This is a genomic window from Brucella ciceri (assembly GCF_041930145.1).
In the GTDB taxonomy this organism is placed as follows: Bacteria; Pseudomonadota; Alphaproteobacteria; order Rhizobiales; family Rhizobiaceae; genus Brucella; species Brucella intermedia.
Map to the genome: position 1 here is coordinate 629,758 of NZ_JBHEEV010000001.1, position 57,671 is coordinate 687,428.

Below are 57,671 nucleotides of genomic sequence, written 5' to 3' on the forward strand. Positions count from 1 at the left end.
TGGAAACAACGGATATTCACGTGAGCCAGCATTTCGAGCAGGAAGACCTGGAGTGAAATGAGGGGCAACGCCTCACAGCATTTTCGGTAGAATTGGCTTGCCATAGCCGCAAAAGATGATAATTTTAGTCATATTAATGCATTGATATGTTGGCGCATATCCACGAAACACTTCCGGCAGACGAGCCGGAATTTCAACGAAACGCTGCGCACACGGATCGGAACGTTTTGGGCTTCTGGCATTCGATGATCTGGCAGGCCGAAGGCATCCGGGTGGTTGCGCCGGTTCAATGGCGTGTGCTGGATGGGCTGGTGAGCGTCTATTGGGAGGCTGAAAGCCAGACGGGAGCCAACGGCTATTTCCTGTCGCACGATCCCCGCATCATGATTTTCTTCCAGGATGTTTCGTCCAACATTCGCATATCGAACGATAGCGGTGTCTTTACCCAGCATCACCGCTCCCAGCACCATCGCCCGATGACGCGGGCGATCTACATCCCCGCTGGCGTCCCGATGTGGACGAATACCGTTTCGCTCCACCGTTTTTCACATCTGAACCTGCATTTCCACAAGGACCGGCTGCTCAAATATCTGAGCCCCACGCTTGGTGCATCCATGGCGATGGCCGCCATGCGCAGCCCGGTGGAAATTCAGGACCTCGGCGCCATAGAAACGCTTGCCCGCCTGATCGTCGACGAGACAGCCAATCCAACGAAACACGGGCTTTATGCTGAAAACCTCATTGGCAGCATTCTGACCGGCCTTCTCGATATACCCGGGGAAGACAACAGGCAGGGTTATGGACGCCTAACCATGGCGCAGATGAACAGGCTCAATGCGCGTTTCGACAGCTGCAGCGACCGCCGGTTGAGTGTTGCCGAAATGGCCGCAGCCGTCGGTCTGTCGGAAAGCTGGTTCGCCAATGTCTTCAAGCAGACGACCGGCAAGACACCATTGCAATGGCAGATGGCGAAGCGCATCGATCGGGCGCAGCAATTGCTGGCGGAAAGCGACATGACTGTCGCCGGCATCGCGGCCCAGCTCGGTTTTACCGATCAGGCCCATCTAACCAAGGCTTTCCGGCAGGTCGTTGGTGAAACGCCCGCCGCGTGGCGGCGTTTCCAGTCCAAACGCTAGCTGTTCCCGGTTGAGGCTCCGCTGCCTTTACTGACGGAACCGCTCACTCACCACGTTCGGCGCAGCGTCGCGGTGATCTCCCGGCCCGGATTGTAGAAATCCGCTCCAAAGCCGCCATAGGCGACATATTTCTTGTCGAACAGGTTGCTGACATTGACCTGCAACGCCGAGTTATCGAGAAACTCATAGGTAAACGCGGCGTCGAACACCACATTACCGCTCGTGCCCGACGTATTGTCCGGCGTAAAGTAATAGGCGCCGATATAGCGGCCACCAACGCCGAACGTCATGTCGCCACGACGACCGCTGCCCTCGATCTTGTAGTTCGCCCAAAGCGACGCAAGGTGTTTGGAAACAAACTGCGGACGGTTGCCCTCATTGCCGCCAGTGCCGTTCTCGACGATCTCCGGGTCCATATAGGAATAGGCCGCGATCAGGTTGAGATTGTTCGTCAGCTCGGCCTTGGCTTCCAGATCGATACCGCGAACGCGAACTTCGCCAATCGTGGATGGCTGAAGCGTAATGGGATCGTTGACCGAAATATTGTTCTTGGTCAGGTCGTAAACAGAAGCGGTGAACAGGGCCGGAAATGCGGTCGGCTGGTATTTCACCCCGACTTCGATCTGTTCACCCCGCTCAGGATCGACGCCGATGGCCGGGGGCGCGACCGATTCAGCATAGCTCGTATAAACCGCCCATTCATCGGTCACCCGATAGGTGAGGCCGAAGCGGCTGGTGAACTCGCTCAGATCACCATCTGTCGTCTTGTTGCTGAGATTGTTCGTCTGCGACAGGTCGAGCCAATCATTGCGCAGGCCAACACTGGCGATCAGCTTTTCTGCGAATGTCAAATCTTCCTGGAAATAGATTGCCCTGGTCTTCTGCCGGGTCGACGTATTGCCGATGAGCGGCAGACCAACCGGGGCACCGGTAAAGACCGGGTTGGTCCAGTCTATGCCTGGTGCTGGACCCCAGAGTGTCTTGTTGGTCGCCGAATAATTGTTGTACTCGATGCCCGCCATCGTCCGGCTTTCAAACCGGTCGAAGCTGGTTTCATATTTGAGATTCACATCGCCCACGAAATTCTCGGCCGAGGATTCGTTCCCGAAGAAATCGCGCCGGGCAATCGTTGAGCCATCGGTCGGCGTCGCAGAAATATAGGCATAGCCGAAATCGGTATCCTGATTGCTGTAACGTCCGTTTGCGCTCAACGTCAGGCCATTGCCGAAGTCATGATCGAACATGGCGCTGACGGTATTCCGGTCGGTACCGCGATAATTGAAGTCAGGCTCTCCAAAAAAGCGGCTTCTGCTGAAATTGGTGCCGACCGGATGGCCCCCGCTTCCGGGCACGCCATTACGGTGAAGATGATCAAAGATCACCGTCAGATTGGTCGCATCGCTCGGACGCCAGGTCAGGCCGCCCATGATGAACTTTTCATCATCGCGCGAATAATCATATTCGGCATCGGCATCCTTGAACTTGCCGGTAAGACGATAGGAAAGCGTTTCATCGCCGGTCAAATTATCGCCGAAATCGAAGCCGACTTCCTTATGATTGAAGGACCCGCCCGTAACATAAGCTTCGCCGAAGCGCTCCGTTTTCGGTCGCTTGGTCACATAGTTGACCATGCCGCCGGGATCGGAAACACCGAAGGCCGTGGAACTGGCGCCTTTCAGCACTTCGATACGTTCGAATGCATAGGGCTCCTCCCGCACACCCCCAAAGGGGCGGCCAAGCGTAAGCCCGTCGCGATAGGTGTTGGCGTCGAAGCCGCGTATCTGGAAGAAGTCGAACCGATCATCCGATCCGTAGAAATTGGTGGACACGCCTGCCGTATATTGCAGAACCTGCTCGACAGTCTGGGCGTTACGTTCCTGCATTTCCTTGGCAGTGATCACCGATACGGAAGCTGCCGTGTCCATGATATCCGCCGCCATCTTGCCGCCGCCGGTTGTGCGCGTTGCGACGATTGATTTGGAATCGTCGTCGCTTCCGCCGGAGCCATTGACCGTGATGGTCTTGAGCACCGTGGTCGTTTCCCCCGTTGCCGCTTGCTGCGCCGAAGCCAGATCGGGCATGGATACGACCAGCGCCGTACACCCCAGAAGAATTGCCCTGCGGTAGCGGACCCGCGTGATCTTCTTCGTCTCAGCAGTCTTTTCAGTGTCCATGGTCAGGTCCGATATGCAGTTTGCGGCGGCCGCCTTCGGCGACGGTTTTCAAATCGTGGGGATGTTGGCCAGCCTTGCGATTCCAGCCTTTCAAAGACCGGACGCGTCCGGTCATCGACTGTCGGTAAACTGAAATTGTCCCCGGATCGCCATTAACTTGATAAGCGTTGTCCAGTATTGTAGAAAACTGCTTTTTTGTAGGAAGTCACGGTTAATTCGCAACAGCTTTATCGAGGCGCGTGCTTCGGCCTTGACGTGAGGGTCTTAACTTGACAGTGAAAGGCCACTTTACATGCAAGGAGAATGCGCCGGATGACGTGGTCCATTCGCTCTCTATTTTTCGCTGCCCTGGCCTCATTTGCGATCACTGCGCCGCAAAGCGCACAGGCCGGCGCAAAAGCGACTTATCCGATTGTTATCAAACATGCCTTTGGCACGACGACAATCGAGAAAAAGCCGGAGCGGATCGTCACTGTCGCGTGGGCAAATCATGAGGTTCCTCTTGCGCTCGGCGTGGTGCCGGTCGGTTTTGCGCGCGCCAATTTCGGTGATGACGACAACGACGGACTGTTGCCCTGGGTGGCAGCAAAGCTGAAGGAACTTAGCACGGATACACCGGTTCTCTTCGACGAAGGCGACGGGATCGATTTCGAGGCCGTGGCGGAAACGCGGCCCGATGTCATCCTTGCATCCTATTCCGGCCTCAGCCAGTCGGATTACGATACGCTCAGCCAGATCGCTCCGGTTGTCGCCTATCCGGAAGCGCCATGGTCCACCGACTGGCGCGACATGATCCGCCTCAACAGCGCTGGCATGGGCATGGCGGAAGAAGGCGAAGCGCTGATTGCAAAGATCGAAGGCGAGATTGCCGAGACGGTCAACCAGTATCCGCATCTCAAAGACAAGTCGGCTATGTTCGTCACGCATCTCGATACGACGGACCTGAGCACGGTCAATTTCTACACCACTAACGACACGCGGGTGAGATTCTTCACGGACCTTGGCCTGAACTCACCCAAAAGTGTGGTCAACGCCTCCAAACCGGGCCAGTTCTCCGGCTCCATCAGCGCCGAGCGTGTCGACATGTTCGATGACGTGGACATCGTCGTAACCTATGGCAGTCAGGAATTGCTAGACGCCATGAAGCGCAATCCACTTCTCGCCAGCATGCCAGTGGTCGAAAATAATGCAGTGGTCATGCTGGGCAAAAACCCTCTCGGGACAGCGGCCAATCCCACACCGCTTTCCATTTCCTGGGTGTTGAAGGACTATGTCGCCCTTCTTGCCGGCGCGGCCGATAAAGCAAAATGACCGTCGCCCGCATCCGGCGTTCAAGCCAGCCAATCACCATATATCGGTCCAACAGAGCGAGGACCGGCTGGCTCGGCGCGGTCGTCTTTCTCCTCGTGACCCTTTGTGTTCTGTCCGTGTCGCTCGGCACGCGTGAAGTGCCATGGCCTGACATTGTTGCGGCCCTGCGTGGTCATATGGACACCATCGGACAGGCCGCCGTCGCCATGCGCATTCCGCGCACCTTGCTCGCTCTTCTCGCCGGAGCAGCGCTCGGTCTGGCAGGCGCCATTATGCAGGGCATTACCCGCAATCCGCTGGCAGATCCCGGCATTCTGGGCGTCAATATGGGCGCATCGCTTGCCGTCGTCATCGGCGTTGCGTGGTTCAACATCGTTTCCGCACCAGCTTATATCTGGGCAGCCATATTCGGTGCCGGTTGCGCCGCCGTCTTCGTCTATATGGTCGGATCGCTTGGCCGTGGTGGCGCAACACCGCTCAAGCTCGCGCTGGCCGGTGCAGCCACGTCGGTAGCATTTTCCTCACTGGTTATCGCCATCGTGCTGCCCCGCAACGATATTGCCGGCGGCATTCGCGCCTGGCAGATCGGCGGCGTTGGAGGTGCGACTTTCGACCGGCTCGCTTATGTGCTGCCATTTCTCGCTGTCGGTTTCGTTGTCAGCTTTCTATCGGCGCGCAAACTGAACTCCCTGGCACTCGGCGATGAACTTGCCGCCGGGCTCGGAGAAAAGGTCGCCATTGCTCGCGCTGTTGCGGCGCTCGGCGCAATTCTGCTGTGTGGTGCAACCACCGCCATCTGCGGTCCCATAGGATTCGTGGGCTTAGTTGTGCCGCATATATGCCGCCTCCTGGTCGGGGTCGATCACCGCTGGCTATTGCCATTCTCGGCCCTCAGCGGAGCCTGCCTCCTGCTTGCTGCAGATATTGCCGGACGCCTCGTTGCCCGCCCTGCCGAACTCGATGTCGGGATCGTCACCGCCCTGATCGGTGCGCCGTTCTTCATCTGGATTGTCAGGCGCCAACGGGTTCGCGAGTTGTGATCATGCTGCATTCCACCGCCGATCTTATCGCCCGGAACCGTCGCAGCCGCACCCGCAAGCGCAATCTTGTCATCGGTCTTCTTCTGGTCATTCTCGTCGCCCTCTTCCTCCTCACTTTGATGCTGGGCCAATCGTTCACGCCGCCAAAAGATGTCGTCCGGGTACTCCTGGGCGAAAACGTTCAGGGAGCAAGCTTCACGGTCGGGAAGTTGCGCCTGCCGCGCGCCGTCCTGTCCGTGCTAGCAGGGCTGAGCTTCGGCCTTGGCGGTGTCGCATTCCAGCTTATGCTGCGCAATTCACTTGCAAGCCCTGACATTATCGGAATCAGTTCCGGGGCAAGCGCTGCGGCTGTTTTTGCAATCGTTGTGCTGTCGCTAAACGGCCCCATTGTTTCAATCTTTGCCGTTGTGGCTGGCCTCGCCGTAGCGCTTGCCGTCTATGGTCTTTCCTTCAGGAACGGGGTCGCCGGAACCCGTCTTATCCTCGTTGGGATCGGTGTTTCGGCGATGCTCGAAAGTGTCATTGCCTATATTCTTTCAAACGCGCCCGCCTGGAGCCTGCAGGAAGCCATGCGCTGGCTCACCGGCAGCGTCAACGGCGCAAGGCTGGACCAGATGTTTCCTCTTCTGGTCGCGCTGGTCGTTTTCGGCGGTTTGCTTTTGAGCCGGTCGCGCGATCTCGAAGCATTGCGGCTGGGCGACGACAGCGCCGCAGCATTGGGAACCAATGTGGGGCGAACCCGGATTGTTATAATCATTGCCGCCGTCGGCATGATAGCTTTTGCCACGGCCGTTTCCGGCCCCATTGCTTTCGTCGCCTTTCTGTCCGGCCCCATTGCAGCACGTGTCATCGGTAATAACGGTTCCCTGCTCGTCCCGTCTGCCCTGATTGGAGCCATACTAGTCCTCGCCGGCGATTATTGCGGACAGTTCCTGCTGCCCGGCCGCTATCCGGTTGGCGTCGTCACCGGAGTTCTGGGCGCTCCTTATCTCATCTACCTCATCATACGCGTCAACCGCAGCGGGGCATCCCTATGACCGATCACACCCTCATCGCGCGTGAGCTGACCACTGGCTATGGTGACAGGCTTGTGCTGGATAGTCTCGATCTTCAGGTGCCTTCCGGCAAGGTAACAGCAATCGTTGGAGCAAATGCCTGCGGGAAATCTACCTTGCTGCGCACTATGTCGCGACTTCTTGCACCACGACACGGGGAAGTACTGCTTGACGGCAAGTCGATCCACACGCTTCCCTCCCGGCAACTGGCACAAACGCTCGGCCTGCTGCCCCAATCGCCGATAGCGCCGGAGGGCATACTGGTTGCCGATCTGGTCAGTCGAGGTCGAAACCCCTATCACGGCGTATTCTCGCAATGGACGCGGGCAGATGACGAAGCGATCGCAACGGCACTTGAAGTAACCAAGACGACCGAACTGGCCGACAGGCCAGTGGATGAACTTTCAGGCGGCCAGCGCCAGCGCGTATGGATTGCGATGGCACTGGCGCAGCAGACCGATATTCTCCTGCTGGATGAACCGACAACCTTTCTCGACATCAGTCACCAGATTGAAGTTCTGGATCTGCTCACAGATCTCAACCAGAAGCGGGGAACCACAGTCGTCATGGTTTTGCACGATCTCAATCTTGCCGCCCGCTATGCGGATTTTCTGGTCGCAATGGCTAACGGGCGACTATACGCAACCGGAACGCCCGACGACGTGCTGACAGAACAAAATGTTCGTGAGGTATTTCATCTCGAAAGCCGTATCATGACCGATCCAACTTCCGGTCGACCGATCATGTTGCCTTTGGGGCGTCATCGCCTTCGTGATGAGCATCTTGAAGCGCAGCTCGCGCATTCAGACGGATAACCGGCCGCGCCGCAACAGGCTTTTGCAGACTTCTCCAACCCGCTGATTTCATAGCGCCGCGATCCAATGATCGCGGCGTTTTGCGTTCTGGCACAGTCACAACGCAGTGCATCATTATACACATTCCATAATTATCTATAATATTTTAGCTTGAGTCACCGGTTCACATAAAGATAATCTATATTACATAGATTCTTTCTATTTTTATAGATAAAATGGAGAAAGCATGCTCAATACGGTGCAATCGAACCCGGAAGGCGCTGAGAAAACGGCGTCCAAATCGGAGCAGGATGCATGGACGCGCGCAAGCGCGCGTCTGCTCTATGAACTTCCGTTCAACGATCTTCTTTTGGAGGCACAGAGCGTTCATCGTGCCAATTTCGATCCGAACCGCGTTCAGCTCAGCAAACTGCTCAACATCAAGACGGGCGGCTGCCCGGAAGATTGTGGCTATTGCAGCCAGTCGGCACATCACGCTTCGGGTCTCAAAGCTTCCAGATTGATGAGTCTGGATACAGTCCTCGAGGAAGCGCAGAAGGCAAAGGATAGCGGCGCAACCCGCTATTGCATGGGTGCGGCCTGGCGCAGCCCGAAGACGCGGGATGAGCCCGCGATTGTCGAGATGGTCAAACAGGTGAAAGCGCTTGGTCTGGAAACCTGCATGACGCTGGGCATGTTGAGCCCGGATCAGGCGCAGACCTTTGCAGAGGCTGGGCTCGATTATTACAACCACAATATCGATACGTCGGAGCGGTTTTATCCGCAGGTCATCACGACGCGCAGTTTCGACGATCGACTGGAAACGCTCACCCATGTCCGGGAAGCAGGGATCAAGGTTTGCAGCGGCGGCATTCTCGGCCTTGGAGAAACCGAAGACGACCGCGTCGATATGCTGGTGACGCTGGCAAATTTGCCCATCCCACCGGAAAGCGTGCCAATCAATATGCTGATCCCGATGCCCGGTTCGCGGCTGGAGAAAGCATCGCCCGTCGATCCTATCGCCTTTGTCCGCATCATCGCCCTTGCCCGCCTGATGATGCCGCAATCGCATGTCCGGCTGACAGCGGGACGCAGTTCAATGAGCGATGAAATGCAGGCACTATGCTTTTTCGCAGGCGCAAATTCGATCTTTATTGGCGACATGCTGCTGACCGCCGCCAATCCGGGTGAAGATCGCGACACAAGCCTCATGCGACGGCTTGGCCTGACCGCCGATGCACTGGATGCCCATGCATGAGCACCAACCCGTTGGCCCGTTACGCTGCGAAGTTGAAAAACTTACAGCGGCGGCAGCATCTGCGCGCACTTGCCGATAACAGAGGTGCGGATTTCAGCTCGAATGACTATCTGGGTCTTGCCGCATCGCCGTCGATCCGTAATGCATTGATTGCCGAGCTGGAGAACGGCCTTACCACCGGGTCTGGCGGCTCCCGGCTGTTGCGCGGCAATCACCCGGAACACGAACTTCTGGAGGCTGAAGCTGCTTCCTGTTTTCGTGCACCTTCAATGCTGTATTTCAATAACGGGTATACGGCAAATCTAGCAGTTCTCTCGACTTTGCCGTTACGCGGCGATCTGATTGTCTATGACGAACTGATCCATGCCAGCGCACGTGAAGGCATGCGGGCCGGAAAGGCCGAAACCGTTTCCATCCCGCATAACAATACAGATGCATTCGATAGAGCAATCTGCACATGGCGCAAAAAGGGCGGACGCGGCACCCCGTGGATTGTGGTAGAAAGCCTCTATTCTATGGATGGTGACATCGCGCCGCTTTCCGATCTCATCGAGATAGCAGACCACTACGACGCTTTTCTTTTCATCGACGAAGCCCATGCGACGGGCGTGCACGGGCCGGACGGACGCGGTTTTGCTACCGGACTGGGAAACCGACAGAACATCATCACGTTACATACTTGCGGCAAGGCAATGGCCAGTTCCGGCGGGCTGGTTGGAGGAGATCCGGTCCTTCGCGATTTTCTCGTCAATCGTGCACGGCCATTCATCTATTCGACCGCACCTTCGCCCTTGCAAGTATCCGCAACGCGGCTTGCGCTGAAAACCATGATCGCCGAACAACATCGTCGGCCCGAATTGCACCGGCTTATCGCATTCGCCAATGCGCAATTCGCCGATCGACTCGGCAAAGCCGGCAGCGGGACGCAGATACTGCCGCTCGTCATTGGCGATGCCGACCGCACCTTGCGCATTGCACATCGCATGCAGACCGACGGCTTCGACATACGCGCCATACGCCCGCCCACTGTGCCCGCCGGCACGGCGCGCCTGCGCATCACCATCACGCTCAATGTCGATGAACCCACGATAACGCGCATGTTCGAACACCTTGCCACGATCATGGCAGAGGAAATGATATGAACTGCGCTTTTATCGTTACCGGAACCGATACAGGTATCGGCAAGACCGTGTTTTCTGCAGCACTCGCGGGCGCGCTCAGTGCTTATTACTGGAAGCCGGTTCAGTCGGGGCTGGAAGAAGCAACCGACAGCGAAACCGTTGTTCAGCTTGCCGGACTTTCACGCCAGAACATCATCCCGGAATGCTGGCGCCTTAATACGCCTGCTTCGCCGCATCTTTCCGCGCAAATCGACGGTGTGGAGATTGATGCGGAGTCACTCGAGGTACCATCGGTCGATGCACCTCTGGTGATCGAAGGCGCAGGCGGATTGCATGTACCGTTGACACGCTACACGACATTCATTGATGTTTTTGCGCGCTGGCAAAAGCCGATCATCCTCTGTGCGAGAACCAGCCTCGGCACCATCAATCATACACTGCTTTCGCTTGAAGCGTTGAACCGGCGCAGTATCCCCGTGCTCGGTATTGCCTTCATCGGCGATCCTCAACCAGATACCGAGCAGATAATCCCGGAACTGAGCGGCGTTCGCAGACTGGGACGACTGCCCCGCCTTGCGAATCTTGATCCGGACACGCTCCGCCATGCGTTTCGCGAGCATTTCAATATGAACGTTTTTTACGAGGCTTCCTAATGACCGGACGTTCGTCTCCTGTCTGGCATCCCTTCACCCAGCACGCCACAGATCCGGTTTTCCGCAGGATCGTCAAAACTGACGGTGCCTATTTAAAGGATGAAACCGGCCGTTCGGTGCTGGATGCCATATCGTCATGGTGGGTGATTACACATGGGCACCGTCACCCAAAGATCATGGCGGCGATCCGGGACGCATTGGACCAGTTCGATCAGATCATCTTTGCCGAATTCACTCACGAACCGGCAGAAAAGCTGGCGCAAGAACTGGTCAAACTCACCCCGCAAGGCCTCGCCCATGTGTTCTATTCCGACAGCGGTTCCACAGCAGTCGAAGTCGCTATCAAGATGGCACTCGGCTTCTATCACAATAGAAACAAACCGCGTTCACGCATCGCAGTGTTGGAGCATAGCTATCACGGCGATACGATTGGCACCATGTCCACCGGTGCGCGCGGTGTGTTCAACTCCGCCTATGCCCCCCTGCTGTTTCAGGTCGACACCATTCCGTTTCCATCGGTGGGGCGGGAGCAGGAAGCACTCGACGCGCTGGAGCACTTCTGCCGGAGTGGCAAAGTTGCCGCTCTGCTCTTGGAGCCGCTTGTTCTGGGTGCAGGTGGAATGAAAATCTATCCTCCTCACCTGCTCACCGAGTTCCGGCGGATCACGAAACAATACGGAACACTACTAATCGCCGATGAAGTGATGACAGGATGGGGACGCACGGGCACCATGTTCGCGTGCGAGCAGGCATCCACCTCGCCAGATATTCTGTGCCTTTCCAAAGGCATTACCGGCGGCGCTCTTCCGCTAGCCGCAACGCTCAGCACGGCTGAAATCTTCGATGCGCATTTTTCGAAAGACCGCAGCCGCACATTCTTTCATTCCAGTTCCTACACGGCCAATCCGATTGCCTGCGCGGCAGCACTTGCAAATATAGAAGTCTGGCAAACGGAACCCGTCGCGGATCGCATCAGGACATTGGGGCAATTGCACTCGGAAAGGCTATCGCGTTTTCAGGATGATCCTCGTTTCACCAATTTTCGCCAGCAAGGAACCATTGCCGCCCTTGATCTCGCGGTCAAAAAAACCGGCTACCTTTCCGATGCTGGGCCGCAATTGAAATCCTTCTTCCGCAAACAGGGTGTGCTTCTGCGTCCGCTCGGCAACGTGATCTATCTGATGCCCCCCTATTGCGTAACGCCACTTGATCTGGACCTTGCCTATGACGCGATTCATGCGGCGGCCGATATGATTGAGACGGCAGCGCGATGAGTATCTCGAGCCGTATGGCGGGTTTCGGCCATTACGTGCCAGACCGCCGAGTTGCTAATGAGGAACTGGAGCAGCATCTCGGACTGGATACTGGCTGGATCGAAAGGCGCACCGGCATTCGCGAGCGGCGTTGGGCGGCACCGGATGAAACTCTAACGGACATGGCTATGAAGGCGGGAGAAATGGCTCTCCAGGATGCCGGTGTCCCGCACAATTCGGTGGCGCTTGTCATTCTCGCGACATCAACGCCCGATCATCTCCTGCCACCTTCCGCGCCGCTTCTCGCTCACAAGCTGGGGCTGGAAAACTGCGGCGGGATCGATCTTGCAGGCGCTTGCTCCGGGTTCCTTTATGCGCTTGTTCTGGCAGACGGCTTTGTCAAAAACTTCCGCAAGCCAGTTCTGGTCGTGGCAGCCAATATATTGAGCCGCCGGGTCAGTATGGAGGAGCGCAACACAGCAATTCTCTTTGCCGATGCCGCCGGTTCAGTCCTGCTTGCACCATCGAACGATCCACATGCTGGACTGCGTGGGTCGGCGCTCATGTCCGATGGAGGAAATTACGGGCTGATTTCCATTCCCGCTGGCGAGACAAGAATGACCATGCGAGACGGCAAGGCCGTCTTTACGCAGGCCGTTCGTATGATGTTGCGTTGCGCAACCGACGCGCTTGAACAGGCAAAGCTTACTGCCTCCGATGTGAACAGGTTCTTTCCCCATCAGGCCAATGCGCGGATCATCGACACGGTTTGCGACCAGTTGCACCTGCCTGCCTCGATTGCCGCCAGATCGATTGGCGTGTTCGGCAACTCGTCGGCGGCGACGATCCCGCTCTCGCTATCACTGGCATCGAAATCGCAGCCTTTTCAGTCAGGCGAACGGCTACTTCTTTCAGCCGCCGGTGCCGGCATGCTTGCCGGCGCTGCAGTCTGGGAAATTGGCGATGGTTGAAATCCGGCCATGGCTCGAACTGAAATCGGCATTTCCGTCCTGCCTTAGATGGCTACCAGCGCAGTATCCTCGTCAAACATCTCGGGGAGGCTTCGCAGCAAGTCATCCTTGAAACGCTTTCGTATCTCAAGAAGATTGTTCAGTCCCTTGGCAATGCGCCTGGCATAGCAAAGATCATTGAGAAGCGACCTGAGTTGACAAGCAGCCCCGCAAGACGGACAGCCTGCTGTCGAAGCCCTGGACGTGAAGAAGCGTCCATTTCTGCGTGTACAGTCTTCAATGTTCGCTGTCGTCCGAACTGTCAGACCCGACCGCAGAGCATGCAACCGGAACTGCCTGCGTGCCGGGAACAATCTACCTCAGTTGAACCACGCGGATTTTGCGAGCGGCTGCCTGCAAAAGTGTGAAAGCCTCGAAACGCTGGTCGTGCCATCTGGCCAGCCCGGCATCCGGCCTGTTAACTTCTCCTAGTTCCGACATGGCGTCCATGGCCGATGCAAGATCAGGGTAAGCTCCCGACGCGACGGCACCCAGCATGGCAGAGCCGAGCAGAACAGGTTCGGGCGAAGTGGAGGCGGCGATGACAAGACCGGTCGTGTCGGCAAGCACCTGTCGCACCAGATGCGAACGTGCAGCCCCACCCGAGACGACGATAGTATCGGTCGCGATACCCTTTGCTTTCTGGGCCTCCACGATCTGCCGCGCACCATAGCCGAGGCCGCACAGCCCGGCCAAATAAAGTGCCGTAAGGCTGTCGATCCCGGCATCGAGATCGAGCCCGGCAATGATTGCGCGCGCATCAGGGTCCGCGAACGGTGCACGATTACCGAGGAACTCCGGCACGACGTGAATGTCGCCAATGATGGCAGCTGCCTCTTCTGAGCCTCCCCTCGCGTCGACTTCTGCGGCAAGAATGTCGACCAGCCCCTTGCCTTGGGCGTTTGCCTGCTCTTCCGCTTCCTTCGCGAAAGGATGCATGTGGATCAGATGATCGATAGCTGCACCCGCTGCCGATTGTCCTCCCTCGTTAAGCCACAGGCCCGGAACCATCGCCGAATAATACGGACCCCATACACCATCCACGAAAACCGGCTGTTCGGTTGTCGTCATGGTGCAGGCCGACGTGCCAAACACATAGGCCATGCGCGACAATATCCGGCCCTCCGGACCGCGTGCCCCGACCGTGCCGATCCCGCCCGCATGAGCGTCGATCAGGCCAGCGGCAATAGCTGTGCCCGGCATAAGACCGAGTTCTGCTGCGGCCTGTTCGCTCAAGCCGCCAAGACTCTCGCCACCGGGTCGAACGTCCGTACCGATGCGGACAAAATTTTCGTCCGCCAGTTCGCCAAGGCCCACTTCACGGAAAAAGGTCTCATCCCAGCGCTTTTCATGACTGAGATAGGTCCATTTGCAGGTGACCGTGCAGGCCGAACGGGCAAGACTGCCGCAAGATTTCCATGTGAGAAAATCGGTAAGATCGAAAAACTGCCATGCAGCAGCGAAGGTTTCCGGCTTGTTTTCCTTGAGCCACAACAGCTTCGGCGTTTCCATCTCGGGGGAAATAGCGCTGCCAACGTAGTCGAGAACCTTGGCTTTGGTCGCATTAATGCGTTCTGCCTGGCCAACAGCGCGATGATCCATCCATACAATGATGTCGCGCGCTGGATCGTTGGACGGACCGACTGCAAGCGACTTGCCGCCCTCACCCAGCACAACCAGCGAACATGTCGCGTCATAGCCGATACCGGCAATGTCAGTCGGATCAACATTGGCAGTCTTGACGGCTTCGCGCACGCTTTCGCAAACAGCCTGCCAGATATTGGCGCTCGACTGCTCGACAATGCTGCCCGCCTCACGCCAGATGGTGATATCGCGCTTGGCCGAAGCAAGCATGGTACCGCTGGCGTCGAAAAGACCGGCGCGAGCGCTGCCGGTGCCGACATCGACGCCCAGATAATAGCTGGTCATGGTCGCTCCCATTTACAGATCGAGGCTTTGTGGAAGAATGACCAGATCGCGAATGGTAATGTTGCGCGGGCGGGTCAGCATGAACATCACCGATTCCGCAACTTCCTTCGGTTCCATCAGACTGCCATTAGCCAGCGCTTCATCCAGCTTTGCCTTCGGCCAGTCGCTAATAAGTGCGGTAACCACCGGACCCGGCAGAACGCCACCAACGCGGATACCGTGCGGGGCAACCTGACGGCGAACCGTATGAACGAAAGCCTGAACGGCATGTTTGGATGCGGTATAGATAGGCTCCCAGATGACCGGTACGACACCTGCGACAGAGCTTGTCATGATGATATCGCCGGTCTTTCGTTCCATCATATGTGGCAGAACCGCATGAATGGTGCGGAAAGCCGCGTTGATGTTGAGGTTCAGCATGCGGTCCCATGCATCCGGGTCGCCTTCCCAAAGAGGTCCGCCAATATAGGCACCCGCATTGGCGTGAAATACGTCGAGTTTGCCCGCTTGGTCGAGTATTTGCGGCATCATGGTGGCGACTGATGCCGGATTGAGCAGATCAATGACCAGCGGCCTGGCTTTATCGCCGAGCTCGGCGCATTTTTCATTAAGCGCCTTCTCGTCACGGTCGACGAGAAACACCGTCATTCCCGCTTCTAACATGTGCTTTGCACATTCGAAGCCGATGCCAGAGGCAGCACCGGTAACGGCGCCGACTTTTCCATTGAGATCCTGAGCCATTTTTCAGTCCTTAAAGTTTTAGGCGCGACCGTGCGACTGGCGCGAGCGGCGGGCAAGGGAGTCGACAATCACGGCGATGGCGAGCACAGCGCCAGTAATCATGTAGCGAAGCGACGATGACAGATCGAGCAGCGTCAAACCGCTGGCAATCGACTGGATGACGATAATGCCAAGTAGAGCCGACCAGGCGCTGCCACGTCCGCCAAAGAGGCTAGTGCCGCCGATGACCGCTGCTGCAATCGCGTTCAGGTTGACGTCGCCAGTGCCTGCCTGCTGGCTGGAAGAAGCAAGGCGAGCTGCGGCCAGAATGCCGCCTGCGGCAGCCAGAACCGAACAGGTCATGAAAGCCGACATATAGATAAATTTCACATTGATGCCAGCGCGACGCGCAGCTTCACGATTGCCGCCAACGGCCTGCATGGCGCGGCCCCATTTGGTGCGGGTGAGTGCGTAGTTCATCGCGATCACCAGAGCCACGAACAGGCCGAACATCCATGGCACGCCGCGCGACTGGTTGAGATAGAATACTGCACCACCGACAATGACCGTGATGACAATGGCCTTGAGCGCAATCCCGGCCGACGACGGTGCCGACAGACCGGCTTCGCGGCGGCGCTGCGCGGAACGGAACCCGGTGAAGAAGATTGCAAGTCCGGCAATTAGCACCAGCGCATAAGAAAGCGGGCGCGGCATCACCAGAAGCTGGCCGAAGCTCACGAGCCAGGAGCCGTAAGGCAGATTGATCGAGCCGGTATTGCCCAGGAGATAAAGCTGCAGGCCAAGCGCTGCCAGCAGGCCAGCCAGCGTGGAAACGAAGCTTGGCATGCTGAAGCGATTATAGAGGAATGCGTAAAGCAGGCCGATCAGCGCGCCGGTGCAGAGCGCTGCCAGCATTGCGATCCCGACCGGCCAGCCATGATTGACCCACAGCACGCCGACAATTGCCGAAGCAAGACCGCTGACCGAGCCGACTGAAAGGTCGATTTCGCCCAGCATCAGGATGCAGACGATACCGAGCGAAATGACGCCGATGGTCGAGCAGTCGAACAGCAGGTTGACGAGATTGTTGCTCGACAGGAAAACCGGGTTCAATGTCTGGAAGACGGTCCAGATGATGACGAGGCCGACGATGACCGGCAGTGATCCAAGATCGCCCGAGCGAACACGGTCGAAGAAATTGCGCAGCGCGCCTGAAACGCCTTCGTCATGGCGCACGCGGGTATCCTGCCGGTCGAGAGGGGTATTTCCGGTTGCCTGGTTCATTATGCTTCTCCCCGATCATGGACCTGACCGGTTTCATGCTGCGCCTGACGCCGTTCGGCACGGCGGGAAACGGAATTGCTGCTTGCGCCGGTGATAGCTGCGACCAGCTCCTCGTTTGAGGAATCCGGGTAGAAAACACCATTGTTTCGGCCAAGCCGCAGCACGACGATACGGTCCGCGACAGCACGAACGTCTTCAATATTGTGGCTGATCATCAAGACACCGAGCCCACGGTCACGAACGCGCTCGATAAGATCGAGAACCTCAGCGGTCTGCGCAACGCCAAGTGCTGCAGTTGGTTCGTCGAGCATAATGAGCTTGGGATCAAGCAACAGCGAGCGCGAGATCGCGACCGTCTGGCGCTGGCCACCAGAAAGGGAGGCGACCGGCTCGCGTACACTCGGAATACGGGCGGAAAGCTCGTTCAGAAGCTTCCACGCCTTGATCTCCATGGATACTTCGTCAAGCCGATAGGGGCTCATTTCGCGGCCAAGGAAAATATTGGCGACCACGTCGAGATTCTCGCACAGCGCCAGATCCTGAAAGACCGTCGCAATGCCGAGATCGAGCGCAACGCCCGGCGAGGAAAGCACAACCTTCTCGCCATTGAATTCGATTGTGCCGGACGTGGGCTGATGCACACCCGCCAGCGTCTTGATAAGCGTGGACTTCCCCGCGCCGTTGTCGCCGACAAGAGCGACAACTTCGCCCGGAAAGACTTCCAGATCGATATCTGTCAGCGCTGAAACGGCACCGAAATTCTTGGATATGCCGCTTAGACGCAGCACTGGCTGCCGCGACGACGCAGCGGCTTCGTGATCTTGGGACATGATCTCACTTTCCCTGGCATATTGCAGGATACGCCATTGCACATCAAACTGCCCGACCGGATAACCGGCCGGGCGTATCGTTGCCTACTTCGTGATGCCGAGCTTCTTGCAGCCTTCGGCATAGCGGTCGACGCACAGGGTTTCAGCCGAAACGATGTTCTTGTCGATGATCTCAGCCTTGAGATTGTCAGCCGTCACGACCACTGGAACGAAAAGCTTCGACGGCGTGTTGTAGAGCGTGGCTTCTGCCTTCGGGGTTTCGTCATTCAGAAGCTGGCCCGCGACGCGTGCGGCTTCCGCAGCAACGATTTCCGACGGCTTTTTGATCGTATTGTACTGATCGCCCGAAATGATGAGCTGGAGCGCTGCAATCGTCGCATCATTGCCGGTGACCGGAGGAAGCGGATCGATACCAGCCGCCTTCATGGCTGCAATCGCGCCGCCAGCGGTGCCATCATTGGCAGCCACCACGCCGACGATCTGGTCGTTGAAGCGAGTGATCTGGCCGCTGGCCCACTGCTGTGCCTTGCTCGGTGCCCACTCGGGCGTATCGTATTCGGCAAGCGTCTTGTAGCCGCTGTCCTTCAGTCCGGCATGGATACCGTTCTTGATGAGACCGGCTGCGGCATCGGTTGGCGAACCATTGATCTGCAGGACGCCGCCCTTGTCGCCCGGTACACCCTTGTCCTTCAGGTGCTTGACCAGCGAATCGGCAATCGACTTGCCGATGGCTTCATTGTCGAACGACACGTAAAAATCGGAGGTCGCATCCGGGATCGGACGGTCATAGGCGATGACCTTGATACCCTGGGATTGGGCCAGCTTGACCAGCGAGGCTGCCGCCGCCGTGTCAACCGCATCGAGCACGATCACCTTCGCGCCCTGCGAAATGACCGAGTTGAACTGCTGCTGCTGCTTGCTCGCATCGCCATCGGCATTGAGATAAAGCACCTTGCAGCTTTCGCAGATCTTCTTCATCTCGGCGGCAAAGCCCGGATAATCACGCTCTTCATAACGGGTGGATGCCTGATCCGGCATCAAGAAGCCGACCACTGCGTCCTTCACTTCTGCCTGAGCACCGCTCGCAAAAGAGGACAGCATCACCGCAGCAAAAGCTGCCTTACCAAACAGATTCTTCATGTCTCACTCCCGTTGGGTTTTAATTTTGTTGTTTCGCAACCTTACAGACGAACTTCGCCTCGCTATTCCACCCTGAATGTTCTCCCGATAGCGACCTTCTACTCCACAAAGTTCCGATCATTCTGACGGCACACCGCATCGCGGTACGCCAATCAAATCGAGCGCTGCTGACGAGGATTGTTGTGCATGAATCGAAGGCTCTTCCCCGCCCTCGGCATGTGCGCACCGCTCCTCTCGGCTTGTCGTCACACTGCACCATCGATAGTGCAACACGATCATTGCTCGACATGCGGTATCCGGTCAAGAGGAAAATGCCAGAGGAACACACCGGATTCGCACCTGCTCCCACTTGCAGCGGGTGGTGACAGACCGCTAAGATCGAACTTCTACCCACATGAAAAGCAGGCTTAATGAGCACTCCCCGGAAAGTAACCATTTACGACATATCGGAAAGAGCTGGAGTATCTCCGTCGACCGTTGCTTCTGTCATGAATGGTTCGTGGGAAAACCGCAGGATAAATAAAGCAACGGCGGACCGAGTAAGAGTAATAGCCCGTGAACTCGGCTATACGACCAACCTTCAAGCGCGCGGATTACGCATATCCAACTCCGGCTTGATCGGCATGATCTTGCCGATACTGGACAATCGATATTTCAGCTCGATGGCGGCGTCCTTCGAAGCGGTAGCCCGCTCCCGGAATCTTGTTCCGGTCGTTGCCAGCACATTGCGCGATCCGCAGCAGGAACGCAGCACTGTGGAAACATTGATTGCTCACAACATCGATGCCCTGCTGATAGCAGGCGCAACCGATCCGGACAGTGTCGCGGAACTGTGCGAAAAGGCTCACCTGAAGCATATCAATGTTGACCTTCCGGGAAAACACGGCGCGTCCGTGATCAGCGACAATTATGACGGCGCCCGACAGTTGACCCGCCAGATTGCCAGCCGCAGGTCTCATCGAACGGAAAACAGCTTCTACTTCATCGGTGGCGTGGATAGTGACCACAACACGCGCGCACGTGTGCGCGGGTATAAGGATGAACTGGCTGCGCTGAACCTTCCGGTTCGCGGCGGAACAATCACGACGAATGGCTACGATCCCGAAAATGCCGCAAGTGCAATCCGCGCAGTTTACGGTGAACTTAACGGCCTGCCGGAGGCGCTTTTCGTTAACTCGACGAGCCCCTTTGAGGGTATCGTCAGTTTTCTCAAGACACTGCCGGTTGACGAGGTCCGGGAGTGCTCCATCGGGTGTTTCGACTGGGACCCCTTCATTGAGGTTCTCCACTTCCCGGTCGTGATGGCCCGGCAAAATGTTCAGGCAATGATCGAACGCGCCTTCGAGCTTCTGGATGAGCCTGCACAAACGACCGACCAGCCCGAAATGATACCGACGGAGCTCATTATTCCACGGGGTCTTTGAACCTCATTGCTTGGATAGGAGAAATATGCCGTCCGCGCGATCACCGGTTGTTTTGTTTTTTCAGATAGATAAGCTGAGCTGTCAGTCCTATGATGAGGATGATCAAAAGACTGCCCTGCGCGCCCAGCAACAACGGGGATTTGGGATCGGTCACAAATGGATGACCATTTGGTACGCGCCGCAATACCTCGCTTACCGCCGGCACTATTAGCAGGAAGGCAGTCAAGCTTAAAAAGACTGTTTCCAGATAGCGGGTCGCACGACCAAAGATTGAACTGTAACCGATTGAATAACCGGCAATGAGCAGAACTATCGTCGCAGCACCGATAACATAGCTGACCTGCTGGCGTGCAACGAGAAATGTTGTGCCAGCACCTATGAGCATCGAGACAAAATAAAGACCTCCGGATTTTGACCCGGGCAAAATTCGCCCGTAGCGGACGAACATGTAGATGGCCAGGGGAATGGCAGGCAAACTGCCGATCGTGTGCATCCAGCCTAGCGGGGAAATTCCAAACATAACCAAAGCTCCTGTAAATATAACAACCTACTAATAGATAGGTTTTAGAATAAAACCTAGTTCATTGATCAGGACGGTCGATTAACCATTCAAAACATACTGATAGCATCCATCCACATTCACCACAGTCATCCTTCCCAAAATTCCCTCGCCATTTCGACAACTGGCCGACGAGAAGCACCGTCGTGACAGCGACATTCCAGAAACAGGCACACAACATTTCGATATTCATTCCAGGCATTGCCTGCGCCCGGCATGTTTCGAAATATCAATGCGATGATGGCTGCAGGCTGGATAACGGGGTCGCCGCATTCGCCTCCCTGCCAATTGATAGCCTGACTACAGAGCATGATCAGGCTTTGATCGAAATCACTGTGCCGCAGCCAGTCTGCGAAGCATTGGTTCAACTATAAGCGAAAACATCTTCGGATCGCTGTGGGCTCTCGCTGACAACATCCCTCCGTGAACGGTAGCAGCAAAAGCTTCTGCCTCGATGTCAGGGGAGTCGATCAAGCGAATGCGGCCCTGTCTTGCGCCGCGTGTGAGGACTGATGTCAACCATCTCGATAACGATCTGAAATAGTTTTGAATCTCAGAAGCGAGTTCCTGTGGCAATATAGGAATTTCGCTTGCCAGAAGCGCCCCTACACAGAATGGCGCACTCCCGTCCGTGATACACGCACTCCAGTATTGAGTATAAGCCTGCAGTTGCTCCAGCGGATCATCGACTTTGCTCTCGAGATTGGCAAAACCTGCTTCTGTATCTTCACGATGTCGCACGATTAGTGCCTTTACCAGATCGACCTTGCTCGGAAAGTGATGATGGATACTGGCCTTGCGAATGCCTACGACGCTGGCGATATCCGCGTAGCTGAATCCATTATACCCACCCGACATGATCAAGGTTTTGGCGCATGCGAGAATATCATCGGAAGTGGTGGACAAATTGCTCATACTCAGTACCTACCTTCCAGTAGGTTGAATGTCAAGATAGATCAAAGTGAAGAGATTTGTCACACGGTCGAATTTTACCTCATGCAGAACCCGATCCCGTCGACACAGTTCATATGTTGCAACAGTCCGGGGCAAACGGCACGAAATGGATCGACTCTGGACTTCGCAAACAGGTTAGTGCCGGAAGTCTTGACCGCGGTCGAGTTTCTGGCTCTGACGTATCGCTGCTATTTCCTGGGCCCTGGCGGTCGAAACTGTTTGCTGAAGAACCTTCAACGTGTCCTGAAGCCCCTCGAAAACGGAATGTTGTGCGGGAGGCACGCGTTTGATGTTGTCGCGGTCGCCGCGCAGGATTGCATTGCGCCCGAATCTGAGATCAAGGGCGCGGCTGACGCTTGTGAACTCCCGACGAATATGCGGTTCGAGCGAACCGGCGAGGACATCAAGCCGCGCGTTCTTCTTTTGCATCGCAGTTGTGATGCGACGGAGTTCTTCGCTAGCCTCTTCTGACAATCCTGGAATGGCGGTCTCCATCTGCTGACGCTCTGCGGCGATTGCTGTTGTTGCAGCGTTCAGGGCTGAGGCCCAGCCCGATCCCAGCGAGCGGACACTTGCCTGCACATCCGGCACGGCTTCCAGTGCTGTCTTTCGCTCGCGGCCAACGGCCAGAAGCCTGTCCCTCAGCCGACCGGAACCGCGCAGGGCACCATAGGCCGCAGGATCATTGGCAATGGCTGCCGCAATCCGATCACCGGCAATGCCTTTCCGGATCAGTGCCTCAATCGTTTCAACAGCATTGGCAGGTTCACGCCAGATCCGCATTGCTGTTTCAGCAAGTAGCGAACGGTTGTGAACGTGATGAGCGGCTTTTGAAGCTCTTTCGCGTGCCTCAGTCTCCACCGGGGTCGTGAACACTGTCACAGCAGCAAGCAGCGGCGGTATGGAGCGGGCTTCCCGGCCCTGCCCGATATTGTCAGTCGGCCGGATCCGGGGCGAACCCGGAGAATTTCGATCCACGGACATCCGGGCTGTCGGATTCTGCATGGGGAATCTTTCGGATTGCCTCTCATGATAAAAAACCTTGCGTTCCTGATCGATTGCCAAACCGAGCGCCGCACCTGCTCGCTCCCACAGCATTGCCACCTGCTGGCGCTTTTGCGACAGCCACGCCAGCTGGCGTCGTGCTCCTGCCCCTGTGCCAGCGACAATCCCGGCAAGTGTGTCGATACCACGCCTGCGGGCAAAGTCCCGCACATGTGCCTGGTAGCCAGCCTCGCCAGCAAAATCCAGCGTCGTGGTTTTGGCGCCCGAGCGCCCGAGGCGTTTGGCCAGTTGCCGGAACAATTCCGGTGTGTGGCTTTCCCCTTCAATGCTTTTGCGGCGGACACCTGTGGCTTCATGCAGCCTGGCCGTCCAGACATTGCGTTCAACCGTGCGCTCCTCAAAGCGCCTTTCACCGCCTTGCGCATCAGGGACTGCAATTTTTACCGACACGGTCTCGACGCCATCCTTGCGAAGCGTGACCGTATCCCCTTTTGAAGCTCCCGCCGCAGACAGGGCTGCCGGCAGACCGACACCCCGGAGGCGATGGACCTTCCCGCCCTCAACCTTCAGATCAGCATAGGGCGTATCATTCGTGTCCTCATCCCAGGACCGGAATTTTGTCACCCCGGTTTCGACCAGTTCGCCGGTGATCCCCTTCGCGTAATCAATACGGGATCTGTCCTCCCGTTCGGGCCTGAAGTCCTCGCGTGCAGCATAAAGATCAGCCCTGTGACGATGACGGGTCATGGACACATAGGTCAGGTGCCTGTCCATCATGCCGCTGGCAAGCACAAGGGTCCGGTCGACAGTCGCGCCCTGCGACTTGTGGATTGTCACCGCATAGCCGTGATCGATGTTGCGGTAACTGTCCTCGCTGAGAACAATCTCGTTGCCGCTGTCGAGCCGGACAGAAAGAAGCGGCGCGCGGAATGCGTTGCCGGTGGAGACCACCGTGCCGAACATGCCGTTCCTGACGTATTGCGGACGGTTTCCCCTTGCACGCGGTTCGAGGAAACGGGCGTTCTCGAGAAAGATAATCCGGTCGCCTGCAGCAAACTCCCGCATGCCCCGCTCCGTCCGGAAGCGGCGCGCGCCATCGAGCGCTCCCTCTTCCCGCATCACCTTGCGCAAGGCTTCATTCAGCCTGTGGACATCCCTGTTGGTGTGCGCCAGCACCAGCAATGCATCACCCGGCAACTGGCCACCACCGTTTGGTGCTGCGATCCCCGTCCCGGGTTGCACGCCTCGTCCCGTCTGTGATGGCGTGATCAATTTCCGCCGCGCATCCGTCCAGTCCCTGACCAGACGCCCGATCAGTGCATCCCGGGTTTCCGCCTCGACCAGATGCCCGCGTCTGGCGTAGATCTCCAGTCCCGCCGCGGTGTCACCGCGAGCAAAGAGTTTTGAGGCATCGCGTGCCCATTCATCCTGTTGCCGGCGCACACCGGCAAGTTCGGCGGAACTGATCCGCTCCGATATTGCCCGGAAAGCCGCACCGGCCCCGATCGGCTGAAGCTGCATGGCATCGCCGACCAGAACAACCTTTGCGCCAGCCTTTTCTACGGCATCCAGCACACGTGCCATTTGCAACGACGAGACCATGCCTGCCTCGTCGATGACGAGGATGTCACCGCGCATCAACTGATCGCGCCCGTTATTCCAGGCATGCTCCCACGCGGCAAGCGTTCGCGATCTGATGGCGGAACTCTCCTCCAGCCCCTCGGCAGCCTTGCCGGAAAGTGCCGCGCCCAGGACGCGATGATGTCCGCTTTCCCAGGCAAGGCGCGCAGCTGCAAGCAATGTCGACTTGCCCGTACCGGCAAGACCGACGACAGCAGCGATACCGCTGTCCCCCGTTACATGCTGAATGGCTTCAATCTGCTCAAGATCCAGCCTAAACGGCTTCAGTGGATTGTCCTCTTCGACGAAACGCAATGCCGCTGCGCGTCCAGCGTCCGAAATCCCGAAACCCTTCCTCCCAGACAGGATATCGGCTGAACGCATCATGTTATGTTCGGTGCGCAGGATCTTTCGGGTGGTGAAGATGGCCGGTTCCGTTGCCTCGCCCTTCACCCGGCCATTCACACGACCCTTGATCGGGTCGGTCAGCGCGCCAGACTGCTGTGGTTTAAGGAGCACCAGATCAGGAGAAGCCATCAGTCGTGCACGGATATTGGCAAAGTCTGCCGGATCATCGACATAGCGGTGGATGACCCTTGCGATATCCTTCTCGTCAAAGGTGGAGCGCTCATTGCCAAGCTGTCTGAGGAGAGGCTCCGGATCGGCAAGCAGTCGGGCGGTCATTTTGCGCCGGCGCGCCAGATCGGCAGGTGCAAAATACATCTCGACACCCTTGCGCATCATCGCCGACTTTCCGGGTCCCAGATGCCTCTGGGCAATGCCGTCAAGTCCCTGTTCGGCATGGGAACGACCGTCAAGGCGGATATCACGGCCAGCAAGCGCCAGATACCGGCTGGCTGTTTGCGCCCAGGCGATCTTCCACGCCTTCATTGTCTCCCTGTTGCCGGCCCAGACTGTGTAGACGATCCTGCCCTTCGGCTGGTCCCCTGCTGCCACACGCAGTGGCTTTCCGTCATCGCCGGGGACAGGCATGACCTTGAGACCGAAGCCTTGCGCTGTCAGGGGTCTGAGCGTTGTCAGAACATGTACATGCGGATTACCGTCCCTGTCGTGATAGACCCAGTCAGCAATCATGCCCCTTGAGGTCAGGTTGTCTCTCACGAACTCACGGACCAGGGAGATGTTTTCCCTAAGCGTCAGTTCCTCCGGCAGTGCTATAATCAGTTCGCGGGCAAACTGCGCGTTCACACGCGTCTCGAATGCGTCAACCGCATTCCACAGTGTCTCGCTTGCGTCAGCGGCAGTCTTCCCCTCGATAGCAGTCTGCAGCCACGCTGGAACCGCCTCCGGTAGAGCCAGTTCCTCGTGCCTCAGTTCGTCGTCGCCATCCTTGAAGCTGAAAGACACCCCCCTTTGTTCGTCCACCATCCGGGTGCGGTGCCGATAGGCGGCAGCAGAAATAATGTTGCGACCCGCGCCCCTGCTGATCATCTGCGCTCGCACGAACATTATCGCCACGTCTTTTCTCCTGACCGGCAGTCAATACGTGTGAAAGCCCAGGATTACCCGGGCAGCTGACTCGCCACTTTTCCGTCCCCTTCGCGAGCTGCACCGTTGCACTTGGGGGATTGAAATTGAAAACATGTTTAACTATCTTTTTTCAGTCAGTCAAACTCACAATGCCTACGGTTCGAACAGAAAGGTTCACAAGATGCACATTGATTTTCCGCACAGAATATTAGACGCGACATTGAAGAATGCCGCAGGAACATAAAAAACTATAAACACTAAAATTAGCTCACCGTATGAAACGGCTGCACGACTGCTGGCCGGGCGAACCCCTTGTCCAGACGGAAAGGATGTTTGAACGAACGACGCGTCTTCTCGCAAGACCCACTCAGGTCTGAAGTGCCAGAAGAAAATCCAGGTTCAAACCAGGGAGATCGCATTTGATGATTAGAGCAATACCGCTCCCGGGTCTGCTTTTCGCTCTTGTGCCAGTCGTTCTTTCTGGCTTTACTTTTTATGTCGCGCATTGGTTTTGGACCGAACTGGCCGCAGGCTTGTCAGGAAAGCTCCAGTACTGGTTTATGCGTGCTGCGCCTGTACCAGTGCTTCTATCGGGGCCGCTTGGGGCACTGCTGACGGTTTGCTTGCTACCGCTGCACCGGCGCCGACCGGTCGCCATGGTCAGCCTGTTTTGCTTTCTGCTTATTGTGGGTTTTTACACGCTGCGCGAGATCACCCGCATCTCCCCTTTCGTAGAAAGCGGAGTCCTGCAATGGGATCAGGCTCTATCATTCCTCGATATGGTGACCCTGGTTAGCGTCGCAATTGGATTTGTTGTTTTAGTGGTATCCGTGCGCATCTCTAGCGTTGTGCCCCAAACGGTGAAGCGTGCTCGTCGCGGAATCTTTGGAGATGCAGACTGGTTACCGATGTCGGCGGCGGCACAGCTCTTTCCTGCGGACGGCGAAATCGTTGTTGGCGAGCGCTATCGTGTCGACAAGGAACTCATCCATGAACTGCCTTTCGATCCGGTCAATCCGTCTACCTGGGGGCGCGGTGGAAAAGCTCCACTCCTGACTTATAATCAGAATTTCGATTCAACCCATATGCTGTTTTTTGCGGGATCAGGTGGGTTTAAAACGACCAGTAATGTCGTGCCCACAGCCCTTGTCTATAGTGGTCCGATCGTTTGCCTGGACCCGTCATCCGAGGTTGCATCGATGGTAATCGAGCATCGCCGCAAAAGGCTCGGGCGAGACGTCGTGGTGCTCGACCCCGCCAACCCGGTTAACGGTTTTAATGTACTTGACGGGATCGAAACGTCGATCAAAAAAGAAGAAGACATCGTCAGCATCGCACATATGCTGCTGTCGGAAAGCGCTTGCCCTGAAAGTTCAACGGGGTCTTTTTTCCAGAGCCAAGCACACAATTTGCTAACAGGACTGTTGGCGCATGTAATGCTATCGCCAGAATTTTCCGGGCGGCGAAATCTGCACAGCCTGCGTCAAATTCTTTCCGAACCGGAAACGTCGGTTCTTGCCATGCTGCGTGAGGTTCAGGAAAATTCCGTCTCGACATTTATTCGCGAGACGCTTGGCGTTTTCGTCAACATGACAGAGCAAACATTTTCAGGCGTTTACTCTACGGCATCGAAGGACACCCAGTGGCTATCCCTGGCAAATTACGCATCCCTTGTCTGCGGAGACAGCTTTAAACCAGCGCAAATAGCCCAGGGCGAAAAAGACGTATTTCTCAATATCCCTGCATCAATCCTTCGCTCCTACCCGGCAATCGGGCGAGTAATCATCGGCTCGTTAATCAATGCAATGATGGAGGCGGATGGCGCATTCCGGCGACGGGTTTTGTTCATGCTCGATGAGGTCGATCTGCTTGGCTATATGCGCATACTAGAAGAGGCACGTGATCGCGGGCGCAAATACGGAATCAGCTTGATGCTGATGTACCAGTCCGTTGGCCAACTGGAACGCCATTTTGGCAAAGATGGTGCAGTTTCATGGATCGATGGATGCGCATTCGCAAGCTACGCTGCGATCAAGGCGCTCGATACCGCGCGTAATGTGTCGGCGCAATGCGGGGAGATGACGGTAGAAGTGAAGAACAGTTCACGCAACAAAGGATGGGATAAGAGCCATCTTTCCCGAAAATCTGAAAGCATCAATTTCCAGCGTCGACCGCTTATAATGCCGCATGAGGTTACCCAGTCTATGCGCAAGGATGAACAGATCATTATAGTACAGGGGCACCGCCCCATCCGCTGCGGTCGCGCCATTTATTTTCGACGCAAGGAAATGGACACAGCCGCCGCAGTCAACCGGTTCGTTAAGTCCGGAAAATGATAAATCAAAAAAGTATTCGCGAAGCTGCCGTTAGCCCCCGCTTTTTACCGTCTAGGTAAAAGGCGCTTTCGCTGCAAAGCAGTGCGTCAAAGCCTTTCCGATAGAACAAGGGGACGTCGGGTTTGTGAATTCAAGACCGGTTGATTTGAAGGGATGGGGCCCCGTCTCCGGCAGAAAAGAGGAAGGGGCACGAACCCGGGTGGAATTCGCGTCTAACATTGCGGAGGTTTCACGCTTCAACACAAGGATGTATCTGACTTCAGCCAGACCTGAAACCGCCACCGCACACTTTCGAGCATCAAACCCGGCGAGCCTGATGATCAAGGTGGTTCGGTCCACCCACTCGCCGCTGCTGTCGACTTTATCGAGCGAACTGCAGAACCGATTTTCAATCGGCGAAGGTGAAGCCCTTCCCGCGAATTGCATGCAAAGGGAGCACGATCCCGGCTTTTCTGGCCCGCCGTCTCAGGCGACTCACAATGGTATCCAGGTGAGCATAGTTGAACTCATAAATATCTTCTCCGAGCGCAACGACCAGATCATGCCGCTCAACTATTGCGCCGCGCTCAACCAACAAACGGCTCAAAATCCGTTGTTCGGATGTCGTGAGCCGCAGACGATGCCCCCGGCCATCGGTAATGACCCAGCCGCTTTCCACCAGTGCCCATTCAGGAGACGGACACGGCGAAACAGTTATGGGCTTCTCCAGACGATTAAAGACCGCCGTCACAGTAGCAGCGAGTTCCCGAACATCCACTGGTTTGACGAGATAGGCATCGGCGCCAGATTCGAGACCATTAATACGATCATCAATAGAACCGCGAGCTGTCACCATAATAATGCCGACTGATTGCGATGTTCTCAAATGCGCGGCCGCGGATAGCCCGTTTTCCCCCTTCAGTCCGACGTCGAGAATAACAATGTCTGACGGCTTGGCTGCATATGCTCGGTACAGAGCTGCAGCGGATTCGAACCCATGAGTGTTCAAGCCCAGACTGGCTAAACCAAAGACCATTTCCTCGCGGAAGTCGTCGTCATCATCGACCACATATACGAGAGGGATACTGGCGGCATCATCTTTTCCACGTCTCTCGTCGAAATTGGGGCGATTTCGTAAGATATCTGACATTGTCAATCTCAAGTATTCACGACGTTACCGGTATCGGCAACTTTTTGGCATACAGGTCCGCGGGGGCAAGCAGAAGAGCGGCTAAATCTTGCTCACTGAACGCGAACTCTTGCCAATCCGCTCCTCGTATAGCAATGACGTCTTTGGTGCATTATCCAGATGTCTCACTTTTATTGCCCAGCGGTCTCATCCGGCATGCTCTTTCAACGCCACTCCCGAATCTCAACAAGTGTGCGCGAAGTTCCGGAACAAGCGGCTCAGACAACCGCTCGCGCCGCGCTTCACCGGGCATCAAGCCGAAACGTTCACGGAAACTACGCGAGAAATGGCTAGCGCTCGAAAATCCGTGTTCAAATGCGATTTTGGCAATCGATCGCGGAATCATGTCTGTTTGCGTGATCTCAAGAAAAGCTGCGTCGAGTCGGCGGTCTCTGATCACGCCCGCAATGCCACCGTCTTCCGCAAACGCACGATAGAGATGCGCGCGCGAGACATTAAAACGACGAATAATCAAGTCCAGGCTAAGTTCCGGATTATTGAGATTCCGATCGACATAATCCAGAACCCGCTGACGTAAGGCAATGCTTAAGGGGCGAAGTTCTTCAATCCCTGTTGCGCGCAAACCTTGCAAGGCGGCGGCCAGAATCGTAACCAACGATTCCTGCACTGCGACAATTTCGTCATTCGATAGATGTTCGCTCAGGCCATTCAACCCCTCGAGGTAAGCAGTGATCAACTGCGTCATCGGAAGATGTGCTTGCAGTACTACACCATGCAGATTTGCATGCCCCGTCGCCTTCGCCAGAATTCCGCGCGGTATAAGAGTAGACAGAGTGCCGCCCGCGGTCACGTCGCTCTGAAGAACTTGTGTTAGATCAAGGATACAGATATCTCCCGATCGTGCCGTCAGGCTGTTGTTCGCGGCGTCGCCCAGGATTTCCCCTCCCTTTACAACCGCAACGAGGAATTGATCCAGACCACTCCATGCTATTATACGTCGGTCGCGATTATATCGCTGAGAGTTAAATGTAACGGAAGCCAGAGTAAACCCGGCTATCTCGCGAGATCTTATGGCACCCTCCAGTCGACCACTTTTGCTTCCAGGAATCGGTGTCGTTTCATAAAAGGGTCGGGAAGCCTCCCGCCAGAAATCATTCCTCAGGCGTTCCTCGACGAAATCAGTTGAAATAATAACGTCCTGACCGGATTTAGCCTCACAGCCATTTTTCTTCACCGACATTTGCCGCCCTGTCCTTCGATCCAACTGCGAGTCGAGGTATTTACCTGCGAGAAGTTATAACACGCGTTTTGTTCTGCATAATGCCTCGTCCCCAAACTCAATCCTGGATCGCCTCACGCACAGGCTCATGCCGATTGAGCGAGTAGATAATTTTTTGTGCTATCTCCGCGGTTCAAAAGGCCCGAGCAAGAACCAATTCACCATCCTGTTCGTTTAATGGCGCTGGAGACGGTCAACGTCAGTTATATCAGTAATAGCTAACAGTGCTTGCATTAATATTAATTTTCATCATTTTACAAAACAGTCTATTGATAGGATATCAGTATATCAATTAGTGTGTTCTTCTAATGGAATGAAAAGCCGGGAGCCTGTTGCTCAGAAATTTCCCCGTATCCGGAGGTTGATGATGTCTAGATGGACAATAGCTGCAATGGTTTTGGCTGGTGGGACGTTCATACCGCCCGTCGTCTTCGAAGCTGGGGCACAAACGACAGTAGAGTGCCGATCCAGAGACTATAAATATGATGAATGCTATGCTGGCCCCCTGTCCAGGCCACAGCTCATTCATCAGACATCGAGTGCCTCTTGCATATTAAACCGCACATGGGGATACAACCCGAAAAGCCGCTATATATGGGTGGCTCAAGGGTGTTCGGGTGTGTTTGCGGATGTGGGTGGCTATCATCACGGTCGTGGCGACGGGTTTGATCCAGGAGCACGCCAGTACGATCACCGAGGCCATGATGTTGGCGGGGTAGTAGCGGGCGCGGTACTGGGAGCGATTGTTGAAGGAATGTTGACGGATCATCCGAAGAAGCACCATCACACGACGAGCAACCACCGTGATACGGACGACTATAATGGCTGTCACGGCATTGGATGTAATGTTGACCGACCGAATGACTCCGGTGAGATCGATACGACGCCCCAGTTCGACAGAAACGGGGAACCAAACTACGATACCCACGGCAACTACATCGGCTGCCATGGAGTTGGCTGCCTGGTCGATAGTCAAGATTAGTAAAAACCGTGCAGCCCGCCCTCCTTCAAATATTACAAGACCCACGACGAATGTTCATATTCGTGGATAGACTTCATGTCACTATCACTTCTTAATATTTCCAGAACCTGACACTCCGGCATGAAAAACATTCGAATGCGTTGAATCAATTTATACCTTTATCACGTTCCAATGGGAGAATTGAATGACAGGCCTGAAACCCAGACATTTACTGCTTGCGTTTTTACCCTTGGCGGTTGCCGGATGCGTTACCGCAGATGATGTATACCGGGACAACTGTACCTCCTTCGGTTTCAGGCCCGGCACTGATGCATTCGCAAACTGTATGATGGAACAGAGCGCACGCCACGATGAGGATGAACAACGCGCACAAGATCGCATTTATGCTCAAGAACAGCGCGACCGTGAGCGCAAAAGGGAGCGTCGCCGCCGCGAGGAACAACAGATCGATACCAGGCCTCAGTTCGATAAGGACGGCAATCCAAACTTTGATACACAAGGGAATTACGTTGGTTGCCATGGAGCCGGATGTGGGGTCGACAATCCCGATAATCCGGCTGATAGTAACAACTAAAAATCTGAACGGTATCAAAAATCTGAACGGTATCGCCGCTTATGTCTAAAAGCTGTTTGACCCGGGCAAAGGTCAAGATCGGGCCGCCGCTGCGTCAAATTCTATCGCCTTTGACATTGGGCGTATCCGTAGCATGGCTGGCTATAGTGGCGTGCCTTGGCTGGTGGATTTCCCACCTTGCAGTATCAGCTGAGACCAGGAGATTGGCTGCAAGCGCCGAGTATGAGGCACAGACAACGGCGCGCGTTGTTGATCGGCTGTTCACGGAGATGAACAGCGTCGCCAACATGGTTGCTAAGCAGAACCGGGTAATCGAACTTGCGTCTCGCTATCGGGTTGATCCCCCGGGCTTCTCGGAACTAACGCGTGAAGAGCGGGCAGCTATACTTACAAGTGACCCCCTCGTTCGTCTGGTCGGCGATTTCATGACCCGGCTATCGGACGACCTTCACTATGCCCGTATTTATATGAACAATTTGTCACACGATACCGTAACATCCAGTCAGTGGGCTGATCGCTTTAACATAGTGGGACAGATTTATACCGGCCGGGCATATCTAATTGATGCATTGCGCGATGGTAGCGGGCAACTGTTTGGTATCGCTCGCTTGAACCAGATGCCATCGTATTTTGTTACCAGTCGGATTGAGGGCACTGGCGACGAGGCGCTGGGGTCGGTTACGGTGCGGTTTGACGCACCGGTAATGGCACGCTATCTGACAGGTCAACACGTCGCATTGATCGTGAATCGCCAGGGACGAGTAACGACGGCATCTTCTGCGACATTCATGCTACGCAACGTTGCGGCGGTTTTGCCGCCCGAAACCCTGCAGCCTTCAAACAGCGACGAGAGTCCAGGAGAGGCGATGGCCGTGCAGCAAATTGCGGACGTGGAAGGGGGCGACCAGTGGTTGATCGACGGCCACTCCTATCTGATACGGCATCAGCCGCTGGGTAACGCGCAGTACCAGTTACTTACCTTGGCGCCGCTCGATTATTTGGGCGCTCTACAACGGCAATATCTTGTCGCCGCCGGGGGCGTTGCAGCCTTGGGCCTTGCGCTGATTGTACTTGCTGGTCGTTTGGTTGACCAACGTACCGAACGCCGTCAGCGAGCAGAGCAGGATCGCATTCTGGCCATCTCGCAGGCAGCCGAGCGCGAGTTGACCATCAAAGTACAGGAGAGAACGGCAGAACTAGCGGAGAGTAATGCGTCACTTGAAGCCGAGGTGGAGCGCCGCCGGCTGCTTGAGATAAAGCTCCAGCAGTCTCTCGACTCGGTTAACGATGCTCTTGCACAGCAACGGGACTTTGTAGCCGTGGTGTCCCACGAGTTCCGGGGCCCGCTGGCAGTGATTGCAGCTGCTGCTGACAACCTGCTCATTTCATTGGCTGATGGCACAGACAGCATAAAGTTACGCGTCAGCAAAATAAGCCGCACTGTTAAACGTATGGCATTGCTAATCGAAAACGTGCTGGCTGGCGACCGGATAGATGCGGGACAATCACAATCCGGGCAAGCGGATGTATTTGATCTCAACGAGATTATACACACGGCACGGATGGGATTTGATGAGGCTGCCGCTGATCGCATTACTTTCGTGAATGGTGGCAGAACGCCGGTTAAATGTGACCGCGCCCTTATAGAGATTGTTCTACACAACCTGATACAAAATGCGCTGAAGTACTCTTCTGAGAATTCTCCAGCAAATATCCAATTGTCGACTGATCACAATATGGCTCTTATTACGGTGACTGACCAAGGCAAAGGCATCACTCCAGATGAGCGTGAACTGATATTTATGAAATACTTTAGATCGCCTGGCCATACTACAACAGGGTTTGGCCTGGGACTTTACATATCACGCGAGATTGCCCGACAGAATGGGGGCGATATCACACTGATGGCCAGCGATACCACGGGATCAACTTTTTGCTTCTCGCTTCCCATTGAGGCAGAATTTGGGGCAAGTACCGTATCCAAAGCGGAATAACGACCGTTGTTGGACCGATCATCCGAACCTCATTTATCGGAATTGCCACGCCGCCGTTCCTGATGCACGTTCAAGACCCGGAATTGCCCGGCTCTGGAACCGGCCATGACGCAGATGCTCATATCAGAACAAGAAATGGCGCCGCAATGACAGGAAGTGACAGTTTGTGCCAGTTTCTGCAATTGCCTTATGAGTGCATGCTGTTAGACATACCGATTACAAGTATCACATGAACGATGGTGATTTTGCGTTGAGCGATACAAGTATTCTCTATCTTGTTCCAGATACGGGCGCGGCATTTTCGAAAATTTTGAGAACAGTATCCGGGTTTGGAAATGATTATTCAGATTTCCAGAAATCGACGGCCATCAACGCCGGATATTATTATATCGACGCAAATTGGCTGCGTCAGGGATGCAAGTTAGATGTGGAAGGGGACATCAATGAAACCAGGGCGAAAAAAAAGCAGAAATAATGATCAGCCTGAAGTGACTTGGCTTCGTGGAGGTCGTGTCGGCAAGTATAAGGGAGTTGCTGGTGGCATAGCGCCTTGTGAAGCGAGCTTTACGCTGTCCCTTACAGGTTTGTCAGCCGTTTCAGCTGCGGTGTTTGCATCGCTCTTTGTTTGGTCTTCACCATCACGGGCAGGTAGCTGTGTGGAAACCACGCCAGCTTCGGGAACCTGGACTTGTTCCGGTCCTGCTTCCGGCAGCGATACATCGGTCGCTATCTCATCCTCTCCGCATGTTACAGTTGTCACTCAGCAGGGCTTTGGTCTTTCGGCCGGCGCTGGCCCGGCTTTTGTTGTAAGTTCAAGTGGCGGCATAAGCATAACGGACCAAAATGCTTCTTCCATCACGTCTTCTGGTGACCGAGGTATTGATGTTTACAATGATGCTACTGGCGACGTATCTGTCACGTCGAATGGTAGCATAACCGGCACAGATGCTATTTATATCGCCAATGATGGCACGGGATCTACAATGGTCACAACGTCGGGGACAGTGACCGGAACAACCAACCATGCCATCTACGTTGGTAATAACGTTGACACAACAGATATAATCGTCAGCCAAACAGCCGGCACCATTTCTGGTGCGCGGGATGGCATTCATACATCTCAATATGGAACTGGCGCTACCGTAATCAGTGTCTCCGGGGACGTGAACGGTGTAGGTGATAATGGCATATGGGCGGCAAATCAGGCTACCGCGACAGACATCACCATTACCCAGGAAGCAGGTAGTACGATCACAGGCTATACGCACGGTATTCGCGCAGATAACCGCGGTACTGGAGCTACATCGATCACAACTGCTGGGATCATAAACCAGACCCAGACAACTGGCGCTTTAGTTTATGACACCTATGGTGTCTATGCCTACAATTATGCATCTTCGACGGATATTACCCTTACCCAGACCGCCGGAGCGATTTCCGGCAATTATTTTGGAATGTATGCCAATAATCAGGGTACGGGTTCAACGACGATCGTCAGTGCGGGAAATGTGACGGCAGCGGTATCTGGCGGTCTCTATGCTTTTAACGCCAGCACAGCGAAGGACATCGTTGTCAACCAGACATCCGGAACGGTCAACGGTGGTACTTATGGTGTTTTCGCAGACAACACGGGAACCGGATCAACGACAATTACATTGTCTGGTGACGTGATCGCTTCTGGTAACTACGGCGTCTATTCGCGAAATCGCAGCAGCGCAACCGATCTGACTGTAAAACAGACCGCAGGCTCTATTGCTGGCAACACCGCTATTCTCGCTCGGAATCAAGGTACGGGCGCGACGTTGGTCAGCGTTGTGGGTACAGTAACCGGCGGTGCGGGCGCGGGCATCCAAACGATAGCAGCAAACGGCTCGACCATCGATATTGCAGCTTCGGCAACAGTCAGGGCAACATCCGAGATCGCCATTCGGGATGGCGGTGCTGCTGGTAATTCGACCGCGTCGGATACGGTCGGGGGCAATGTCATTGTTAACAGCGCTGGCACTGTAACCGGCGATGCGATCCTTGGCCTCGGCAACGATACCTTCAATCTGGCTGGTGGAAGCTATAGCGGTAATATTTACGGCGATGACAGGGACGATCCCCAGAGCAATGACGGTATCGCCAACCATGAAGGCGATGATACGTTCAACTGGACGGGCGGCAAACTGACTGGTGGTTTCTACGGTCAGGATGGTTCCGATACCGCAACGGTGAGTGCATCGAGCTATGATGGTTCGCAGGTGCTTGACGGTGGCGATGACACTTCCGTCGCCGATGGCATGATCGATACGCTCACGCTCAAGGGTGTGACTGCGACCACGAATGGCGGCAAGATCACCAATTGGGAAGTCGTCAAGCTGGACGGTGCCAATCTGTCCATTGATGGCGGTGCATGGCATGTCGGTGAGCCAGATGAAGGAACGACCGGTGTGTTCCTGAACAACGGTTCTACCCTTGACGGCATGGCGTCGCTCGACTTCGACGGCAATATGACGATTGATTCAAGCTCGACTTTTGTTGGTACAGGCGACGGAGCCGGGGTTTACGCGTTCAGCGGCGATGTGACCAACGCCGGAACTATCACCACGGTCGATGATGCCGTGGGCGATGTTGTGATCATCGGTGGAAACTACAACGGCAATGGCGGACAGATGCTGTTCGATGTTGCGCTCGGTGATGACAACTCCAAGACGGATATGATCATCGTCAATGGCGATACATCGGGCACGACGAATGTTGGCGTCAACAATGTCGGTGGAACCGGCGCGCAGACTAATGAAGGTATCCGTATCATCGAAGTGAACGGAGCTTCCAATGGCTCGTTCTCGCTCATCGGCGATTACACGGTTGGCGGCAAGCAGGCGGTTGTTGCAGGCGCATACGCCTATCATCTTTACCAGGGCGGCACTTCAACACCCTCTGACGGAGACTGGTATCTGCGTTCACAGCTCAAGCCTACTGAACCTGAAACGCCGCTGTATCAAGCTGGTGTACCGAGCTATGAGGCGTATCCTCAGGCCTTGCTTGGTCTTAATGGCGTACCGACCCTACAGCAGCGTGTTGGCAACCGCTTTTGGGCCGGTAGTGGCAACAAAGTTGTTGCGCAGGGCGCTGATCCGGTCGGAACGCCTTATGCCGCTCCCGAAGAAGCTGGCGTTGCGATTGGAGGCAACGGAGTCTGGGGTCGTATCGAAGGCGCCCATAACAGCATCGAACCTCGTTTCTCGGCCTCGGCTACCGATTACGACCAGAATGTTTTCAAACTCCAGGCCGGTATTGATGGACTGCTGACTGAAACCGAAAACGGCAAGCTGATTGGTGGAGTGACGATCCATTACGCCCATGGCAAAACAGACATAAACTCCGTTTACGGCGATGGTGAAATCCGTACGGACGGTTACGGTTTTGGCGGCACACTGACGTGGTATGGCGAAAACGGCTTCTATCTCGACGGCCAGGGACAGGTGACGTGGTACACGAGCGATCTGAATTCCCTTCTTGCCAACACAAATCTGGCCGATGGCAATGACGGCTTCGGCTATACCTTCTCGCTGGAAGGTGGCAAGCGGATTGCCATTGACCCGGCATGGTCCCTCACCCCACAAGCACAGCTCGTCTATTCGAACGTGGATTTTGACGCATTTACCGATGTTTTCGGTTCTCGTGTCAGCATTGATCACGGCGAGAGCCTGCAGGGCCGTCTCGGGCTTACACTTGATCATGAAAACTCATGGCAGAATGACAAGGGCTTGCTTGACCGGACCCACGTCTACGCCATCGCCAATCTCTACTATGAGTTCCTTGAAGGAACGAAGGTCAGTGTTCAGGGAGTGAGCTTTGCAAGCCGCAATGATCGCGTTTGGGGCGGTCTGGGTATCGGCGGGACCTATAACTGGGATGATGACAAGTATTCGATCTATGGCGAGGGCCTTGTCAACACCAGCCTCAACAACTTCGGCGACAGCTATTCTGTCAAGGGAACAGTGGGCTTTCGCATGAAATGGTAAAATAGTCACCGAGGGCTGATGTTGACGCCCGAACGTATTCAACATCAGCAATCGTGACAGACCGCTGTCAGTCCGCCCTCATTTAACTGACAGCGGTCTCCCGATTTATTCAAGACGTAGCCGGAAAGAGCCTCCGGGTTACCTGTAGATAAAAAGTTGAAGGAGTCGCGTTAATGGTTGATCATTCCATCAAAGGTAAAACCGTTCTTATTGCTGGCGGCGCGAAGAATCTTGGCGGACTCATTGCGCGGGATCTCGCCGTACACGGCGCAGGGGCGATTGCGATTCACTACAACAGCGCGACGAGTAAGGCCGATGCCGACGATACGGTAGCCGCAGTGAAGGCATTGGGTGCCCAGGCAGTCGCCTTTCAGGCAAACCTTGTCACAGCCGGTGCAACCGAGAAGTTGTTTGCCGACACCATTGCAGCAGTTGGCAAGCCGGATATTGCTATTAATACCGTCGGCAAGGTATTGAAGAAGCCAATGGCCGAGATTTCGGAAGCCGAATACGACGAGATGTCTGCGGTGAACGCCAAAGCCGCTTTTTTCTTCATCAAGGAAGCCGGCAAACAAATAAAGGACAATGGCAAGATCTGCACGCTCGTCACCTCCCTGCTCGGCGCCTATACGCCATTCTACTCCAGCTATGCCGGCACAAAAGCTCCGGTGGAACACTTCACGCGCGCAGCTTCAAAGGAATTTGGAGAACGAGGTATTTCAGTAACCGCTATCGGACCTGGCCCGATGGATACGCCGTTTTTTTACCCAGCTGAAGGCGCCGACGCGGTTGCCTATCACAAAACAGCTGCAGCGTTGTCGAATTTCTCGAAAACAGGACTGACAGATATTGGGGACATAGTTCCCTGGGTACGACTTCTGGTCTCTGAAGGCTGGTGGATGACCGGTCAGACCATTCTGGTAAATGGCGGCTACACGACCAAGTAGTTTATTGCAACGGGAACTGGTACCGTCTGGACTGAAGGATGCACGACAACAAGAGGTTGGGACAGGACATGAAACGTTTAGCGACTGCGGGTTTCCTTATCCTCGCAATAATGCAGTCGTCGGTCGCATACGCCGACCTGAAAGCGGCAGACCGCAGACTGAATAATCTCTATAGCCAAGTAGTCAACTCTCTGCCTGCCTCAAATCAAATGCAGCTCAAGGAGAGCCAACGCAACTGGATCAAGTATCGCGATAGTGAGTGCCGATATCAGCAAGTAAACTATGCGATCATGGTTTCAGAAGCAGATTGCAAGGAATTTCTAACACGCCAAAGAGCTGATCACCTTAACCAACAATTAGGCTGGCTGAAAAAAATGGCCGACGAGGCTGACACCGAATCCTCGACAGAATGCAGACAGGAGATCGGTGCGAAGGCAGCAAACGTTCTTGTTAATCAATGCAAGGAGATCTCACCTGCAACGCACCCGCCGTGTAATGCAAGCAATTCGTGCGACATGATCAGGGATGAAATCAAGCGTGGTTGCGGCATGGTCGGTGACAAGAAGCCACCTTACTGCCAGTAGAAATGGCCTTTCAATCCGTCTGCGAGAGCTCTTCCGCTCGCCGGTGTTTTGGGAAAGCGGAGCCGGCAGATGAACTGATGAAGCGTAACAATGCATGGTTCTTGACCATACGTTCCTTTTTCGCTGCCAATACGACCTGACTGCATTCTAAGAAGGCCACATTAAATGATCAATTCCTCGTTGGAATGGTCCGTTCCGTTATTGATCCTTTTTTGCGGTACTGGTTTGATCGTTGCAGGCCGGTTTGGAGTTCAGACCACCCGTTGGGGTGTCGGACTTTGCCTGCTTGGAACCGGCTATGGCTTCATGCTTATCCGTACCGAAACATTCTCGGCGATTAAACCGCTGTGGGAAGACGCGCTGATCCTGACTGGCGTCCTCATTTGCTGTCGAGCACTTACAGAACGCTTCAAACCTGGTAACGTTCAAGCTCTGGATTGGCTCGTTGCAGGCTTATTCCTCTGCACAGCCGCCCTATCACTGATACTTTACCAAAGCGTACGGCTAGAGACTTTATCGATACTTGTAGGCACAGCATCGCTGATATTAATTTCTCTTTGGCGTGTAAAGTCGCTGAAGAAGACGGCTTCTGACAAGATATTTATAGCAGCATTCATTATCATTGCTTCTTCAATTATATTCCAATGTATATTCTACTTATCATCCAACGATATTGAGGGCCCGATTGGCTCGTGGAGCAACTCATTTCCAGGGGTCATGGTTCAGTATACAGGTCTTTTTGGCGGCGTCTTGACGACCTTTGCGATTGTCATCGCAGCTGGCGTGGATGCAATTCATCATTATCGTGAGTTGGCTCACACCGACCCTCTAACCCAGGTGCGTAACCGAAGAGGTATGCAGGCATTTATAAGTTCGGTTCACCTTGACCAAGGAGCGCGCGAACCAGTGACAATTGTCCTGGCAGACATTGATCACTTCAAGATGGTGAACGATCGATTTGGCCATCACGCCGGCGATATGATTATAGTTGATTTCGCCCAGCTGTTACAAAAATGGGCAGGGCGTGGAAGCTGCGTGGCCCGTTTGGGTGGTGAAGAATTTGCAATTTTGTTACCTGGAACCTCCATGCACATGGGAGTCACGCTAATTGAGGCATTGCGGCTGGAGTTCGCTTCACGAAAATGGCCTCATATATCTGCGCATCTCCATCTGACCGCAAGTTTTGGCTTAACAACGCTGGAACAAGGTGAACCGTTCAACTCTGCAATCGCGCGTGCAGATACGAATCTTTATAAAGCCAAGCAGCGGGGAAGAGACCGTCTTGTAGAGGATAAAGCAGCATAATTATTGGTGTCGGTCGCGTACTTCTGCTTCACCCGTTTTGTGACGGAAAAAACAATATGCTTCCGACGATAGCGGCGTGGCGCGACCTGATAGAAACTGTAATCAGCTCCTCCAGAGCTGATTACTATCGTCGTACCACCCTGAAATCCCGCGTATATGCCCAACGGCTCCCTGACGGTTGCCAGGGAGCTCTGGTTCAGACAATTTACTGGCATTACAGATGAACGCCCGGCGACTCGCTATTGGATAAACAACCCCACGCCCGGTGCGATCGGCAGACCGAGTTCCATCCAGAGGATAAGGAACAACAACCACGAGACAAGAAAACCGAGTGCGACGGGGATTGTCATCGACGCAAGCGTTCCGATACCCGCATCCTTTTGATACCTCTGCAAGAATGCGAGGCAGACCGCGAAATAGGGGCTCATCGGCGTCACGATATTGGTAGAGGAGTCAGCGATGCGGAAAGCTGCCTGAATGAGTGCCGGTTCGAAACCAACCAGCATCATCATCGGCACGAAAATAGGTGCCATCAAGGACCATTGCGCAGACCCCGACGTGATAAACAGGTTCATGACGGTAGCCAGTACGACAAACGATACCAGAAGCGGGATGCCGCCAAATCCGCTGGCATCGAGCATGTGAGAGCCGCCTACGGCGATCCACTCCCCCAGGTTTGTCCACTTGAACCAGGCAAGGAACTGCGAAATGGCAAAGAACAGAACCAATGTCGGTGCAAGCTCCTTCACTGCTTCTGCCATGAAGTTTATGCCATCTTGTGACGTTTTGATTTTACCGACAGTCCGGCCATAGATCCAGCCGAGGAAGAGGAAGAATATGGCAAAAATAGCCACTGCGCTTTCCAGGAATGGTGAAGGTACCAGTCCACCATTTTCATTGCGAAGCGGAGATCCGGCTGGCACTACGGCTGCGACTATAATGGCTATGAGTGCCAGGGTTGCCCAACCAACGCGCTTCAACCCTTTCAGCTCCAGTTCACTGACAGGATGAACATCGAGCACCACACTACCACGATAGGTACCAGCCACAGGTTCGACAATTCGCTCGATAATGAATGCGCCAACAATTGAAAGTATGATCGCTGAGGACGCAATGAAATAGTAGTTGTCGATAGGCGATACGTATGCGTTTGCATCGACAGTGTGTGCAGCACTTGTTGTAATACCTGAGAGTATAACGTCTGCTGGCGTGATCAGCAGGCTCGCATCATAGCCAGCTCCGACAGCTACATATCCTGTCACTGCACCCACCAGAGGATTCCGGCCCATTGCCTGGAAAATCATCGCTGAAAGCGGGATAAGGATAATATAGGCCGCATCAGACGCAACGTGGCTGCACATGCCAACCAGAAAAATAACGAATGTAGTCAGATAGCGGGGGGCTTTCATCACGCTGACCTGCATCAGTGCAGCAATAAGACCTGTCTTGTCCGCAACTCCGATGGCAAGCATAATAACGAGCACCACACCGAGTGGTGGAAACATCACAAAATTCTTGGCCACGGTGGTCAGAGCAAATACCAGTCCTTCGCCAGACACGAGGCTTTTGACGGTGACACTTGCGCCGGTTTTCGGATTTACTCCTGATACGCCGTAGATTGCCAGAACCCATGATAAAAGTGCGACGACAACACAAAGAGATGCGAAAAGGATGACGGGATGCGGCAGTTTATTGCCCGCCCGTTCGATCGCATTGAAAAAACGTTGCATATTAATTCTTCCCTTCCAGGCCCTGTACTGTCCGATCCGCACCTTGTAATGCGGTTCCTCCCGACGACTCAGGGTCGGCATCATGATGAATGGCTTCAAGCAGAGGGGTTAAACCGCGACCTGAAGCCGGCTTTTCAAGGATTTTTTTTGAGGCGCTGTTCGGCTATTGCGACGAACATGCCCGCTGCCACCGGCAATATTTCGTCGCGATAGTTATAATGCGGATGGTGGAGGTAGGCGCTATCTTCACCGTTACCGACAAAGAAGAAGCAACCGGGAATCTTTTCCAGATAGAATGCAAAATCTTCCGCACCCATCGTGGGCAATTGATGCATGAAACCGGCTTTTTCAGCGCCGAAGCTCTCGACAGCAACCTTTATTGTAAAGTCCGTTTCATCGTTGTCATTGACAACAGGCGGAATCCGCATTGTCTGTTCCAGTCTGACGCTTGCACCATAGGCCTCGCAAGTCTGCGCAACGACCCGGCGAAGTTCCCTGTCGATTGTCGCTGCAGCCTCAGGCGAGCCATCGCGCGTGTTGATCATCATTGTTGCCTGGCCTGGAATGACGTTGTGACTATTGCCGCCATGGAATTGGGTAACCGTAACGACACCTGAGTCCAGCGGTGACACGCGTCGAGCAATGACACTTTGCAACGATTGAATAACTCCTGCTCCGATAAATACCGGATCGATGGCCAGGTCGGGGCGGGAAGCATGACCACCCTTACCCGTTATGGTGACCTCATAAAGCGAACTTCCACCCATCGCAGGTCCGGCCTTGGCAAAGACCCGCCCTAATGGGTAACCGGGCCGGTTGTGATAACCATAAATGGTCTCGACCCGGTCCAGCGCGCCTTCTTCGATCATGCGTGCGGCCCCAAGGCCGCCTTCTTCTGCTGGCTGGAACAACAGCGTAATCCGACCAGAAAGATGCTCATGATGCCGCGCAAGTCTGTCCGCCGCCAACAACAGCGAAGCGGTATGTCCGTCGTGGCCGCACGCATGCATTTTGCCGGGTGTCTTCGAAGCGTAAGTCAAACCGGTTTCTTCCTGGATAGGCAATGCATCCATATCGGCACGAAAGCCGATTGAGGAACCGGGACGCCCTGTATCAAGGATGGCAAGAACGCCCGTTTCGGCGAGACCGGTTTTGACTTCATAGCCGCGCTGTTTCAGGAATTCAGCGACCAGATCGCTCGTTGCGTGTTCCTCATACTTGAGCTCGGGATTGCTGTGCAATTGTTGGCGAATTGCCGTTGCATCAGCAATGGCATCACTGGTGAAAACAGACATTAAAACCTCCCTGAAAGCAAAATCGGGGCGCTAAGTGCCGCCGATCCTCAGTTCAGGCTTGATATCAAGCCGACAGGCATGCCACAATTTCATAAATTAGTTCATATCGTTGCTTTTTCGGCAAAGCAGAAAGTCCGTTATGCAGCACATCGCCTTGCGCTATTTTCTGGAAGTAGCCCGAACAGGCTCGATTACCGAGGCCTCCGCACAGATGAACGTCTCGGGTTCAGCGATCAGCCGCCAGATATCGCGACTGGAAACCGAGCTCGCTGTGGAACTATTCGAACGCCGACCGCGCGGGATGGTTTTGAGCCCGGCAGGCGAACTGCTGGTCAAACATGTCAGGCGTATCGCATTGGACACCGAACGCGCTTTGGCTGACGTGCGGGAAATGCGCGGTCCGCAGCGCGGGCTAGTGCGTGTCGCAACTTACGAGGGCTTCGCGGTCGATCGCCTGGCGCGTATCATTGCTGATTTTCGTGCGCAGTTTCCGGGAGTTCTTTTTCATGTGTGGGTGGGAAACTCGTCAGAAATTTGCGAACGCGTCAATGAAGGCAACGCTGATATCGGCATCACCTACAGTTATTCCGCACCTGCCGGGGTGAAAATCGAGCGTATCGCCAGAAGGCCAATGTACGCCCTGATTCCACGCTCCCATCCGCTGGCCCGGCGGAAACAGGTTACACTTGCAGATCTGTCAACAGAACCAATGGCCATGCCTGACAAGGGCCGAACCCAGCGTCAGCTCATCGACACCGCTCTGGCTACCAAGGGACTGGCAATGGATCCCGTTTTCTCCACCAACTCGATGGCAACACTGAAGGTATTTGCCTTCGCCGCGGAAACGATTATGTTTTCCAGCTCAGCCGGCAGTAAGGACAATACCCTTCCGGAAAACATCGTTGCCATTCCTGTAGTTGACGAGACCATGAAAGCCAGTGTGCTGCAAATCGTAACCATGCAGGGACGAAACCTTCCGCGAAGCATTGCCGCATTTCTGGACTTCCTTGGTCAATCGGTGATTGAGCGCTGATCGTGGCTGGAGCAAGAAGGACGACACCCTTAGTTTCAGGCTTAGCTTTCCAACTCGTCGCGAAAGTAAATCTCCGTAGCCCTGAAAGAACCGTCAATTCGCCTGCATTGAACCACGATATCAATTGCAATCTTAAGTGACGAAAGCACTTCGACGCGCTCAAGAGCACGTCCCGCCTCCGATTCTTTGACGAGGGTGGCGAGTTGCTCGAATGCGAGTTGTGTCGATCCGGCATGAACGGTGGTGATCGAGCCGGGATGTCCCGAGTTCACGTTTCGAATATAATGAAATGCTGTGCCATCCCTCAGTTCCTGCAGAAGAATACGGTCCGGTCGCATGCGAAGACAGGATTCCAGAAGCTCGCGGGGACCGACTCCGGATAACCCCTGTCCGCCCTTCGAATAGAACAGACGCACATGGTTGGGCTGAGGAATAACCAGCTCTGGTGTGTCCTCGATCGAAATCACTCGTTCATGGTTTGGAATGTGTTTGATCAGGGCCTTTGCAAGGGTTGTTTTGGCAGAACCCGTAGCGCCGGAAATTACGACATTCTTACGGGCAATGACGGCGTGCTGCAGAAACAACTTATATTCGCCGTTGCGGTATAACTCCGCCAGTTTGGTTTCCGATCTTGGACAGGCTGCGCCTGTGTTTCTCGCTTCGGAAAAGAAGCCGTTGTCCTCCAGGTCCTCAAGTGCGAAATCAACAGATGAAGGTTTGCGGATCGTGATGCTGACCGTGGCATTCGTGGTTGCAGGCGGTATGACGATTTGAATGCGTTCATCGTCTGGAAGCGTTGCCGAAAGAATTGGCCGCTTTTCATCGATAGACTGGTTCGAGAATGTAGCAACTGCCCTCGCAAGACGCATAAGCCTTTCGAAGGTCAGACCCGGCGCATCATGGGAGCACCATCCATCGGGTCCTTCTGTCAGTACCTGCCCAGGCTTATTGATGATCACTTCATAAAGCGACCTGTCCTCGAGAAAGATCGCGATTGGTGACAACAGTTCGCGAACGACTGCCGCATTCGTGCTGTCCATACTTTACAACCTTTACTTCGTCACCACTTTCGATTCCGGTTTGAAATCACCCAAAACAGCCCGATCGAAGATACGGTTCTTCGGTTCGGTAATGCGAAGGCGATAAACATCCGAAAAATCGAGATCACGAGCCACGAAGATGGAGACGATCTCGCCTTGGTGCTTGTTTAGCGTTGGGGGAATATCGATCGACTTCTCGACTGCGATTGCCGCTGCTTGCTGACCGGCGCTCATAGTGTCTTGCGCTTCGACACCGCTATTCTGCAAACGACTGCTGGCGTAGCTGGTTGCGTCGCCCACAATCGACAAAAGCAGCGCACTTCCGAAGCGTTCCCACCAATGCCTATCGACGTGGCCATCGAAACCAGAGCGTCCAAGCGCGTCGGTCGCGGGAGATGCCAGCGTGATGATCACACCTTCGGGCGTCTTCGCTCTATTCCACAAAACGAGCAATCGTTTCTGGCCGCGCTGAAGCCCTGCGCGGTACTCTCCAACGACCTGCGTCCCCTTCTTCATCAATACCACCCTGCCATTGTCGGAGAGGACGTCTCTGTCAATGACGCAACTCGTGAAACCTGGTTGATCGGATGCGAGTGCGGTTTCGAGCACGCAAGGAATGGAGTTTCCCATCGCGACGATGAAATTCCGATTGCCAAGCGTTCCTGCGCGTGCGCCTTCAAGACGTGTCGGTCGCAATAGACTATCGAACCGTTGCTCATCGTTGCTCACCTGTCCCTGGCTCATCGCGTTGCTATCGAGCGGCAAGAAGTTACCATCTATCGATTGTGCCGGATTGTCACCGGATTGCCGTACTGGTGACTTATCCTGTTCCCGGCTATAGGCCAGAACGGGTGCCCGACGTGCGGAATCGAGCAGCTTGTCTTCTATTTCCGGAACAGGCTCCAACGTGGGTATTGGAAGCACCGTCTTTGGCGCAGGCACAGGCGCAACTGGCTCCACCTTCTCCTTTGCTGGCTCAAAAGCGTTGGTTTGGCGAATGATCACACGCTCAGGGTAGGTGCGTTGATCCTTGTTGTCCTTTCCGGAAGTAGACCATATGGCAAAGGCGATAAACGCCACTACTGCGAGTGCGATTGCGCCGCGTTTGACAGCCGGATTGCTGTCGATGCGCTGATCGGTGATCGTCTCGGTGCGCTCTCCGGGGATACGGGCTTCTTCTTCGTCTGCCATGTTTCCCCCTTTATTGTTCCGCGGGATCGGATCTCACTACACGTTCTACGGAGGGCGACGTGGTGTTGGTATCCGGATTGATGCCGACGCGGCTGTAGGCTTCGTTGAAGACACACAAAACGTCCTTGCCGCGGCGCAGGATGAACTTACTGCTGATCGCGTGAACCATGACTAGATTGCCGTCGACGGATTTCGACACCAGGCTTTCTGAGCCATCCGGGTTTTCGATATAGATTGCCGGCATTTCCTGGTTGCCCACGAAAGCGAAAGTCGTGATCTTGCCGTTATCGTAGACGCTTTGCGGTTCGAGCGACTGGGACCCCTGCGCCGAATAACGCCAGTTACGAGGCCCATAGGCTTCATGGAGGGCCAGCACATCGTCAGCTTCCTCCGCCTGTGCAGCGCGTGCACGTGCTGCAGCTTGCTGTCGTCGCGCGTTTGCTTCATCTGCGGGATACCGGAATTTCAAATAGAAATAGGTGTTCTGACCAACCTCGACGGTCCCGTCACGCGCGGTCAATTCCATCTGGTAGCTGCGAGTGGAACCGTCGCGTCTGGTCGTTACAACGGAAATGTTGGTGACCGGCTGTTTTTCGCGCGGCTTTAGAAACAGAATATTGCCGGCTGGTGCAACTTCCCAGGCGACACTGTTGCCAAGCGCGACATGGGCGATCTCTTCGTCTGCAGCAAACTCAACCTGAACAGAGGATCGTAACGAACCAACGATCCTGGTGATGTTGAAGGGCTGATAATTGACGAAGCGGACGCGGCTATCCTGCGAGGCACTGTGCGGAATCTCGAGTGCATGCCCCGGAAAGGCGGCTCCTGAAAACAGTGCAGATAAAAGGACTGTCTGTCTTATCAATTGATCGCCTCCGGATCCGAACGATATTCGCTAACCGCAAAGCCAAGCGGGTTCACAAGACGATCCGTGGAGGACATGGGTGCATTGGCGTAGGCATAGGTCAGGCTTGCGATCCAGTGTGTCGTCCGGACTTCGTCACCTCGAGTGACGGTGCGCATATAACGCACGGACGCTACGTTCTGATTTATAAGCGAGATTGAAGCGATCCTGATTTTGGTCGTCGCCGCACGCCCATAGATGACTTGCGGCGAATCCGGATTGCTACCGCGATAGTGGCTCGCAAAGCGATCCTGTTCCGCTTGCGTAGAGAGGAGCGCGACAGTCCTGAAATTTGTCTGTGCCTCACTCCAGACATAACCTTCTCGGGCACGAACATATCTCGCGGCAAAATATTTTGTCACCGCTTCATCGTAAGTCCCGGCGGTCGAAGTCAGCGCCGAAACCACATCGACGATACCGGTCGAATTGTCGACACGAACAACGAAAGGCTCCACCGTTTTCAATGGTGTCAACGCAGCGACTGCAAGGATCGAGACGACCGCAACCAGACTTGCTGCCAACGCGATAGACCAGGCCAATCGGTTCGATCGCTCTATCTGGATCATCCGCTCCTGGTCAAAACGGCGCGCTTTTTCGAAGTAGGATTTGAGGCTTTCAGTCGTAACCATCTCCTCACCCCGCGCAAGAACGATGCGATGCAGCGATATCGAGATGGGCAAACGCCGCAGGTTCTTTGCCCTGCTCAACGTAAGGCAATGCTGACATTGATGATCTTGTATCCTGGCGATGGGGTTTCAGGTTTCGGTTTTCATCCCATTCCCACATAGCGCGATTGAGCGGACGGCGGGTCTGGCCATCGCACTTCGGCAAGGGATAGTTCAACGATGCGCAGCCGCCAAGCAATGCGGCCAGCGCAATGGACCAGAAAAATCTGTTCATCGGAAAAGACCTCTTCTTTCGATAAAGTCATGTGTTCGTACCTCTGGGGCCAACCGTTCGGCCCACTAGACGAACAGTGCGTTTAAGGGCGCGCCCGGTACTTCTGGTGCTGCGCGCAAGCATACCCTCATGAGCATCACGCGCCGCGCCGTAACCGTAAGCAAGTGATGCGCCACCCGAAGCGAGGGCGGATGCAATGCCGGGGAGTTGATAGAAGACGTAGAGCGCGGCGATCCCGATTGCGCAAAGGGCAATCGGACGCATGAGGACGTCGGAATAGGCGTTGATGGCAGTAAAGGTGGAATCGATACACGAGATCAGTAACGAACCCACCGCAACGACGAGGACTTGCAGAATGACGAAATTGACGAGTTGGCCGATCCAGGCCTCAGTGAAACGCCGGGTCGACTGAAACAGTGCCAATGCAACGAAGATTGGCCCGATCGCCAGTATGATTGCCAATGCCAGACGCGCATAAAGTGAGACGACATAGCCAATGCCCGCAACCAGAAAGCTCACCGCGATGACCAATATTCCTGCAACGCCTGTAACGATATCGATGGGCCAGGAAGCGCGCGACCAGATGTCGGTGGCGGACGCCTGTCCCTTGTCCAGAAGACTGTCAAAAGTGCTGGAGTCTGGAGCCGTGCCGGAGTTGAGCGCCCCGGCAATTTCATGCGGGAGTACATTAAAGAAAACATTCGTGACGTAGGTCTGGTAATCGCCGGCGTTCTTGACCAGCGTTACGATAATCGCGAGCTTGATCGCCCGAAACACAAATTCGAGGATCGGCTCGCTAACCGAACCCCGCAGTACCAGATAACCATAAAGCACGATGTATAGGGTGACGGCAACGGTCAACGGGCCTGTTATCCATTGTGCGATGTTCGACGTTCCATCCGAAACGAACGTTTCCAGTGGTTGTTTGAACTGCCCGTCGATAAAGTCGAACACCTGATACATCGCATCAATTCCCCAACGTTTCGCGCATCTTGCGCAGCCTTCGTTTTCCGTCGGCCGCTTCGGCGTTCACACAACCTGGCGTGCCGCGCAGATGGCCCGGATCATTGCGGCATTCGGCCAGGATGCGATTGAGCAGCGTCTCGTCCGCCATCAACGTCTCAACGGGAAAGGTTGGATCCTTCTCTTCTGAGCACCCGGTCAGGCAGACAAGGACAGCGATCGAAACAAGCCGTTTCATTGCAATGCAGCCTTCATCGAATCCATACGTTTGCGCCAGTCTTCCGCTTTGCGCTGTTCATCAACCTGTGTCTGCGCGCGTTGCACCATTTGCAGCCCCTCCATTCGGAGCACATCCGTCTGGAGAAAAGCCTGTTCCGCCTGAAGCCGCGCCTGGAGATCAGCGATTTCCTTGGCATCGCCGGCCGAAGATATTCTCTCTCGCAACTCATCGATCCCGTCGATGCGTTTGGTAGCTACGTCGTAGATCTGCTGACCGATACTCATCTGCCCGGCATTACTGTTCTGAATGCGCGATAGCTCCTTTGCGTAGTAATCGTCGGCGTCGGTGCGAAAGTTCGAATTGCCCTCCAGAAACCTTGAGGCAGACTGTCCGATCACGCCTGATCCATCGCCCTTGAACAAGCTTTCAATGGCTGCGAAATCTGGAGGCAGCGCCTTGCGAATGACCGGATCGTTAAGAACGCTGGCAACATCGGCCATGTCGGTCAGTTTGTTGAGCGAACCATAAAGTTGCTGCGCCTGCTCGATCTGCTGATGGAGCGCATCGAGTTGCGATTTCAGTTGCGCGATACTCTCCATGTGCTTGAGGATTGATGTTCTGTCGATGACAGGAATTCCTTCACCACTCGCAGTCCCGGCTGAGAAGATCAGCGCCGCAACAATGGCCACACACCGAATTTTATCCGCAATCATCAGCTTGCACTCCTTCGTTTCTGGAAAAGGGGCATCCAGTTTTCAAGCCCGTCGCCGACTTCACTTCGAATTGCATCTGCAAGTTCGACATTGGCAGTCCGACCGGAAAGAATGGCGAGTTCATCGTCAAAGCCGTTGAGGTTCAATTCGGCGACGACGCTGTTATGACCTTGTTTGAGAACGAAGCGGCGGCTTTCGATGCTGAGTTCGCGTGCGATCAGCTCGTATTCACGTTCTGTCAGTTTGAAACCGTCGACATAGTCGGAATGGCTTCCGCGTGCGTTCGGAAGAAAAATTTGCGTTGGGCACTGCTCTATGATGGTGTGAGCGATCGATGAGTTGATTGCGTCTCGAGGACTTTGCGTCGCAAACAGCATGAGGCCATTTTGCTTGCGGATCGTCTTGAGCTTGTTTTGTGCAAGGTCGAGGAAGGCGACATCCTGTAAAGCCTTCCAGAACTCGTCAATGACGATGACAATGCGCCTACCGTCGATGAGTTGCTCCACGCGGTAGAAAAGATAAGCCATCAAGGGCGAGCGGATTTCCTCATTATCGAGGAAGTCGGTCATGTCATATCCGAGCAGTTTTCCACCAGCCCCAAATTCTGCCAAACCGGTTTCCTCATTGGCATTGTCGAAGACCCATCCAAGAGGCCCTTCCTTTTCCCATCGGCGCAGCCGGGCAGCAATGCCCTCGGGGTTCGTATTGTCGAGGAAAGTCCGGAGTGCACCGATCGTACGTTGTGCCACCGGAAGATCCGCTAACCCATCGATGGCGGTGGCAATGTCGCGCAGTTCGGTGACAGACAACTGCCCCACCAGCTTTCCAATCCAGTCTGCGAGGAAGATCTTGTTTTCTGGCGTCAGGTCGAGTGCCTTAAGTGGCGCACAACCGGTGGGCTTCCCGTTTTTAAGCGGATGATAGGTGCCACCAGCAGCTCGGATGTAGAGATCGGCGCCGCGGTCCTTGTCAAAAAAGATCACGTGCGGATCGTGCTTTTCAAGCTGGGACAGCATGAAATTGAGCAACACGGTCTTGCCCGCGCCCGATGGCCCGCAAATGAAAGCGTTGCCAAGATCACCGTAATGGAAATTGAAATAGTATGGCGAACCGGATGCAGTTTTGAGGAGCGCGACGGCAGCGCCCCATTCGTTGTCGTCCTTCTGGCCTCCTGGATAGGAATGGAACGGCGACAATGCTGCGAAATTCCGCGAGCTGATTGCACCGGAGCGCGCGCGATATCTGAAATTGCCGGGGAGTTGAGACCACCACGCAGCTTCAAGACCAAGGTCTTCGCGCGCAACAACAGCACCGCCATTGGTGAGGCTTGCGCGCGCTTTTGCGAGGTGGTCGCTCAGTTCTTTTACTGACGAGGCAAACGCTGCCAGTGTCAGATGATGCTCGCCGAGAACAAAACGGTTGGATTCCAGATCGTCCATGGCGTCGTCGAGCTCTTCGATCTGCGAAGCAGCCTTGTCACTGCTGCTGAGCATCTGGTTTTGCTTGCGCCCCATAATTGTACGGGCGTCGGCCTTGGAGACGAAGGAAAAGGATTGCGACAAAATCAGTTCGAAGGGGCTAATCAGGACAGCATCCAACATGCCCGGCTTCGTGGTAGCGGGGTATTCCTTGAAGCTCAGCATCCCGGTAAAGCGGCTTTCAGCCTCGTGCCGGATTTCGATTGTCTCCCGACCGAAAATAACACGATCAGAATAGATCGCCGAGGCAATGCGTCCCTCTGTGAGCGGGACCGGCTCCCTTCGTCCGCCGACGAGTTGATGCAAGACCTCGCACGGTTCGGAAAAAAGCAGGCCATCGGCATCGTATAGCGATAACACTCGCGGCTCGAAGCGTTTCAATCCTGCTGTTATGTCGACCACCTTGTCGCGGAGTTGTTTCAGTGCCTCGTGGTCGAATTCGATATCGCCGTTGCGCGCACGGATGAGACGCGAAAGCAGGTTTGCTGCTTTTTCGGCAGGATCGCGCAGGGGTGACCAGACGACCGTCAGATATAGATCGTTTCGAAAAAGATCTTCGCTCACCATTCGCTGGCGATAATTTTCGTTGAGTTGAGCGGAGAATTTCGCATTAAACCGTCCGTCGGGATAGGTCTTGTCACGCCGACGGATCAGATGGGTCCATAGTGCGAGCCGCTCATCGGAAATGTTCTTGTAGAGCGTGTTTATATCGCGGTGCAGAGCGTTGATATCCAGAACATCTGCGGTTTCGAACGAAACGCCTTCAAGTGCAATCATCACCATGAGCGAACGCGAGTTCAAGGCGATTGTCGTTTCATCGACGTGACGCACGTAAGGAATGAAGGTTTCGGGACCGAGCTCCCGGGACTTGAAGATTGCGGTATCAGGCAAGACCGAGATCCCTTTCGTCGAAGCGGCGGGAGAGTCTGAGCGGCGTGATCGAGCCACCACCCCACAGGGAGGTGTTTCGCGACCGGCCACGCGTCTCGACCCAGGCTACGGCGATACGAAACATGTTGTGATCGTGCCTGACGAGCGCACGGAAGATGCAATGAAAAACCACACCTACGAGCGCATAGACGACAGAACCGGCTGCGAGATAGAAAATCGTCGTTGCGATGACGTTCATGCCCATGGCTTCCATGGTGACACCTGCGAACATGGCAGGTCGGGTACAGGCGATGAACAGTGTATCTTCCTCAAGCACAGGCTTTGAGATCGACATTGCCTCAACTCCCGACAATCGTGCTGACAAGCTCGGAAGAACCGGCAATCACGCCGATTCCGATGATCCAGTAGCCAGCCCGACGGAGGTCCATGTAACCGAACATCCAGGCGACTGCGATCAGTATGACCGCGATGGTCGCGATCAACTTGAAGATATTGCCTGTGAGGAGATCGACGATGTTCTGAAGGATGGACTCGATGCCTGCGGCCTGGGCGAAGGCCGGTTCGACCAGGGTTGCGAAAATTATGGTCGTCATAATGGCGGACGTTGCAATCGAGCGCATACGGTAACCATAGGTCATTTTATTCTTCTCCACGCTGGTTCTGGAAAACGAGGACCGACGACTGACGCCTGGACTTGAAGACATCCCAGGAAGGCGCGGTGGCGTCGGAGGTGGCCTTCCGGCCGAGATTCTCTGCGACAGCGTTTGATGTCGCAGCGGCCCATTCTTCGCGCTGTCCATCTTGACTGCTGCCGACACTCAACGTCGCGCTCGTTGATTTTAGCCGTTCGATCTCACGTTGAACCTGGCTGTCATATTCGGCGGATGAACCGGCAGAGATATCTCCGCCACCGTAAAATGACTGAAGCATGATCTTCCCGGCCTCGGTTTCATCGGCACCCGCCTGGACGGCCCGACGATAGGTGCTGTCAAGCAGTGTCGCGGTCGCTTTCAGATTGAGGCACGGATCGAAAGCTTCGGCGATCGTGAGGTTGAGCCTACTGAGGTCATCAAGACCTAATCCCGCGAGACCAAGCTGAATGTCCTGATGCCCGGCGACCAGGGCAGCGGCGACTTCTATCGCCTCGGCTTTTGAGGCCGGCTGCTGCTTTAAAGGGGGGCCGCTATTGATGCGGATGTTAAATGGTTCGAAACGGCTTTCGAGGCTGACAATACCGGCAAGCGTTTCGGTAGCAACGGACGGCGCGCAATTGTGGGCAAGATCGACAAACCATACGGGCATGACTAGAACCACACCCTCTGCTTGCCGACACCGTCGATCGTAACATCAATGTAGTTAGGTTTTTCGCGAACAAGAGGTCGAGCAGTTTTATGGCCCATACACTGACGGTAGCCTTTTTCGTACTGCCATTTGGCATCAACGAACAGGCTATCGTCATTGCGAAGCTGTTCGCTGCGATGTTTGCACAGGCTGCTGTTTACAGCCTGTGCCGAAGTGGAGACGCAAGACACTACGCGTCTGCGATCAGCGTAAGAAACGGTAAGGCGATAACCGTCATTACAATAATACGGTTCGTAGCGAGGACGTGAGCTCTCAAACCCTGCGCTGCTGCAGGTTGGAAACGACTTGCCTCTGGCAAGCCACCACCATAGCTTTTGCACCGGTGGACGGCATTGTGCATATTGCGTGGCCCCACCGGGATTGGATAAGCACAAGATAACTTTACAACCCCAGTCATCGGCACGAGCGTTTTGACTGGAACCGAGATATAATGCACCGAGTCCGAAAACTGCGATGGCACCACGAAAGAGAAAGTTGCTCATGCCTCCTATCCTCCTATTGTTGTTGGGCAAGTTGTCAGAACACGTTTCGCCTCAACTCCATTACTATGCAAATAATCGATAGTTAAAAAAATGGCAAGCAATTTAAGCGAACGATGGCAAAACCAGGCGCTGGCTCTTTTTGGCCTTCGGGAAATTCTGGAAAAACCGATTGAAGATGAATCGCCGCAATCGCGTATCAAACAAATCGGGATGCTGAATGTACTGTACATGATGCATCAGGCTCATGAGCCACTAACCCTTTCATCTATAATGAAAATTACCGGATTGACGCGCGGCGGCGTTATCGAAACGGTCGAACAACTGGTGCAACGTGGCATCCTCACCGAGACGCTTGGGCGCAATTCGATGGGTCGGGGAACGGCGAGACAGTTTGAATTCGCACGCAACGTATTCGAGCATATCCGCTCCACCGGCGCAGAGTAATTTAACTTATAATCATATTATAAGTTAAATGAATTTTGGTCCCGACTATCCATTTGAAGGGCCTATCTTTGATTACTCCTGTCGAAGCAAGAGGGAACGGATTTCTCGATGAAGCTCTCAACGCAGGGCAATAGGGGATCGCCAATCGGAACGCTGACAAATCGGAAGGGCTTCCTTTATGTGACCGATGAGCGACAGCCGCTCACAGTGCGTCGATCATCTCACTTGAACGCGCTTCCTTCTCAAAAATCCAGTCAAACCCCACCTGTGGTCCCCTTTTGCTGAGAGTGAGGCCGATAGTGAGGAGAGATCGTATTCCAACGAAAGTAACAAAGTCCGCCGCCTCCACCCGAAGGTGAAGGCCATTTGTGAAGGGTCGCAGAAACGCGTAACCGTCGCCAAAACCGATGACGCTCTCACGACCAATAATGTCGATCGACACAAATTGTGCACTGAATTCGGTGTGTAGAAATTTGCCTGCCTCATCGGGGTTCGAAACGAGGACGAACGCTTCAGCACGGTGTTTATACGTAAGATTTTTCATCATAGGGCCTGAGTTTTTCACGTTCCGACGCACAGAGCACCTTTCTCCATTACGGTCGCTGAACTGCTTGCACCTCTGCAGTCGCCCTCACTAAACCAACATATCGATCAGTTACTGCTGATCGTCATGCAAGTGAGACGTCGCGGAGCGAACGAGACTTGATAACGCGATGGCTATCGAAACCCTTCTGTGCGGAACCGAGGCAGTTGGGGCTAGCCGTTGTCGACCAGGAGCTCTTTGACTGCGCTACAAAAACTCTCGATCTCATCCGCCTGATGGCTGGCGGTGAGAGAGACACGCAATCCTGCTTCTCCCCTGGCTACCGTTGGGAAGAAAATTGCTGAAGCGTAGAATTTATGTTTCAGAAGTTCCTGAGCACACCCAATTGATGTCATTTCATCGCCGATACGGATAATGCGGATCGGCAGCGTGGATCCCGATTGGGCTGTGGGCATCAGTCTGTCAAAAAGTGCGATATTGTCCTGCAACGCGGCTTGTCGTTGCCCAAGCTCTGGAGATCGATGGATTTCAGCTGAAGCCAACGCTGCACCAATAGCTGCTGTATTGAGTGATGCCGAGAATGCGTGTGCAATTGCATAACGGCGAAACAAACTTTCCTGATGGGCGGTTCCCAGCATCAGCAACCCGCCAGATGCTCCAAATCCTTTGCCCAACGATGTGACGATTATGGTTCGGTCTCCCAGGTTATCGAATTGGGATCTCGCATAACCCTGCCCTTCCTTACCGACAATGGATACTCCATGTGCATCGTCAATGTACAAGAACAAGTCGTATTTTTCTTGCAGCTGTTTCAATTCATCGATGCGCGCGCCGCCTCCCATAGAGTACACGCCATCGCAAATGTATGCGACGTTTCGGTTCTTTTTGCAGATGTCCTCGAGTGCTTCATAGTCGTTGTGCGGTATCGTTTGAACGGCGGTTTCATCGGCCATTGTTTTCTTGTGGTAGGCAAGGGTCGCGTGAGCAAACCGATCGAAAACCATCGTTGGCTTTATACCGCCAGTCAGATGACCAGAAGCAACCAATGGAAGTGCGCTCATGTTAGCGGCCAGAACGGTCGTATAGGTAATTGAACGGGCTTCGAAGAGCTGCGAAAGCGCCTCTTCGAGTTCGCCAAGCTGTGCGAAGTTCAGCCTTGTCCGCGCGCAGGACCAATGTAGGCTACCGTTTTGTCGAACTGCTTCAATGGCTCCCCCGACGATACGTGGGTGATTGTCCAGCCCGAGATAGGAACACCGGACGAAATCAATGACATTGTCGTTGCGACCGAGTAACTGGACCTGGCGCCTTTCTCTCGGGACCGCGTAAAGCGCCATAACACCTTGAAGGTGAGCCGCTTCGAAATGAGAGCCTGCAATATCGATCAACTTCGCAGTATTGCGAGTACCCGTTCCAGATAGACGTTGAGATGAATCAAACGGAATTCTTGGCATCACATCCTCCATTGTGGTGCCAGTATGAAAGCTGGAAGAAATATTATTCGCAACAAAGCAGTTAAGAAGAATTATAGTTTATATTAATTACAATATTTACATTATTATCATTCATAAGTTTATTGT

General features: G+C 54.8%; 52 protein-coding genes (2 of these 52 only partly in view). 23 read left to right on the top strand and 29 right to left on the bottom strand.

Annotated elements, in window-relative coordinates:
* Positions 1-56 carry the 3' portion of a cupin domain-containing protein gene (locus JNC63_RS02850; RefSeq protein ID WP_006468293.1) on the top strand. It extends 298 nt beyond the left edge of the window, so the window shows 56 of its 354 coding nt (coding positions 299-354); its start codon lies off the left edge, out of view; the stop codon is at positions 54-56.
* 171 nt (positions 57-227) lie between these two features.
* Positions 228-1,136: a helix-turn-helix domain-containing protein gene (locus JNC63_RS02855; RefSeq protein WP_198510844.1), complete on the top strand. Its 909-nt coding sequence runs from the start codon at positions 228-230 to the stop codon at positions 1,134-1,136.
* A gap of 47 nt (positions 1,137-1,183) precedes the next feature.
* Here JNC63_RS02855 and JNC63_RS02860 read toward each other — a convergent pair whose 3' ends face one another.
* Positions 1,184-3,310: a TonB-dependent siderophore receptor gene (locus JNC63_RS02860; RefSeq protein ID WP_006468292.1), complete on the bottom strand. Its 2,127-nt coding sequence runs from the start codon at positions 3,308-3,310 to the stop codon at positions 1,184-1,186.
* 312 nt (positions 3,311-3,622) lie between these two features.
* On the opposite strand from JNC63_RS02860, the gene JNC63_RS02865 reads away from it, so the two are divergent.
* From JNC63_RS02865 to JNC63_RS02905, 9 genes are all read left to right on the top strand, one after another.
* Entirely contained in the window at positions 3,623-4,621 is a 999-nt protein-coding gene (locus JNC63_RS02865; RefSeq protein ID WP_006472051.1) for an iron-siderophore ABC transporter substrate-binding protein, read from the top strand.
* A complete protein-coding gene (locus JNC63_RS02870) occupies positions 4,618-5,661 on the top strand; it encodes a FecCD family ABC transporter permease (protein WP_006468290.1) in 1,044 nt (347 codons plus the stop codon). The genes JNC63_RS02865 and JNC63_RS02870 overlap by 4 nt, the downstream gene beginning before the upstream one ends.
* Before the next feature lie 2 nt (positions 5,662-5,663).
* The gene (locus JNC63_RS02875; protein ID WP_006472050.1) at positions 5,664-6,698 is read left to right on the top strand and encodes a FecCD family ABC transporter permease; all 1,035 of its coding nucleotides are present in this window, start codon (positions 5,664-5,666) and stop codon (positions 6,696-6,698) included.
* Positions 6,695-7,531: an ABC transporter ATP-binding protein gene (locus JNC63_RS02880; protein WP_006472049.1), complete on the top strand. Its 837-nt coding sequence runs from the start codon at positions 6,695-6,697 to the stop codon at positions 7,529-7,531. The genes JNC63_RS02875 and JNC63_RS02880 overlap by 4 nt, the downstream gene beginning before the upstream one ends.
* A gap of 226 nt (positions 7,532-7,757) precedes the next feature.
* The gene (bioB, locus tag JNC63_RS02885; protein ID WP_006468288.1) at positions 7,758-8,768 is read left to right on the top strand and encodes a biotin synthase BioB; all 1,011 of its coding nucleotides are present in this window, start codon (positions 7,758-7,760) and stop codon (positions 8,766-8,768) included.
* Entirely contained in the window at positions 8,765-9,910 is a 1,146-nt protein-coding gene (locus tag JNC63_RS02890; RefSeq protein ID WP_006468287.1) for an 8-amino-7-oxononanoate synthase, read from the top strand. Before bioB ends, JNC63_RS02890 begins: the two co-directional genes overlap by 4 nt.
* Entirely contained in the window at positions 9,907-10,542 is a 636-nt protein-coding gene (bioD, locus tag JNC63_RS02895) for a dethiobiotin synthase (protein WP_006468286.1), read from the top strand. The genes JNC63_RS02890 and bioD overlap by 4 nt, the downstream gene beginning before the upstream one ends.
* Positions 10,542-11,816 carry an adenosylmethionine--8-amino-7-oxononanoate transaminase gene (locus JNC63_RS02900; RefSeq protein ID WP_006468285.1) on the top strand — a complete coding sequence of 425 codons (1,275 nt, stop codon included), beginning with the start codon at positions 10,542-10,544 and terminating at the stop codon, positions 11,814-11,816. Before bioD ends, JNC63_RS02900 begins: the two co-directional genes overlap by 1 nt.
* Positions 11,813-12,766 carry a beta-ketoacyl-ACP synthase III gene (locus JNC63_RS02905; RefSeq protein ID WP_006468284.1) on the top strand — a complete coding sequence of 318 codons (954 nt, stop codon included), beginning with the start codon at positions 11,813-11,815 and terminating at the stop codon, positions 12,764-12,766. Before JNC63_RS02900 ends, JNC63_RS02905 begins: the two co-directional genes overlap by 4 nt.
* Positions 12,767-13,120: 354 nt before the next feature.
* Here JNC63_RS02905 and JNC63_RS02910 read toward each other — a convergent pair whose 3' ends face one another.
* The 5 genes from JNC63_RS02910 to JNC63_RS02930 all read right to left on the bottom strand — a co-directional run bounded on the left by JNC63_RS02910 (position 13,121) and on the right by JNC63_RS02930 (position 18,708).
* Positions 13,121-14,734 (bottom strand): FGGY-family carbohydrate kinase, encoded by a 1,614-nt coding sequence (locus JNC63_RS02910; RefSeq protein WP_006472047.1) that lies wholly within the window; start codon positions 14,732-14,734, stop codon positions 13,121-13,123.
* A gap of 12 nt (positions 14,735-14,746) precedes the next feature.
* The gene (locus JNC63_RS02915; protein ID WP_006468282.1) at positions 14,747-15,475 is read right to left on the bottom strand and encodes an SDR family oxidoreductase; all 729 of its coding nucleotides are present in this window, start codon (positions 15,473-15,475) and stop codon (positions 14,747-14,749) included.
* 18 nt (positions 15,476-15,493) lie between these two features.
* The gene (locus JNC63_RS02920; protein ID WP_006468281.1) at positions 15,494-16,738 is read right to left on the bottom strand and encodes a sugar ABC transporter permease; all 1,245 of its coding nucleotides are present in this window, start codon (positions 16,736-16,738) and stop codon (positions 15,494-15,496) included.
* Entirely contained in the window at positions 16,738-17,568 is an 831-nt protein-coding gene (locus JNC63_RS02925) for an ATP-binding cassette domain-containing protein (protein ID WP_374846109.1), read from the bottom strand. Before JNC63_RS02925 ends, JNC63_RS02920 begins: the two co-directional genes overlap by 1 nt.
* A gap of 84 nt (positions 17,569-17,652) precedes the next feature.
* Positions 17,653-18,708, bottom strand: a complete 1,056-nt coding sequence (locus JNC63_RS02930; protein ID WP_006468279.1) for an ABC transporter substrate-binding protein — start codon at positions 18,706-18,708, stop codon at positions 17,653-17,655.
* Positions 18,709-19,331: 623 nt separating this feature from the next.
* Between JNC63_RS02930 and JNC63_RS02935 the strand changes: the two genes are divergently transcribed.
* On the top strand, positions 19,332-20,132 hold the full coding sequence (locus tag JNC63_RS02935; protein WP_374846114.1) for a substrate-binding domain-containing protein: 801 nt from the start codon (positions 19,332-19,334) through the stop codon (positions 20,130-20,132).
* Positions 20,133-20,172: 40 nt separating this feature from the next.
* On the opposite strand, the gene JNC63_RS02940 is transcribed toward JNC63_RS02935, so the two are convergent.
* From JNC63_RS02940 to traA, 3 genes are all read right to left on the bottom strand, one after another.
* Positions 20,173-20,652 (bottom strand): hypothetical protein, encoded by a 480-nt coding sequence (locus JNC63_RS02940; RefSeq protein WP_006472044.1) that lies wholly within the window; start codon positions 20,650-20,652, stop codon positions 20,173-20,175.
* A gap of 369 nt (positions 20,653-21,021) precedes the next feature.
* On the bottom strand, positions 21,022-21,606 hold the full coding sequence (locus JNC63_RS02945) for a TetR/AcrR family transcriptional regulator (RefSeq protein ID WP_006468276.1): 585 nt from the start codon (positions 21,604-21,606) through the stop codon (positions 21,022-21,024).
* A 174-nt stretch (positions 21,607-21,780) separates the two neighbouring features.
* Complete coding sequence (gene traA / locus JNC63_RS02950) at positions 21,781-25,749, bottom strand: Ti-type conjugative transfer relaxase TraA (protein WP_346484060.1); 3,969 nt, start codon at positions 25,747-25,749, stop codon at positions 21,781-21,783.
* 434 nt (positions 25,750-26,183) lie between these two features.
* On the opposite strand from traA, the gene traG reads away from it, so the two are divergent.
* Positions 26,184-28,097, top strand: coding sequence for a Ti-type conjugative transfer system protein TraG (gene traG, locus JNC63_RS02955; RefSeq protein ID WP_085979565.1), 1,914 nt, complete (start codon positions 26,184-26,186; stop codon positions 28,095-28,097).
* A gap of 388 nt (positions 28,098-28,485) precedes the next feature.
* Here the strand turns inward: traG and JNC63_RS02960 are convergent, their stop codons facing one another.
* Entirely contained in the window at positions 28,486-29,226 is a 741-nt protein-coding gene (locus JNC63_RS02960; protein WP_006472043.1) for a response regulator transcription factor, read from the bottom strand.
* Between the two features lie 151 nt (positions 29,227-29,377).
* Positions 29,378-30,466 carry a helix-turn-helix domain-containing protein gene (locus tag JNC63_RS02965; protein WP_006472042.1) on the bottom strand — a complete coding sequence of 363 codons (1,089 nt, stop codon included), beginning with the start codon at positions 30,464-30,466 and terminating at the stop codon, positions 29,378-29,380.
* 430 nt (positions 30,467-30,896) lie between these two features.
* Between JNC63_RS02965 and JNC63_RS02970 the strand changes: the two genes are divergently transcribed.
* The 8 genes from JNC63_RS02970 to JNC63_RS03005 all read left to right on the top strand — a co-directional run bounded on the left by JNC63_RS02970 (position 30,897) and on the right by JNC63_RS03005 (position 40,901).
* Positions 30,897-31,487, top strand: a complete 591-nt coding sequence (locus JNC63_RS02970; RefSeq protein WP_235691703.1) for a DUF3011 domain-containing protein — start codon at positions 30,897-30,899, stop codon at positions 31,485-31,487.
* 184 nt (positions 31,488-31,671) lie between these two features.
* The gene (locus JNC63_RS02975) at positions 31,672-32,061 is read left to right on the top strand and encodes a hypothetical protein (RefSeq protein WP_006472040.1); all 390 of its coding nucleotides are present in this window, start codon (positions 31,672-31,674) and stop codon (positions 32,059-32,061) included.
* 203 nt (positions 32,062-32,264) lie between these two features.
* On the top strand, positions 32,265-34,055 hold the full coding sequence (locus JNC63_RS02980; RefSeq protein WP_374846110.1) for a sensor histidine kinase: 1,791 nt from the start codon (positions 32,265-32,267) through the stop codon (positions 34,053-34,055).
* 229 nt (positions 34,056-34,284) lie between these two features.
* Positions 34,285-34,530 (top strand): hypothetical protein, encoded by a 246-nt coding sequence (locus JNC63_RS02985; protein ID WP_006472038.1) that lies wholly within the window; start codon positions 34,285-34,287, stop codon positions 34,528-34,530.
* Positions 34,499-38,065, top strand: a complete 3,567-nt coding sequence (locus JNC63_RS02990; RefSeq protein ID WP_031346157.1) for an autotransporter outer membrane beta-barrel domain-containing protein — start codon at positions 34,499-34,501, stop codon at positions 38,063-38,065. Before JNC63_RS02985 ends, JNC63_RS02990 begins: the two co-directional genes overlap by 32 nt.
* 173 nt (positions 38,066-38,238) lie before the next feature.
* Positions 38,239-39,012, top strand: coding sequence for an SDR family oxidoreductase (locus JNC63_RS02995; protein WP_006468263.1), 774 nt, complete (start codon positions 38,239-38,241; stop codon positions 39,010-39,012).
* 68 nt (positions 39,013-39,080) lie between these two features.
* On the top strand, positions 39,081-39,596 hold the full coding sequence (locus JNC63_RS03000; protein WP_235691670.1) for a lysozyme inhibitor LprI family protein: 516 nt from the start codon (positions 39,081-39,083) through the stop codon (positions 39,594-39,596).
* Positions 39,597-39,761: 165 nt separating this feature from the next.
* On the top strand, positions 39,762-40,901 hold the full coding sequence (locus JNC63_RS03005; RefSeq protein WP_374846111.1) for a GGDEF domain-containing protein: 1,140 nt from the start codon (positions 39,762-39,764) through the stop codon (positions 40,899-40,901).
* A 239-nt stretch (positions 40,902-41,140) separates the two neighbouring features.
* Here the strand turns inward: JNC63_RS03005 and JNC63_RS03010 are convergent, their stop codons facing one another.
* The gene (locus tag JNC63_RS03010; protein ID WP_006472036.1) at positions 41,141-42,631 is read right to left on the bottom strand and encodes an AbgT family transporter; all 1,491 of its coding nucleotides are present in this window, start codon (positions 42,629-42,631) and stop codon (positions 41,141-41,143) included.
* A gap of 134 nt (positions 42,632-42,765) precedes the next feature.
* Positions 42,766-43,926: a M20 metallopeptidase family protein gene (locus tag JNC63_RS03015; RefSeq protein WP_006468259.1), complete on the bottom strand. Its 1,161-nt coding sequence runs from the start codon at positions 43,924-43,926 to the stop codon at positions 42,766-42,768.
* 139 nt (positions 43,927-44,065) lie between these two features.
* Here JNC63_RS03015 and JNC63_RS03020 point away from each other — a divergent pair, with 139 nt between their 5' ends.
* A complete protein-coding gene (locus tag JNC63_RS03020; RefSeq protein WP_021585419.1) occupies positions 44,066-44,959 on the top strand; it encodes a LysR family transcriptional regulator in 894 nt (297 codons plus the stop codon).
* Between the two features lie 41 nt (positions 44,960-45,000).
* On the opposite strand, the gene virB11 is transcribed toward JNC63_RS03020, so the two are convergent.
* Genes virB11 through JNC63_RS03085 form a run of 13 tightly spaced genes read right to left on the bottom strand, consistent with a single transcriptional unit; the run spans position 45,001 to position 55,103 of the window.
* Entirely contained in the window at positions 45,001-45,999 is a 999-nt protein-coding gene (gene virB11, locus JNC63_RS03025; RefSeq protein ID WP_006468257.1) for a P-type DNA transfer ATPase VirB11, read from the bottom strand.
* Positions 46,000-46,011: 12 nt separating this feature from the next.
* Positions 46,012-47,190: a type IV secretion system protein VirB10 gene (virB10, locus tag JNC63_RS03030; RefSeq protein WP_006468256.1), complete on the bottom strand. Its 1,179-nt coding sequence runs from the start codon at positions 47,188-47,190 to the stop codon at positions 46,012-46,014.
* Between the two features lie 10 nt (positions 47,191-47,200).
* On the bottom strand, positions 47,201-48,055 hold the full coding sequence (gene virB9, locus JNC63_RS03035) for a P-type conjugative transfer protein VirB9 (protein ID WP_006468255.1): 855 nt from the start codon (positions 48,053-48,055) through the stop codon (positions 47,201-47,203).
* Positions 48,052-48,723, bottom strand: a complete 672-nt coding sequence (locus JNC63_RS03040; protein WP_006468254.1) for a VirB8 family type IV secretion system protein — start codon at positions 48,721-48,723, stop codon at positions 48,052-48,054. Before JNC63_RS03040 ends, virB9 begins: the two co-directional genes overlap by 4 nt.
* A gap of 4 nt (positions 48,724-48,727) precedes the next feature.
* Positions 48,728-48,994 carry a hypothetical protein gene (locus JNC63_RS03045; protein WP_006468253.1) on the bottom strand — a complete coding sequence of 89 codons (267 nt, stop codon included), beginning with the start codon at positions 48,992-48,994 and terminating at the stop codon, positions 48,728-48,730.
* Between the two features lie 27 nt (positions 48,995-49,021).
* Positions 49,022-49,957, bottom strand: a complete 936-nt coding sequence (locus JNC63_RS03050; RefSeq protein WP_006468252.1) for a TrbL/VirB6 family protein — start codon at positions 49,955-49,957, stop codon at positions 49,022-49,024.
* Between the two features lie 4 nt (positions 49,958-49,961).
* Positions 49,962-50,195 (bottom strand): EexN family lipoprotein, encoded by a 234-nt coding sequence (locus JNC63_RS03055; protein ID WP_006468251.1) that lies wholly within the window; start codon positions 50,193-50,195, stop codon positions 49,962-49,964.
* Positions 50,192-50,890, bottom strand: coding sequence for a P-type DNA transfer protein VirB5 (gene virB5 / locus JNC63_RS03060; protein WP_006468250.1), 699 nt, complete (start codon positions 50,888-50,890; stop codon positions 50,192-50,194). The genes JNC63_RS03055 and virB5 overlap by 4 nt, the downstream gene beginning before the upstream one ends.
* Complete coding sequence (locus tag JNC63_RS03065; protein WP_006468249.1) at positions 50,890-53,259, bottom strand: VirB4 family type IV secretion/conjugal transfer ATPase; 2,370 nt, start codon at positions 53,257-53,259, stop codon at positions 50,890-50,892. Before JNC63_RS03065 ends, virB5 begins: the two co-directional genes overlap by 1 nt.
* Positions 53,252-53,593 carry a VirB3 family type IV secretion system protein gene (locus tag JNC63_RS03070; RefSeq protein ID WP_006468248.1) on the bottom strand — a complete coding sequence of 114 codons (342 nt, stop codon included), beginning with the start codon at positions 53,591-53,593 and terminating at the stop codon, positions 53,252-53,254. The genes JNC63_RS03065 and JNC63_RS03070 overlap by 8 nt, the downstream gene beginning before the upstream one ends.
* Positions 53,594-53,597: 4 nt before the next feature.
* The gene (locus tag JNC63_RS03075) at positions 53,598-53,897 is read right to left on the bottom strand and encodes a TrbC/VirB2 family protein (RefSeq protein WP_006472033.1); all 300 of its coding nucleotides are present in this window, start codon (positions 53,895-53,897) and stop codon (positions 53,598-53,600) included.
* Position 53,898: 1 nt separating this feature from the next.
* Positions 53,899-54,561, bottom strand: a complete 663-nt coding sequence (locus tag JNC63_RS03080; RefSeq protein WP_006472032.1) for a lytic transglycosylase domain-containing protein — start codon at positions 54,559-54,561, stop codon at positions 53,899-53,901.
* A gap of 2 nt (positions 54,562-54,563) precedes the next feature.
* Entirely contained in the window at positions 54,564-55,103 is a 540-nt protein-coding gene (locus JNC63_RS03085; RefSeq protein ID WP_075042411.1) for a hypothetical protein, read from the bottom strand.
* A 90-nt stretch (positions 55,104-55,193) separates the two neighbouring features.
* Between JNC63_RS03085 and JNC63_RS03090 the strand changes: the two genes are divergently transcribed.
* Complete coding sequence (locus JNC63_RS03090; protein WP_006468244.1) at positions 55,194-55,547, top strand: hypothetical protein; 354 nt, start codon at positions 55,194-55,196, stop codon at positions 55,545-55,547.
* Positions 55,548-55,749: 202 nt separating this feature from the next.
* On the opposite strand, the gene JNC63_RS03095 is transcribed toward JNC63_RS03090, so the two are convergent.
* The 3 genes from JNC63_RS03095 to JNC63_RS03105 all read right to left on the bottom strand — a co-directional run.
* Positions 55,750-56,094, bottom strand: a complete 345-nt coding sequence (locus tag JNC63_RS03095) for a hypothetical protein (RefSeq protein ID WP_006472031.1) — start codon at positions 56,092-56,094, stop codon at positions 55,750-55,752.
* Positions 56,095-56,303: 209 nt separating this feature from the next.
* The gene (locus JNC63_RS03100; protein ID WP_006472030.1) at positions 56,304-57,545 is read right to left on the bottom strand and encodes an 8-amino-7-oxononanoate synthase family protein; all 1,242 of its coding nucleotides are present in this window, start codon (positions 57,543-57,545) and stop codon (positions 56,304-56,306) included.
* A 119-nt stretch (positions 57,546-57,664) separates the two neighbouring features.
* Positions 57,665-57,671: the end of a winged helix-turn-helix domain-containing protein gene (locus tag JNC63_RS03105; protein WP_157796391.1), read on the bottom strand. Its footprint extends 695 nt past the window's final position; 7 of the gene's 702 nt are visible here — the last part of the coding sequence; the start codon falls outside the window, past its right edge; the stop codon is at positions 57,665-57,667.

Bases quoted from the DNA above. Each gene is read 5' to 3' on its own strand.
- JNC63_RS02860 (WP_006468292.1), bottom strand. From the start codon at position 3,310: ATGGACACTGAAAAGACTGCTGAGACGAAGAAGATCACGCGGGTCCGC.
- JNC63_RS02865 (WP_006472051.1), top strand. From the start codon at position 3,623: ATGACGTGGTCCATTCGCTCTCTATTTTTCGCTGCCCTGGCCTCATTT.
- JNC63_RS02870 (WP_006468290.1), top strand. From the start codon at position 4,618: ATGACCGTCGCCCGCATCCGGCGTTCAAGCCAGCCAATCACCATATAT.
- JNC63_RS02875 (WP_006472050.1), top strand. From the start codon at position 5,664: ATGCTGCATTCCACCGCCGATCTTATCGCCCGGAACCGTCGCAGCCGC.
- JNC63_RS02880 (WP_006472049.1), top strand. From the start codon at position 6,695: ATGACCGATCACACCCTCATCGCGCGTGAGCTGACCACTGGCTATGGT.
- bioB (WP_006468288.1), top strand. From the start codon at position 7,758: ATGCTCAATACGGTGCAATCGAACCCGGAAGGCGCTGAGAAAACGGCG.
- JNC63_RS02890 (WP_006468287.1), top strand. From the start codon at position 8,765: ATGAGCACCAACCCGTTGGCCCGTTACGCTGCGAAGTTGAAAAACTTA.
- bioD (WP_006468286.1), top strand. From the start codon at position 9,907: ATGAACTGCGCTTTTATCGTTACCGGAACCGATACAGGTATCGGCAAG.
- JNC63_RS02900 (WP_006468285.1), top strand. From the start codon at position 10,542: ATGACCGGACGTTCGTCTCCTGTCTGGCATCCCTTCACCCAGCACGCC.
- JNC63_RS02905 (WP_006468284.1), top strand. From the start codon at position 11,813: ATGAGTATCTCGAGCCGTATGGCGGGTTTCGGCCATTACGTGCCAGAC.
- JNC63_RS02910 (WP_006472047.1), bottom strand. From the start codon at position 14,734: ATGACCAGCTATTATCTGGGCGTCGATGTCGGCACCGGCAGCGCTCGC.
- JNC63_RS02915 (WP_006468282.1), bottom strand. From the start codon at position 15,475: ATGGCTCAGGATCTCAATGGAAAAGTCGGCGCCGTTACCGGTGCTGCC.
- JNC63_RS02920 (WP_006468281.1), bottom strand. From the start codon at position 16,738: ATGAACCAGGCAACCGGAAATACCCCTCTCGACCGGCAGGATACCCGC.
- JNC63_RS02925 (WP_374846109.1), bottom strand. From the start codon at position 17,568: ATGTCCCAAGATCACGAAGCCGCTGCGTCGTCGCGGCAGCCAGTGCTG.
- JNC63_RS02930 (WP_006468279.1), bottom strand. From the start codon at position 18,708: ATGAAGAATCTGTTTGGTAAGGCAGCTTTTGCTGCGGTGATGCTGTCC.
- JNC63_RS02935 (WP_374846114.1), top strand. From the start codon at position 19,332: ATGATCTTGCCGATACTGGACAATCGATATTTCAGCTCGATGGCGGCG.
- JNC63_RS02940 (WP_006472044.1), bottom strand. From the start codon at position 20,652: ATGTTTGGAATTTCCCCGCTAGGCTGGATGCACACGATCGGCAGTTTG.
- JNC63_RS02945 (WP_006468276.1), bottom strand. From the start codon at position 21,606: ATGAGCAATTTGTCCACCACTTCCGATGATATTCTCGCATGCGCCAAA.
- traG (WP_085979565.1), top strand. From the start codon at position 26,184: ATGATTAGAGCAATACCGCTCCCGGGTCTGCTTTTCGCTCTTGTGCCA.
- JNC63_RS02960 (WP_006472043.1), bottom strand. From the start codon at position 29,226: ATGTCAGATATCTTACGAAATCGCCCCAATTTCGACGAGAGACGTGGA.
- JNC63_RS02965 (WP_006472042.1), bottom strand. From the start codon at position 30,466: ATGTCGGTGAAGAAAAATGGCTGTGAGGCTAAATCCGGTCAGGACGTT.
- JNC63_RS02970 (WP_235691703.1), top strand. From the start codon at position 30,897: ATGGTTTTGGCTGGTGGGACGTTCATACCGCCCGTCGTCTTCGAAGCT.
- JNC63_RS02975 (WP_006472040.1), top strand. From the start codon at position 31,672: ATGACAGGCCTGAAACCCAGACATTTACTGCTTGCGTTTTTACCCTTG.
- JNC63_RS02985 (WP_006472038.1), top strand. From the start codon at position 34,285: ATGAACGATGGTGATTTTGCGTTGAGCGATACAAGTATTCTCTATCTT.
- JNC63_RS02990 (WP_031346157.1), top strand. From the start codon at position 34,499: ATGAAACCAGGGCGAAAAAAAAGCAGAAATAATGATCAGCCTGAAGTG.
- JNC63_RS02995 (WP_006468263.1), top strand. From the start codon at position 38,239: ATGGTTGATCATTCCATCAAAGGTAAAACCGTTCTTATTGCTGGCGGC.
- JNC63_RS03000 (WP_235691670.1), top strand. From the start codon at position 39,081: ATGAAACGTTTAGCGACTGCGGGTTTCCTTATCCTCGCAATAATGCAG.
- JNC63_RS03005 (WP_374846111.1), top strand. From the start codon at position 39,762: ATGATCAATTCCTCGTTGGAATGGTCCGTTCCGTTATTGATCCTTTTT.
- JNC63_RS03010 (WP_006472036.1), bottom strand. From the start codon at position 42,631: ATGCAACGTTTTTTCAATGCGATCGAACGGGCGGGCAATAAACTGCCG.
- JNC63_RS03015 (WP_006468259.1), bottom strand. From the start codon at position 43,926: ATGTCTGTTTTCACCAGTGATGCCATTGCTGATGCAACGGCAATTCGC.
- JNC63_RS03020 (WP_021585419.1), top strand. From the start codon at position 44,066: ATGCAGCACATCGCCTTGCGCTATTTTCTGGAAGTAGCCCGAACAGGC.
- virB11 (WP_006468257.1), bottom strand. From the start codon at position 45,999: ATGGACAGCACGAATGCGGCAGTCGTTCGCGAACTGTTGTCACCAATC.
- virB10 (WP_006468256.1), bottom strand. From the start codon at position 47,190: ATGGCAGACGAAGAAGAAGCCCGTATCCCCGGAGAGCGCACCGAGACG.
- JNC63_RS03040 (WP_006468254.1), bottom strand. From the start codon at position 48,723: ATGGTTACGACTGAAAGCCTCAAATCCTACTTCGAAAAAGCGCGCCGT.
- JNC63_RS03045 (WP_006468253.1), bottom strand. From the start codon at position 48,994: ATGAACAGATTTTTCTGGTCCATTGCGCTGGCCGCATTGCTTGGCGGC.
- JNC63_RS03050 (WP_006468252.1), bottom strand. From the start codon at position 49,957: ATGTATCAGGTGTTCGACTTTATCGACGGGCAGTTCAAACAACCACTG.
- JNC63_RS03055 (WP_006468251.1), bottom strand. From the start codon at position 50,195: ATGAAACGGCTTGTTTCGATCGCTGTCCTTGTCTGCCTGACCGGGTGC.
- virB5 (WP_006468250.1), bottom strand. From the start codon at position 50,890: ATGATTGCGGATAAAATTCGGTGTGTGGCCATTGTTGCGGCGCTGATC.
- JNC63_RS03070 (WP_006468248.1), bottom strand. From the start codon at position 53,593: ATGTCGATCTCAAAGCCTGTGCTTGAGGAAGATACACTGTTCATCGCC.
- JNC63_RS03075 (WP_006472033.1), bottom strand. From the start codon at position 53,897: ATGACCTATGGTTACCGTATGCGCTCGATTGCAACGTCCGCCATTATG.
- JNC63_RS03080 (WP_006472032.1), bottom strand. From the start codon at position 54,561: ATGCCCGTATGGTTTGTCGATCTTGCCCACAATTGCGCGCCGTCCGTT.
- JNC63_RS03085 (WP_075042411.1), bottom strand. From the start codon at position 55,103: ATGAGCAACTTTCTCTTTCGTGGTGCCATCGCAGTTTTCGGACTCGGT.
- JNC63_RS03090 (WP_006468244.1), top strand. From the start codon at position 55,194: ATGGCAAGCAATTTAAGCGAACGATGGCAAAACCAGGCGCTGGCTCTT.
- JNC63_RS03095 (WP_006472031.1), bottom strand. From the start codon at position 56,094: ATGATGAAAAATCTTACGTATAAACACCGTGCTGAAGCGTTCGTCCTC.
- JNC63_RS03100 (WP_006472030.1), bottom strand. From the start codon at position 57,545: ATGCCAAGAATTCCGTTTGATTCATCTCAACGTCTATCTGGAACGGGT.